At 61.1% G+C, this 55,967-nt stretch carries 57 protein-coding genes (2 of these 57 only partly in view); 42 read left to right on the forward strand and 15 right to left on the reverse strand.

Going from position 1 to position 55,967, the window contains the following annotated elements:
• Positions 1-306: the 3' portion of an ABC transporter ATP-binding protein gene (locus tag VOI23_RS08855; RefSeq protein ID WP_323784245.1), read on the forward strand. Its footprint begins 402 nt before the window's first position; only the last 306 of its 708 coding nucleotides appear in the window; its start codon lies beyond the left edge, outside the window; the stop codon is at positions 304-306.
• 414 nt (positions 307-720) lie between these two features.
• Here the strand turns inward: VOI23_RS08855 and VOI23_RS08860 are convergent, their stop codons facing one another.
• Positions 721-2,352 (reverse strand): long-chain-fatty-acid--CoA ligase, encoded by a 1,632-nt coding sequence (locus VOI23_RS08860; protein WP_323784247.1) that lies wholly within the window; start codon positions 2,350-2,352, stop codon positions 721-723.
• Between the two features lie 291 nt (positions 2,353-2,643).
• Here VOI23_RS08860 and VOI23_RS08865 point away from each other — a divergent pair, with 291 nt between their 5' ends.
• Positions 2,644-3,609, forward strand: a complete 966-nt coding sequence (locus VOI23_RS08865) for an NADPH:quinone oxidoreductase family protein (RefSeq protein WP_323784248.1) — start codon at positions 2,644-2,646, stop codon at positions 3,607-3,609.
• A gap of 58 nt (positions 3,610-3,667) precedes the next feature.
• On the opposite strand, the gene VOI23_RS08870 is transcribed toward VOI23_RS08865, so the two are convergent.
• The 3 genes from VOI23_RS08870 to VOI23_RS08880 all read right to left on the reverse strand — a co-directional run bounded on the left by VOI23_RS08870 (position 3,668) and on the right by VOI23_RS08880 (position 7,073).
• Positions 3,668-4,495 carry an IclR family transcriptional regulator gene (locus tag VOI23_RS08870; RefSeq protein ID WP_323784249.1) on the reverse strand — a complete coding sequence of 276 codons (828 nt, stop codon included), beginning with the start codon at positions 4,493-4,495 and terminating at the stop codon, positions 3,668-3,670.
• Positions 4,496-4,592: 97 nt separating this feature from the next.
• Positions 4,593-6,281 (reverse strand): long-chain-fatty-acid--CoA ligase, encoded by a 1,689-nt coding sequence (locus tag VOI23_RS08875; RefSeq protein ID WP_323784251.1) that lies wholly within the window; start codon positions 6,279-6,281, stop codon positions 4,593-4,595.
• A 15-nt stretch (positions 6,282-6,296) separates the two neighbouring features.
• Entirely contained in the window at positions 6,297-7,073 is a 777-nt protein-coding gene (locus tag VOI23_RS08880; RefSeq protein WP_323784253.1) for an SDR family oxidoreductase, read from the reverse strand.
• Positions 7,074-7,289: 216 nt separating this feature from the next.
• Here VOI23_RS08880 and VOI23_RS08885 point away from each other — a divergent pair, with 216 nt between their 5' ends.
• Together VOI23_RS08885 and rpe are read left to right on the forward strand one after the other, a co-directional pair.
• Positions 7,290-8,252 carry a class 1 fructose-bisphosphatase gene (locus VOI23_RS08885; RefSeq protein ID WP_323784255.1) on the forward strand — a complete coding sequence of 321 codons (963 nt, stop codon included), beginning with the start codon at positions 7,290-7,292 and terminating at the stop codon, positions 8,250-8,252.
• Between the two features lie 30 nt (positions 8,253-8,282).
• On the forward strand, positions 8,283-8,966 hold the full coding sequence (rpe, locus tag VOI23_RS08890; protein WP_323784257.1) for a ribulose-phosphate 3-epimerase: 684 nt from the start codon (positions 8,283-8,285) through the stop codon (positions 8,964-8,966).
• A 58-nt stretch (positions 8,967-9,024) separates the two neighbouring features.
• Here rpe and VOI23_RS08895 read toward each other — a convergent pair whose 3' ends face one another.
• A complete protein-coding gene (locus VOI23_RS08895; RefSeq protein WP_323784259.1) occupies positions 9,025-9,585 on the reverse strand; it encodes a PAS and helix-turn-helix domain-containing protein in 561 nt (186 codons plus the stop codon).
• 84 nt (positions 9,586-9,669) lie between these two features.
• Between VOI23_RS08895 and VOI23_RS08900 the strand changes: the two genes are divergently transcribed.
• The 10 genes from VOI23_RS08900 (at position 9,670) to VOI23_RS08945 (ending at position 19,752) form a co-directional block, all read left to right on the forward strand.
• Positions 9,670-10,968, forward strand: a complete 1,299-nt coding sequence (locus VOI23_RS08900) for an acetylornithine deacetylase/succinyl-diaminopimelate desuccinylase family protein (protein WP_323784261.1) — start codon at positions 9,670-9,672, stop codon at positions 10,966-10,968.
• A gap of 15 nt (positions 10,969-10,983) precedes the next feature.
• Positions 10,984-12,468: an ABC transporter substrate-binding protein gene (locus tag VOI23_RS08905; protein WP_323784263.1), complete on the forward strand. Its 1,485-nt coding sequence runs from the start codon at positions 10,984-10,986 to the stop codon at positions 12,466-12,468.
• A 118-nt stretch (positions 12,469-12,586) separates the two neighbouring features.
• The gene (locus VOI23_RS08910; RefSeq protein ID WP_323784264.1) at positions 12,587-13,534 is read left to right on the forward strand and encodes an ABC transporter permease; all 948 of its coding nucleotides are present in this window, start codon (positions 12,587-12,589) and stop codon (positions 13,532-13,534) included.
• Positions 13,531-14,349 carry an ABC transporter permease gene (locus VOI23_RS08915; RefSeq protein WP_323784265.1) on the forward strand — a complete coding sequence of 273 codons (819 nt, stop codon included), beginning with the start codon at positions 13,531-13,533 and terminating at the stop codon, positions 14,347-14,349. Before VOI23_RS08910 ends, VOI23_RS08915 begins: the two co-directional genes overlap by 4 nt.
• A complete protein-coding gene (locus VOI23_RS08920) occupies positions 14,349-15,938 on the forward strand; it encodes an ABC transporter ATP-binding protein (RefSeq protein ID WP_323784267.1) in 1,590 nt (529 codons plus the stop codon). The genes VOI23_RS08915 and VOI23_RS08920 overlap by 1 nt, the downstream gene beginning before the upstream one ends.
• 12 nt (positions 15,939-15,950) lie before the next feature.
• Positions 15,951-17,405, forward strand: a complete 1,455-nt coding sequence (locus tag VOI23_RS08925) for an aldehyde dehydrogenase family protein (protein ID WP_323784269.1) — start codon at positions 15,951-15,953, stop codon at positions 17,403-17,405.
• A complete protein-coding gene (locus tag VOI23_RS08930) occupies positions 17,398-17,847 on the forward strand; it encodes a hypothetical protein (protein WP_323784271.1) in 450 nt (149 codons plus the stop codon). The genes VOI23_RS08925 and VOI23_RS08930 overlap by 8 nt, the downstream gene beginning before the upstream one ends.
• Positions 17,844-18,584: an SDR family oxidoreductase gene (locus VOI23_RS08935; RefSeq protein ID WP_323784273.1), complete on the forward strand. Its 741-nt coding sequence runs from the start codon at positions 17,844-17,846 to the stop codon at positions 18,582-18,584. The genes VOI23_RS08930 and VOI23_RS08935 overlap by 4 nt, the downstream gene beginning before the upstream one ends.
• Positions 18,585-18,680: 96 nt before the next feature.
• The gene (locus tag VOI23_RS08940) at positions 18,681-19,028 is read left to right on the forward strand and encodes a CidA/LrgA family protein (protein ID WP_323784275.1); all 348 of its coding nucleotides are present in this window, start codon (positions 18,681-18,683) and stop codon (positions 19,026-19,028) included.
• The gene (locus VOI23_RS08945) at positions 19,021-19,752 is read left to right on the forward strand and encodes an LrgB family protein (protein ID WP_323784277.1); all 732 of its coding nucleotides are present in this window, start codon (positions 19,021-19,023) and stop codon (positions 19,750-19,752) included. The genes VOI23_RS08940 and VOI23_RS08945 overlap by 8 nt, the downstream gene beginning before the upstream one ends.
• 55 nt (positions 19,753-19,807) lie before the next feature.
• Here the strand turns inward: VOI23_RS08945 and VOI23_RS08950 are convergent, their stop codons facing one another.
• Positions 19,808-20,089, reverse strand: a complete 282-nt coding sequence (locus VOI23_RS08950; RefSeq protein ID WP_323784279.1) for a hypothetical protein — start codon at positions 20,087-20,089, stop codon at positions 19,808-19,810.
• A 273-nt stretch (positions 20,090-20,362) separates the two neighbouring features.
• Between VOI23_RS08950 and VOI23_RS08955 the strand changes: the two genes are divergently transcribed.
• From VOI23_RS08955 to VOI23_RS08990, 8 genes are all read left to right on the forward strand, one after another.
• Positions 20,363-21,481 carry a substrate-binding domain-containing protein gene (locus tag VOI23_RS08955; protein ID WP_323784514.1) on the forward strand — a complete coding sequence of 373 codons (1,119 nt, stop codon included), beginning with the start codon at positions 20,363-20,365 and terminating at the stop codon, positions 21,479-21,481.
• A gap of 69 nt (positions 21,482-21,550) precedes the next feature.
• Positions 21,551-22,315, forward strand: coding sequence for an ABC transporter ATP-binding protein (locus tag VOI23_RS08960; protein WP_323784281.1), 765 nt, complete (start codon positions 21,551-21,553; stop codon positions 22,313-22,315).
• Positions 22,308-23,033 (forward strand): ABC transporter ATP-binding protein, encoded by a 726-nt coding sequence (locus tag VOI23_RS08965; RefSeq protein ID WP_323784283.1) that lies wholly within the window; start codon positions 22,308-22,310, stop codon positions 23,031-23,033. Before VOI23_RS08960 ends, VOI23_RS08965 begins: the two co-directional genes overlap by 8 nt.
• 73 nt (positions 23,034-23,106) lie before the next feature.
• Positions 23,107-24,138 (forward strand): branched-chain amino acid ABC transporter permease, encoded by a 1,032-nt coding sequence (locus VOI23_RS08970; RefSeq protein ID WP_323784285.1) that lies wholly within the window; start codon positions 23,107-23,109, stop codon positions 24,136-24,138.
• A 1-nt stretch (position 24,139) separates the two neighbouring features.
• Complete coding sequence (locus VOI23_RS08975; protein WP_323784287.1) at positions 24,140-25,210, forward strand: branched-chain amino acid ABC transporter permease; 1,071 nt, start codon at positions 24,140-24,142, stop codon at positions 25,208-25,210.
• A gap of 169 nt (positions 25,211-25,379) precedes the next feature.
• Positions 25,380-26,558, forward strand: coding sequence for an MFS transporter (locus VOI23_RS08980; RefSeq protein ID WP_323784289.1), 1,179 nt, complete (start codon positions 25,380-25,382; stop codon positions 26,556-26,558).
• Between the two features lie 72 nt (positions 26,559-26,630).
• Positions 26,631-27,653, forward strand: coding sequence for an aspartate-semialdehyde dehydrogenase (locus VOI23_RS08985; RefSeq protein WP_323784291.1), 1,023 nt, complete (start codon positions 26,631-26,633; stop codon positions 27,651-27,653).
• Between the two features lie 107 nt (positions 27,654-27,760).
• A complete protein-coding gene (locus VOI23_RS08990) occupies positions 27,761-29,371 on the forward strand; it encodes a DUF4139 domain-containing protein (protein ID WP_323784293.1) in 1,611 nt (536 codons plus the stop codon).
• 10 nt (positions 29,372-29,381) lie between these two features.
• On the opposite strand, the gene VOI23_RS08995 is transcribed toward VOI23_RS08990, so the two are convergent.
• Entirely contained in the window at positions 29,382-30,032 is a 651-nt protein-coding gene (locus tag VOI23_RS08995; protein WP_323784295.1) for a carbonic anhydrase, read from the reverse strand.
• 173 nt (positions 30,033-30,205) lie between these two features.
• Between VOI23_RS08995 and VOI23_RS09000 the strand changes: the two genes are divergently transcribed.
• Genes VOI23_RS09000 through VOI23_RS09010 form a run of 3 tightly spaced genes read left to right on the forward strand, consistent with a single transcriptional unit; the run spans position 30,206 to position 32,769 of the window.
• Positions 30,206-30,532, forward strand: a complete 327-nt coding sequence (locus tag VOI23_RS09000; protein WP_323784297.1) for a hypothetical protein — start codon at positions 30,206-30,208, stop codon at positions 30,530-30,532.
• Positions 30,529-31,914, forward strand: a complete 1,386-nt coding sequence (locus VOI23_RS09005) for a leucyl aminopeptidase family protein (RefSeq protein WP_416376519.1) — start codon at positions 30,529-30,531, stop codon at positions 31,912-31,914. Before VOI23_RS09000 ends, VOI23_RS09005 begins: the two co-directional genes overlap by 4 nt.
• A gap of 3 nt (positions 31,915-31,917) precedes the next feature.
• On the forward strand, positions 31,918-32,769 hold the full coding sequence (locus VOI23_RS09010) for a C40 family peptidase (RefSeq protein WP_323784299.1): 852 nt from the start codon (positions 31,918-31,920) through the stop codon (positions 32,767-32,769).
• A gap of 28 nt (positions 32,770-32,797) precedes the next feature.
• On the opposite strand, the gene VOI23_RS09015 is transcribed toward VOI23_RS09010, so the two are convergent.
• Both VOI23_RS09015 and paaZ read right to left on the reverse strand, forming a co-directional pair.
• Positions 32,798-33,142: a DUF2794 domain-containing protein gene (locus VOI23_RS09015; RefSeq protein ID WP_323784301.1), complete on the reverse strand. Its 345-nt coding sequence runs from the start codon at positions 33,140-33,142 to the stop codon at positions 32,798-32,800.
• 93 nt (positions 33,143-33,235) lie between these two features.
• Positions 33,236-35,257 (reverse strand): phenylacetic acid degradation bifunctional protein PaaZ, encoded by a 2,022-nt coding sequence (gene paaZ / locus VOI23_RS09020; RefSeq protein ID WP_323784302.1) that lies wholly within the window; start codon positions 35,255-35,257, stop codon positions 33,236-33,238.
• Between the two features lie 113 nt (positions 35,258-35,370).
• Between paaZ and paaI the strand changes: the two genes are divergently transcribed.
• The 6 genes from paaI (at position 35,371) to VOI23_RS09050 (ending at position 40,350) form a co-directional block, all read left to right on the forward strand.
• Complete coding sequence (gene paaI, locus VOI23_RS09025; RefSeq protein WP_323784304.1) at positions 35,371-35,808, forward strand: hydroxyphenylacetyl-CoA thioesterase PaaI; 438 nt, start codon at positions 35,371-35,373, stop codon at positions 35,806-35,808.
• A gap of 49 nt (positions 35,809-35,857) precedes the next feature.
• The gene (gene paaK / locus VOI23_RS09030; protein WP_323784307.1) at positions 35,858-37,168 is read left to right on the forward strand and encodes a phenylacetate--CoA ligase PaaK; all 1,311 of its coding nucleotides are present in this window, start codon (positions 35,858-35,860) and stop codon (positions 37,166-37,168) included.
• Positions 37,169-37,744 (forward strand): TetR/AcrR family transcriptional regulator, encoded by a 576-nt coding sequence (locus tag VOI23_RS09035; protein ID WP_323784309.1) that lies wholly within the window; start codon positions 37,169-37,171, stop codon positions 37,742-37,744. It abuts the gene before it with no gap.
• A gap of 102 nt (positions 37,745-37,846) precedes the next feature.
• Entirely contained in the window at positions 37,847-38,281 is a 435-nt protein-coding gene (locus tag VOI23_RS09040) for a cytochrome c (RefSeq protein ID WP_323784311.1), read from the forward strand.
• Positions 38,282-38,398: 117 nt separating this feature from the next.
• Positions 38,399-39,511, forward strand: a complete 1,113-nt coding sequence (locus VOI23_RS09045) for an S-(hydroxymethyl)glutathione dehydrogenase/class III alcohol dehydrogenase (protein WP_323784313.1) — start codon at positions 38,399-38,401, stop codon at positions 39,509-39,511.
• 125 nt (positions 39,512-39,636) lie between these two features.
• Positions 39,637-40,350 (forward strand): NYN domain-containing protein, encoded by a 714-nt coding sequence (locus tag VOI23_RS09050; RefSeq protein ID WP_323784315.1) that lies wholly within the window; start codon positions 39,637-39,639, stop codon positions 40,348-40,350.
• On the opposite strand, the gene VOI23_RS09055 is transcribed toward VOI23_RS09050, so the two are convergent.
• Positions 40,347-40,973 carry a TetR/AcrR family transcriptional regulator gene (locus VOI23_RS09055; protein WP_323784317.1) on the reverse strand — a complete coding sequence of 209 codons (627 nt, stop codon included), beginning with the start codon at positions 40,971-40,973 and terminating at the stop codon, positions 40,347-40,349. The two genes, VOI23_RS09050 and VOI23_RS09055, sit on opposite strands and share 4 nt — an antisense overlap.
• A 114-nt stretch (positions 40,974-41,087) precedes the next feature.
• Between VOI23_RS09055 and mbfA the strand changes: the two genes are divergently transcribed.
• The 7 genes from mbfA (at position 41,088) to VOI23_RS09090 (ending at position 47,101) form a co-directional block, all read left to right on the forward strand.
• Positions 41,088-42,062: an iron exporter MbfA gene (gene mbfA / locus VOI23_RS09060; protein WP_323784319.1), complete on the forward strand. Its 975-nt coding sequence runs from the start codon at positions 41,088-41,090 to the stop codon at positions 42,060-42,062.
• A 317-nt stretch (positions 42,063-42,379) separates the two neighbouring features.
• Positions 42,380-43,303, forward strand: a complete 924-nt coding sequence (locus tag VOI23_RS09065; RefSeq protein ID WP_323784321.1) for an AEC family transporter — start codon at positions 42,380-42,382, stop codon at positions 43,301-43,303.
• Positions 43,304-43,367: 64 nt separating this feature from the next.
• Positions 43,368-44,198, forward strand: coding sequence for an S-formylglutathione hydrolase (fghA, locus tag VOI23_RS09070; protein ID WP_323784323.1), 831 nt, complete (start codon positions 43,368-43,370; stop codon positions 44,196-44,198).
• Positions 44,195-44,653: a YaiI/YqxD family protein gene (locus tag VOI23_RS09075; protein WP_323784325.1), complete on the forward strand. Its 459-nt coding sequence runs from the start codon at positions 44,195-44,197 to the stop codon at positions 44,651-44,653. Before fghA ends, VOI23_RS09075 begins: the two co-directional genes overlap by 4 nt.
• A complete protein-coding gene (locus VOI23_RS09080) occupies positions 44,650-45,270 on the forward strand; it encodes an HAD family phosphatase (RefSeq protein ID WP_323784327.1) in 621 nt (206 codons plus the stop codon). The genes VOI23_RS09075 and VOI23_RS09080 overlap by 4 nt, the downstream gene beginning before the upstream one ends.
• Complete coding sequence (locus VOI23_RS09085) at positions 45,267-46,184, forward strand: ornithine cyclodeaminase (RefSeq protein WP_323784329.1); 918 nt, start codon at positions 45,267-45,269, stop codon at positions 46,182-46,184. Before VOI23_RS09080 ends, VOI23_RS09085 begins: the two co-directional genes overlap by 4 nt.
• On the forward strand, positions 46,181-47,101 hold the full coding sequence (locus VOI23_RS09090; RefSeq protein ID WP_323784331.1) for an alpha/beta hydrolase: 921 nt from the start codon (positions 46,181-46,183) through the stop codon (positions 47,099-47,101). The genes VOI23_RS09085 and VOI23_RS09090 overlap by 4 nt, the downstream gene beginning before the upstream one ends.
• A gap of 63 nt (positions 47,102-47,164) precedes the next feature.
• On the opposite strand, the gene VOI23_RS09095 is transcribed toward VOI23_RS09090, so the two are convergent.
• Positions 47,165-48,403 carry an MFS transporter gene (locus VOI23_RS09095; protein ID WP_323784333.1) on the reverse strand — a complete coding sequence of 413 codons (1,239 nt, stop codon included), beginning with the start codon at positions 48,401-48,403 and terminating at the stop codon, positions 47,165-47,167.
• A gap of 151 nt (positions 48,404-48,554) precedes the next feature.
• Between VOI23_RS09095 and zapE the strand changes: the two genes are divergently transcribed.
• Positions 48,555-49,613 (forward strand): cell division protein ZapE, encoded by a 1,059-nt coding sequence (zapE, locus tag VOI23_RS09100; protein WP_323784335.1) that lies wholly within the window; start codon positions 48,555-48,557, stop codon positions 49,611-49,613.
• Between the two features lie 329 nt (positions 49,614-49,942).
• Here zapE and VOI23_RS09105 read toward each other — a convergent pair whose 3' ends face one another.
• From VOI23_RS09105 to VOI23_RS09120, 4 genes are all read right to left on the reverse strand, one after another.
• Positions 49,943-51,214 carry a folylpolyglutamate synthase/dihydrofolate synthase family protein gene (locus tag VOI23_RS09105; protein ID WP_323784337.1) on the reverse strand — a complete coding sequence of 424 codons (1,272 nt, stop codon included), beginning with the start codon at positions 51,212-51,214 and terminating at the stop codon, positions 49,943-49,945.
• Positions 51,211-52,149: an acetyl-CoA carboxylase, carboxyltransferase subunit beta gene (gene accD / locus VOI23_RS09110; protein ID WP_323784338.1), complete on the reverse strand. Its 939-nt coding sequence runs from the start codon at positions 52,147-52,149 to the stop codon at positions 51,211-51,213. The genes VOI23_RS09105 and accD overlap by 4 nt, the downstream gene beginning before the upstream one ends.
• Before the next feature lie 64 nt (positions 52,150-52,213).
• On the reverse strand, positions 52,214-53,110 hold the full coding sequence (locus VOI23_RS09115) for a type II CAAX endopeptidase family protein (protein ID WP_323784340.1): 897 nt from the start codon (positions 53,108-53,110) through the stop codon (positions 52,214-52,216).
• 7 nt (positions 53,111-53,117) lie between these two features.
• Entirely contained in the window at positions 53,118-54,011 is an 894-nt protein-coding gene (locus tag VOI23_RS09120; RefSeq protein WP_323784342.1) for a type II CAAX endopeptidase family protein, read from the reverse strand.
• 216 nt (positions 54,012-54,227) lie between these two features.
• On the opposite strand from VOI23_RS09120, the gene VOI23_RS09125 reads away from it, so the two are divergent.
• The 3 genes in view from VOI23_RS09125 to VOI23_RS09135 are tightly spaced (at most 24 nt apart) and all read left to right on the forward strand, a layout consistent with a single transcriptional unit that may run on beyond the window.
• Positions 54,228-55,058 (forward strand): hypothetical protein, encoded by an 831-nt coding sequence (locus VOI23_RS09125; RefSeq protein WP_323784344.1) that lies wholly within the window; start codon positions 54,228-54,230, stop codon positions 55,056-55,058.
• Between the two features lie 10 nt (positions 55,059-55,068).
• Positions 55,069-55,845 carry a DUF6478 family protein gene (locus VOI23_RS09130; protein WP_323784346.1) on the forward strand — a complete coding sequence of 259 codons (777 nt, stop codon included), beginning with the start codon at positions 55,069-55,071 and terminating at the stop codon, positions 55,843-55,845.
• A gap of 24 nt (positions 55,846-55,869) precedes the next feature.
• Positions 55,870-55,967 carry the start of a hypothetical protein gene (locus tag VOI23_RS09135; protein WP_323784348.1) on the forward strand. The gene runs 280 nt beyond the window's last position, so only the first 98 of its 378 coding nucleotides appear in the window; it begins with the start codon at positions 55,870-55,872; its stop codon lies off the right edge, out of view.

Genomic DNA, 55,967 nt, shown 5'->3' on the forward strand with positions numbered 1-55,967 from the left:
GTTCTATCCGGCGGGGAAAAGCAGATGTTGACCATGTGCCGGACCCTGATGGGCGATCCTGAACTGATCATCATTGATGAGCCGACCGAAGGTCTGGCCCCCAAGATCGTACATCAGATCGGTGACGTCATCGCGGAAATCGCCAAGACCGGGGTGTCGATTCTGTTGGTAGAACAGAAGCTTAGCATCGCTTTGCGGATTGCCGACCGGGTCTATGTCATGGGGCATGGTGAAATCGTCTATTCCGGTACACCGGAAGAGTTCAAAACCCGTGACGATGTCCGAGCCGAGTGGCTGGAGGTCTGAACCGATAGCGGTCGCAGTGTCAGAATTTCGACGTTGCGGCTTCGCCTAAACATTTCGGTCGCAATAGCCCGTATATATCGTAGGATGTGAGCGATTCTGCGAAACGGGGATGGGAGGAGACCCGTTTCGCACATCCCCTCTTGCGATTGGGGACAACGCCCGGCTGGTTGAGAAACCCGCCGGGCGTTTTTGCGTTTTGGTTATCAGAGCGGTCTTAACCTATTGATGTACAAAAGTTTGTGGGCATTTGTGGGTTTTGTACATCGCAACAGTACGGATGCCCGCAGTGCAGCGAATCGCGGGACATATTGCCGGGGGGCGCCGGGCTGAAGCCCGGCCTACATCCGGTTTCGAGCGATCCGAAAAAAAGGGCACCGTTAGGTGCCCTTCGGGTTTGATGGTCGTTTTCCCTGCTCAGCGCAGATCGGGCAGTTTGTAATCGGCAAACTGCTGGCGCAGGGTCAGTTTCGACGTCTTGCCGGTGGCCGTGAGTGGCAGGTCCTCGATCCAGATCAGATCATCGGGCAACTGCCATTTGGCGAAATGTTCCGACATGTGTTCGTGGATTTCGGCCAGGCTGGGCCGGGCGTCGCCCGAGGGCACCGCAATCAGAACCGGGCGCTCGTCCCATTTCGGATGCGGCATGGCGATGGCGGCGCAATTGGCGATGGCCGGGTGCGACATGGCCACGTTTTCCAGATCGATCGAGGAAATCCATTCGCCACCCGATTTGATCAGGTCCTTGGATCTGTCTTGTAGCGACAGGAACCCGTCGGTATCGATATAGGCGATATCACCGGTGCCGAACCAGCCTTCGGCGTCGATGGCTTTCTCTGATGCTTCGGGGTTTTTGAAATACCCCGATACGATAGTATTGCCGCGGACATAGAGTTCGCCCATCGCCTTGCCGTCATGGGGCAACCGGTTGCCGTGATCGTCGACGATCTTCAGTTCGACCCCGAAGACGCGACGGCCTTGCAGGGCTTTCTTGTCGATCATCTGATCAAAGGGCAGTTGTTTGACCCAGTTGGGCATTACGCCGTGGGTGCCGATCGGGGACATTTCGGTCATGCCCCAGGCATGGCCGACTTCGACCCCCAATTTTTCGAAAGTTTCGATCATCGACCGCGGCGCGGCCGACCCACCGACCACCACATCGGCGAAGCCCTCGGGTTTACGGCCCTGGGTTTTGATTTCCGCGAGCAGACCCATCCAGACGGTGGGCACGCCCCATGCCGAATGGACTTTTTCTTTATCCATCAGCTTGAACAGGCTGGGCCCGTCGAGTGCCGCGCCGGGCATGACCATGTTCAGCCCGAGCAGCGGCGCAGTATAGGGCAGGCCCCAGGCGTTGACATGGAACAAAGGCACCACCGGCAACACGCTGCTGCCTTCGGGCAGGGCGCTGCCCAGAACCGAGGTTACCAGCAGCGCATGCAGCACGGTGGAACGGTGAGAATAAAGCGCGCCCTTGGGATGGCCGGTGGTCCCGGATGTGTAGCACAGGCCCGAGGCGGTATTTTCGTCGAATTCGGGCCAGTCAAAGCTGTCGGGCTGACCGGTCAGCAATTCTTCGTAACACAGCGCATTCAGGCTGTTTTCCGGCATATGATCCCGGTCGGTCATAATAACGAAGACCAGATCCCTGGGCAGCTCGTCTTTGACCGCTTCGAGCACCGGAACGAAGGTGGTGTCGACGAAGATCAGTTTGTCTTCGGCGTGGTTGACGATATAGATCATCTGTTCCGCCGACAGCCGCGGGTTGATCGTGTGGCAGACCCCGCCGATCCCGGAAATCGCGTAATAAAGTTCGAAATGGCGGTAGCCATTCCACGCCAGTGTTGCCACCCGGTCCCCCAGGCGCACGCCGTGTCCTTGCAGCGCATGTGCCAGCTGTGACACGCGGGGCAGGGTTTCGGCGTAGGTTTGCCGGTGAATGTCGCCTTCTGTGCGGGCCGAAACGATTTCGCCACGCGGATTGGCCTCAGCGGCATAGGTCAAAATATCACTAATCAACAGCGGACGCTGCATCATCATGCCAAGCATGATCTCCTCCCGATGTGTAATTCCTCTGCGTGAAGATAGCGTGGCGTGGCGTGTTTCAAAAGAAGATTCGTATCGCGCGGTGGTCAAGTTTTTGTTTTGCGCTCAAGGGATTGTGTAAATGCGGAAAATTGTTCCGCAAATTTGAACAGGGGATGCAAAAGCGCGGAAATGCCGTACCGTCACGTGGGTTTTACAGGCACGATTTGTTGCCCGAGACGGGGCTGCGGGCTAGAGTCAGGGGGAACAGTCCGGCCCCGGTTGGGGGCGGTGGAGGATCCGGAGGAGACCCGCATGAAAGCCATTATCTGCAAAGAATTCGCCCCGCTGGAGCAACTGGAATATGCCGATATGCCAGACCCGGTTGCCACCGGTCGGCAAGTGGTGGTCAAGGTCGAGGCCGCCGGGGTGAATTACCCTGATGGGTTGCTGGTTCAGGGGCTGTATCAGTCAAAACCCGACCGTCCTTTCGTGCCCGGGATGGAGGCGGCGGGCGTCGTTGAAAGCATTGGTCCGGATGTAAAAAACCTGAAAGCCGGTGACCGGGTGGCGACGATTTGCCAGCTCGGCGGCTATGCCGAAAAGGTGGTGGTCGAAGAAAATCGGATTTTCCCGATTGGCGACATGGATGCCGGCGATGCCTGTGCGTTGATGGTGGCCTATGGCACCTCGCATCATGCGCTGAAACAGCGGGCCGAGCTGAAAGAAGGCGAGGTTCTGGTGGTGCTGGGCGCGGCGGGCGCGACCGGCGTGGCGGCGATCCAGATCGGCAAGATCATGGGTGCGCGGGTGATCGCGGTTTGTTCGTCGGATGAAAAGCGCCAGATCGCGTTGAAATCCGGTGCCGATGAGGCGATCGGCTATGACAACCTGAAGGACCAATTGAAGGAAATGACCGGCGGCAAGGGGGCCGATGTGGTCTATGACGTGGTTGGCGGCGAGGCGTTCGATGCCTGTTCGCGGGCGATGGCGCGCAATGGCCGGTTGCTGATCATCGGGTTCGCCAGCGGGACGATTCCGCAGTTCCCGGTCAATCTGGCATTGGTCAAGGAATATGCAGTGGTTGGCGTGTTCTGGGGCAATTTCACCCGTGCCGAACCCGAGGTGTATGCCGACAACATGAAAGAGCTGATCGGCTGGTATCAATCCGGCAAGGTCAAGCCGGTGGTCGAAGGCCGCTATCCGCTGTCGGACGCGGCGGATGTGCTGACGCGGGTGCTGGGGCGCGGCGCGACCGGCAAAATCGTTCTGGAACCGTAAGGGATTGACGCTCCGGGCCCGGCTGCGTGGCTCGGAGCCGGTTCGGATATGGAGGGTTTCAGACGCCGGTGCGCGCGATCTTGTCCTTCATTTCGACCAGTTTGGGGCCAAGTTCCTGAACCAGCTTTTCGCGAGGCAGGATGTAACCGGGGCCGCCGAGGTTGAAGGCCAACATCGGCGTGTCGCCATGCATCGACCGATAGGGCACCGATACGGCGTGCACGTCCGATTGCCATTTGCCCAGACTGACATAGAAGCCCTGATCGGCGATTTGTTCCTGCGCGTTGTATATCTCGTCGCGGATTTGCGGCCATTCTTCGGGGCCGTAGCGGTCTTCGATCTGTTCCATGATCTGGGCGCGTTCGGCTTCGGTCGTGCCTGCGATATAGGCGCGGCCCATCGCCGAGCGGGCCAGTGAAATTCGTGACCCGACATTGAGCGGTAGCGAAATCATCCCCTTGGCCGCGCGGGCGCAGGCGATATAGGTCATTGCCGTATCATCGCGCCCGCCCAGTGCCACCAGAACGCCGTCGCCGCAATCATCGGCCAGCTTCTGCATGTAGGGCTGCGCGGTTTCGCGGATTTTCATACCGCCAAGACAGGCATAGCCCAGGCTGAGCACGGGCACGCCCATCGTGTAGCGACCGGTGCCTTCGTCATAGGCCAGATACCCAAGCTTCAGCAGGGTATAGCTGAGCCGGGATACGGTGGAATTGGGCAATCCGGTGCGTTCGGCAAGTTCGCGATTGCCCAGACCGTGCAAGTCCGAGGGCCGAAAGGCGCGCAGAATTTCGAGCCCGCGATGCAGGGCAGTGACGAATTGACGATCGCCGCTATATTCACTTTCGGCGGAATCTAATGCCGTTTCGCCTGTTCTTTTTCTCACGCCACGTCCCCGATCTGGCTTGTTTTCCGGGCCTTAATTCGTTTTTGGTCAATGCAGTTATGTGAACCGCATCTGACTGGTCAAGCAAGTCGGGTGCTCATCCAGTCGCTTTTTCTTCTGTCCGTTGCATTTCGCGCTCTTGATCCTGCAATTGACGCCACAACACTTTGTTGCTGCCCGATTTGGGCAGGCTGTCGACGAAAACGATTTCGCGCGGGATCTTGTAGGCGGACATTTCGCCCTTGCACCAGCCGATGATTTCCTCGGCCGTCATGGGGTCGGATTTGCTGGGTACGACATAGGCTTTGACCGTTTCGCCGCGCCGTGGATCCTTGGCGCCTATGACGCAGGCTTCGGCGATGCCGGCACATTTCAACATCAGCATTTCGACCTCGGCGGGCCAGACCTTGAAGCCGGCGGCGTTGATCATGCGCTTAACCCGATCAACCATGAAGAAATAGCCGTCTTCATCGTAATATCCCAGATCTCCGGTGCGCAGGAATGGTTTCCCGTCATGATCGACAAAAGCTTCACGCGTGGCGGTTTCGTTGCGCCAGTAGCCAAGGAAAATCTGCGGGCCGGACATGATGATTTCGCCGGTTTCATTCGGGCCCAATTCATGATCGTCGCTTACTGCCAGAACCCGGCAGTCGACATCGAAGGTCGGGAGGCCAAGGCATTGGCGTTTTGGGGCCTGCACCGGATTGATATGCGTCGCTCCGATGGTTTCGGACATACCGTAGCCTTCGATGTAATCGAGCCCGGTCATGTCCTTGAGTTTTTTCGCAATCGCTTCGGGCATCGCCGCGCCGCCGCCGCCGATGGCTTCGAGGCTGGACAGGTCGTAGCTTTCGAAATCGGGATCGTTGACGAGGTCGATGGCCATCGTCGCAATCGACCGCCAGCGGGTGATCCGGTAACGTTTGATCAGCTTGGCCGCGTTGGTACGGTTCCAGCGGGTCATGATCACCATGCTGCCGCCCGACAAAAGCGGGCCGTTCATCGACGCCTGCATGCCGGTGACATGGAAAAACGGCAGCACCGACAGGCTGATATCGGTCTCGCTCATCGGGTTCCAGATCACGCCGCCATAGGCAACGACAAGCAGGCTGCGATGCGTATGAACGCAGCCCTTGGGCTGACCGGTGGTGCCCGAGCTGTAAGGAATGACCGAAAGGTCATCCAGCGTGGCTTGCGGGTCGGCTGCCGGGGTCAGGCCGGCGGCGATCGCATCGGTCCAGCGGGTCACGCCGGGGCCCTGGATATCGGCCGGGTTCAATTGGCCCAGCGGGTCGGGCAGCGGGATATCGTCGTCGGGATCGGCGAGTTCGCCGTAATGGGTCACGATGATCGCGCTCAGCGCGTCCTCTTCGACCAGCGGGGTGGCAAATTCCATCAGTTCCTGCCCGGTCAGCATGACCGTAGCACCGGAATCGTGGGCGTAATGCTGCAATTCGGCGTGACGGCTCATCGGGTTGACCGGGATGACCACCGCGTCGGCGCGCAGGATCGCATAGAAGCCGATCACATATTGCGGCGCGTTCTGCATATAAAGCAAAACGCGGTCGCCCTTCTGCACACCGCAGCGCTGTTGCAGGTAAGCGGCCAGCTTTTCCACCTGATCCCACATTTCGGCATAGCTCAGCGTATGGCCGTGATAGGTGATCGCGGGGCCGGTTCCCCGTTTCGCAACCTGTTCGGCCACCGCCTGCACAATGGTGTGGTCTGGCAGGGTCAGATGATGGGAGACCCCTTTGGGCCAGTGAGAAAAGTGACGATCGAACATCGGGACCTCTGACGTTTAGTATTTCATTCCGGGCATGTTCAGCGACGCGGTGTTGCCGCCATCGACCGGCAATGCCTGTCCGGTGACAAAGCTGGCGTCATCGGAGGCCAGAAAGGCAATCGCGGCGGCGATTTCCTGCGGTTTTCCAAAGCGCCGCAGTTCGGCGCGCGATCCCAGCTTGTCCTCTTTGCCCTTGTCGCGGGCATAGTCGAACACCGGTTTGGTCATGCCGGTTTCGATCAGTCCGGGGCAGACCGCGTTGACGCGGATATTATATTGGCCCAGATCGCAGGCGGTGGTCTGGGTCAGGTTGATCACCCCGGCCTTGGACGCGGAATAGGCGTTGCCGCCCGCGCCCGAACGGATGCCGGCAACCGAGGCGGTGTTGACGATGGCGCCGCCGCCCTGTTCAATCATCGCGCGGGCACCGTATTTGATGAAATACATCATGCCGAACAGGTTGACCTGAAACACGCGCTGCAGCTTGTCGCTGTCCAGTTCGGTGATCGGGTGATGGGTGCAGACCATCCCGGCATTGTTGCAAATGACATCAATCCGGCCATAGCGATCCAGTACCGCCTTGACGCAGGCCTCGACCGCCTGTTCGTCGGCGACGTCGCAAACCACGGTCATGTGCGGCCCGCCGGTGTCGGGCAGCGCCTGTTGCAGCGCTTCGCCGTTGATATCGACCAGTACGACCGATGCCCCTTCTGCGGCCAGGCGTTGCGCCGTGGCTTTGCCTATGCCGCTGGACGCACCTGTCACAATGGCGGTTTTTCCCTCAAATCTCACCGGCTGTTTCCTCCCTATTGCGGGGTACAGTGACATAAAGGCCGGGGACGATCAATAGAATGCGGAAAGTCATTCCGCATGGTGGGAATTGAGGGCTGCGCTGAAGGGGCAAAAGCCGGTAACATGGTCGCAATCGGCAATTCAGGCATTCAAATTCACGCCAATGTCTGAAATAGACGTCAGAGCAAATTCCAGTTGCCCAAGGCGGATTCCATCATGACCACGCATGCAGACGTTCTTCCTCGCGATCTTATTCCCGAGGCTCTCTATCAGACAGTGAATACGCTTTGCGCGGTGTCGATCGACGTGGCCGGGGTGATCGCGCGCGGGGCGCTGGGCGGGGCGTTGGCCGAACAGGTCGGCGAAAACACCGACGGCGACAACCAGAAAGCGCTGGACGTTATGGCCGACGAAATGTTCGAAGCCGCGCTGCGCGGTGGCGATGTGCGCTGGTATGGATCAGAAGAACAGGAAGACGCGCTGCTGCTGTCGGAAAACGGCAAATACGCTTTGGCCATCGATCCGCTGGACGGGTCGTCCAATATCGATGTGAACGTGTCGATTGGCACGATTTTTTCGATTTTCGAGACCAAGGACGGCGCCGAGGAAAGTTTCCTGCGGCCTGCGCGCGAACAGATCGCGGGGGGCTATATCCTCTATGGTCCGGCGACTTGTCTGGTGGTGACATTCGGCAGCGGGACGCAGCAATATATCCTGGATCCGTCCAAAGGCGCTTTCGTGCTGGTGGAGGCCGCGATGCAGGTGCCCGAGACGTCGAAGGAATTCGCCATTAACGCGTCGAATTACCGGCATTGGACCAAGCCGGTGAGGGCCTATATCGACGATTGTCTGGAAGGCGTGAACGGTCCGCGCGGTAAGGATTTCAACATGCGCTGGGTCGGGTCCCTGGTTGCTGAAACCCACCGCATCCTGACCCGGGGCGGGATTTTCCTGTATCCCGGCGATGCCCGTCCGGGCTATGAAAATGGCCGGTTGCGGATGGTTTACGAATGTGCGCCGATTGCCTTCGTGATCGAACAGGCAGGCGGCATGGCCACCAATGGCGAAGTGCCGATTCTGGATCAGCAGGCCGAAACCTTGCATGGCCGTATCCCACTGGTTTTCGGCAGCACCGAAAAGGTGCAGCGCGTTGCTGATCACCATACATTGACCGCATAGCGGGCCACTCGCTTACAGGAGAGCAAAACGATGAGTTTTGACCGTTCCCTCAAGATCGCGCCGTCGATCCTGTCCGCCGATTTCGCCAATTTCGGCCAAGAGATCGAAGCGATCGAGGCGCAGGGCTGCGACTGGGTCCATGTCGATGTGATGGACGGGCATTTCGTGCCCAACCTGACCTTCGGTCCGCCGCTGTGCAAGGCGATCCGCAAACATATCAACACGGTGATGGACGTGCATCTGATGATCGCGCCGGTCGATCCCTATATCGACGCCTTCGCCGAGGCGGGCGCCGACGTGCTGACCGCGCATCTGGAATCCGGGCCGCATATCCATCGCACGCTGCAGGCGATCCGCGGCGCAGGCTGCAAGGCCGGTCTGGCGCTGAACCCCGGCACCGGGGTCGAGGATATCGACTACCTTCTCGACATGGTCGACCTGGTCTGCGTGATGACGGTAAATCCCGGTTTCGGCGGGCAGAAATTCATTCACAGCCAGATCGAGAAGGTGCGGAAATTGCGCGCGATGATCGGCGACCGGCCCATCCATATCGAGATCGACGGCGGCGTGACGCCCGAGACCGCGCCCTTGGTGGTGGAGGCCGGGGCCGACGTGCTGGTCGCCGGATCGGCGGTGTTCAAGGGCGGATCGGTGGACAACCCGGCACCCTACGGCGACAATATGCGGGCGATCCGGGCAGCAGTTGCAGGCTGATCTGTCTGTCGTTGCGTTGCTGACAGAAAACAGGCCCGGCTGATACCGGCTGGGCCTATCAGGACGCCGGTCCGCCTTGTCCGAACCCGGCCAGCCGGGCCAGCAGAACCGCCACGTTCTTAACCTTGAATTTGCGCAGCAGGCGGGCGCGCACGTCTTCGATTGTGCGCGGCGACAGGTTCAGCACCTGAGCGATTTCCTTGCTGGTGCGGCCACGCGCCAGCCACATCAGGACTTCGCGTTCGCGCGGAGTCAGGCTGGGCCCGGAGGGCGTGTTTTCGATCAGCGCGAAGCTGAGAACAATGCGCGCCAGCGGGTCCTTGGGGGTCAGTGTGCGGGCGCGAAACCGGCACCAGACATGGCTGCCATCTGATTTCTGCATCAGGCGTTCATCGCTGTAGGGCAGGTCCTGTTTCAGCGGTTCCAGCCCGATATCGCGGATTTGGTGGAATTCCTGGTCGGTGCCGTAGAGCAGCCGGAAGCTTTGCCCCAGAAGTTGCGATTTTTCAAAGCCGAACATCTGCGCGAAGGTGTCGTTGCACGACCGGATCACCCGGTATTCCGTCAGCGCCAATCCCATCGGCGCATTTTCAAAGGCTAGCTGATCGAGATCGTCCATGTCTCACCGTGGTCATACGGTATTGGCACCGTAACATTATCGGAGCATCATTTCACGATTGATGCAAGCCACGAGTTTCAGTCCATGACGTTGTCCGATCGACTTTGCCAAGAAATCGAAGCCCGGCGCGATGACCTGATCGCACTGACACAGGATTTGATCCGCATTCCGACGCTGAATCCGCCGGGTGAGAATTACCGGGAAATTTGCGATTTTCTGGCGCAGCGATTGCGCGGCAAAGGCTTCGCGATTGAACTGGTGCGCGCCTTCGGCACGCCCGGCGACAGCGAAAAATATCCGCGCTGGAACGTGATTGCCCGAAAGGAAGGGGCGCAGCCCGGTGACTGCGTGCATTTCAACAGCCATATCGATGTGGTTGATGTCGGGCGGGGCTGGACCACCGACCCGTTTGGCGGCGAGCTGAAGGATGGCAAGATTTATGGGCGCGGCGCCTGTGACATGAAGGGCGGTTTGGCCGCCAGTATCATCGCCGCCGAAGCGTTTACCGACATTTGCCCGGATTTTCACGGCGCGGTCGAAATCAGCGGCACGGCGGACGAGGAATCGGGTGGTTTTGGCGGGGTGGCCTATTTGGCCGAGAAGGGGTTTTTCACCCCTGAACGTGTGCAGCATGTGATCATCCCGGAGCCACTGAACAAGGACAGGATCTGTCTGGGTCATCGCGGTGTCTGGTGGGCCGAGATCGAAACCTTTGGCGAGATCGCACATGGGTCGATGCCGTTTCTGGGCGATTGCGCTGTGCGTCACATGGGGGCGGTGATGACCGAGATGGAAGACAGCCTGTTCCCCGCCCTGGCGCTCAAACGCACCGATATGCCGGTGGTGCCGGAGGGCGCCAAGCAATCGACGCTGAATATCAATTCGATCCATGGCGGACAGGCCGAGAACGAAGCCGATTTCACCGGGCTGCCCAGTCCGTGCGTGCCCGACAGTTGCCGCATGGTGATCGACCGCCGGTTCCTGATCGAGGAAAATATCGACGATGTGCAGGCCGAAGTGATGCAGGTGCTGAAAACAGTCGGGGACCGGCGCGACCAGTTTCGCTATGACATCCGTGAACTGCACCGGGTACTGCCGACGATGACCGAGAAAGACGCGCCGGTGGTGCAGGTGGTGGCGAAGGCGATTGCCGCCACGATGGGTAAAGAGGCCGATTACGTGGTCAGCCCCGGCACCTATGATCAGAAGCATATCGACCGGATCGGAAAGCTGAAGAATTGTATCGCCTATGGTCCGGGAATACTCGACCTGGCGCATAAACCGGATGAATATGTCGGGGTCGATGATATGATCGATTCCGCAAAAGTAATGGGCCGATCATTGATTGACCTGCTGGTAAAACCAGAGGCGTCGGCGGCATAAAAGGGAGAGTAAGCTATGACTTTCAAGGTTTTGAAACTGGGATTTCTGAGTGCCGCCGCGTTATCGGCCAGCATGGGCATGGCCTTGGCCAAAAGCGATATCGTGGTGGCGATGCAGCTGGAACCGCCGCATCTGGACCCCACCAGCGCCGCTGCGGGGGCGATTGATTCGGTGCTCTATTCGAATGTGTTCGAAGGGCTGACCCGGTTCGCCTCGGATGGATCGGTGATCCCCGGGCTGGCCGCCAGCTGGGACATTTCTGAAGACGGCAAGACCTATACCTTCCATTTGCACGACGGCGTGAAATTCCATGACGGCAGCACGATGGATGCGGCGGATGTCAAATTCAGCCTCGACCGGGCGCGGGCCGAGGATAGCGCCAATGCGCAAAAGGCGCTGTTCGCCGGGATCGAAAGCGTCGAGGTGGTCGATCCGGCCACTGTGAAAGTGACCCTGAGCGCCCCGAACGGCAGTTTCCTGTTCAACATGGCGTGGGGCGACGCGGTGATCGTGGCGCCCGAAAGCATTGGTGAAATCAAGACCACGCCGGTCGGCACCGGGGCGTTCAAATTCGCCGACTGGGTGCAGGGCGACAAGATCGATCTGGAAAAGAACGCCGATTACTGGGGCACGCCTGCCAAGCTGGATCAGGTCACCTTCAAGTTCATATCCGACCCGACCGCCGCCTTTGCCGCAGTGATGGCCGAGGATGTGGATGCCTTTGTCGGTTTCCCGGCACCGGAAAACCTGCCGCAATTCGAAGCCGATCCCCGGTTTCAGGTTCTGGTCGGGTCGACCGAGGGTGAAACCATCCTGTCGACCAACAACAAGATGCCGCCCTTCGACAACGTCAAGGTGCGCGAGGCGGTGGCCCATGCCATCGACCGGCAGGCCATCATCGACGGCGCGATGTTCGGCTACGGCACCCCGATCGGCACCCATTTCGCGCCGCATAATCCCGATTACGTCGATCTGACCGGGATGAGCGCCTATGATCCGGAGCTGTCGAAAAAGCTGCTGGCCGAGGCCGGGTTCCCCGACGGGTTCAAGACCACGCTGAAGCTGCCGCCGCCCTCCTATGCCCGGCGCGGTGGCGAAATCATCGCCGCCCAGCTGCGGGCGGTCGGGATCGAGACCGAGATCAGCAATCTGGAATGGGCGCAATGGCTGGAGCAGGTGTTCAAGGGCAAGGATTTTGGTCTGACCATCGTCAGCCACACCGAGCCGTTCGATATCGGCATCTATGCCCGGCCCGATTACTATTTCCAGTATGACAATGCCGATTTCCAGAAACTGATGGCCGATCTGAGCGTGACCAGCGAGCCGGCCAAGCGCAGCGAGATGCTGAAGCAGGCGCAGGAAATCATCAGCAAGGATTACGTCAACGGATATCTGTTCGAGCTGGCGTTCCCGACCGTGGCGAATGCCAAGGTCAAAGGGCTGTGGAAAGACGCGCCGACCCAGGCGACCGACCTGACGGCGGTGTATTGGGAAGACTGATCGCCTGAAAATGGGGCGTCCGGGACCTGTTGCGGGTGTCGGACGCCTTCGGCGAGAGTATTTTTGCCAAGATGAAGATGGGGCTTTGAGAGCCTTTGAAGGGTGAGCTGCCGGTCGGATGCTGCGCTATTTTCTGAAACGATTGCTGTCTTTGGCGCTGAGCCTGATCGTGGCCTCCTGGGTGATCTTTCTGGCGCTTGAAGTCGTGCCGGGGGACCCGGCGGCCTATATGCTGGGGATCAACGCGCAGGAAGACACGCTGGCGGCGTTGCGCGATCAACTGGGGCTGAACGGGTCGGTGGTCGAGCGCTATTTCGCCTGGGCGGGCGGGATGCTGCACGGCGATTTCGGGATTTCCTATACGTACCGCACCCCGGTGGCCGAGATGATCGGCGAACGGTTATGGATTTCACTGCCGTTGGCGCTTTATGCGCTGGTGCTGTCGACGCTGATCGCCTTCCCGGCGGGGATCTGGGCGGCATCGAAACGCGGATCGGCGGCGGATCTGACGGTGATGGGGGTGACGCAATTGGGCGTGGCGATCCCGAATTTCTGGTTCGCCATGCTGATGGTTCTGGTCTTTGCCATCAATCTGCGCTGGTTTTCGGCGGGCGGCTTTGTCGGTTGGGATGCAGGGGTGCCGGCGGCGTTGAAATCGCTGACCCTGCCCGCCGTGGCGCTGGCGCTGCCGCAGGCCAGCATTTTGGCGCGGGTGATGCGGTCCAGCCTGCTGGATACCCTGTCCGAAGATTACATTCGCACCGCACGGGCCAAGGGATTGAGCCGCGGTCAGGCATTGTGGCGGCACGCGCTGCGCAACGCGCTGATCCCGGTTCTGACCATCATCGGGTTGCAGTTTTCGTTCCTGCTGGCGGGCGCGATCATCATTGAAAACGTGTTTTTCCTGCCCGGGTTGGGGCGGTTGGTGTTCCAGTCGATTTCGGCCCGCGACCTGATCGTTGTGGAATCGGTGGTGATGTTGCTGGTTTTCGCGGTGATCGTGGTGAATTTCGCCGTCGACATGGCCTATGCGGTGGTCGATCCGCGGCTGCGGAGGCGGCGATGAGGGGCAATCGCAATCTGTGGCTGGGCGGATGTCTGACGCTGATCTTCGCCGGGGCGGCGCTGATCAGTTTCCTGTGGGTGCCCTATGACACCACGGTTCTGGACATCGCCAACAAGATCAAGGGGCCGAGCGGCGCACATCCGTTGGGTACCGATCATTTCGGCCGCGATATCCTGAGCATGATCATGGTCGGTGCACGGACCTCGATCGCGGTGGCGCTGGTTGCGGTGGGGATCGGCATGGGGCTGGGCGTGCCCCTGGGCCTGACGGCGGCGGCGAAAAAGGGTAGTTTTCTGGACGAGCTGATCATGCGCGGCAATGATTTGGTCTTTGCCTTTCCCAGCCTTTTGATCGCCATCATGATCACGGCCGTTTTCGGGGCTTCGGCGTTGAATGCGATCATTGCCATCGGGATTTTCAACATTCCGGTTTTCGCCCGTCTGACCCGGTCCGGTGCGCTGTCTTTGTGGACGCGGGATTATGTCATGGCGGCGCGGGTGGCGGGCAAGGGCGCGGCGCGGATTTCGGCCGAGCATATCCTGCCCAACGTGACCAACCTTCTGATCGTGCAGGGCACCATTCAGTTCAGTCTGGGCATTCTGGCCGAAGCGGGGCTGAGCTATGTCGGGCTGGGAGCGCAACCGCCGACGGCGAGCTGGGGCCGGATGCTGGCCGACAGCCAGACGATGATTTCCTTTGCGCCGCATATGGCGCTGTTTCCCGGTCTGGCGATCCTGCTGACGGTGCTGGGGCTGAACCTGATGGGCGACGGGCTGCGCGATCTGTTCGATCCGAAACTCAGGAGGGCGCGGTGATGAGCCTTTTGAGCATCGAAAATCTGTCGCTGTCGATCCATGGTGCCCCGATCCTGCGTGATGTGTCGATGCAGATTGCGCCGGGGCGGATTTTGGGGGTGATCGGGGAAAGCGGATCGGGCAAGTCGATGACCGCTTTTGCCACGATGCAGCTGCTGCCCGAAGGATCGCTGTGTCGTGGCCGGATCGTGCTGAACGGGCAGGAGGTGTTGGAGCTGAGCGAAGCCGCGCTGTGCCGGATGCGCGGGCGCGATGTCGGCATGGTGTTTCAGGAACCGATGACGGCGCTGAACCCGATCCGCAGCATCGGCGATCAGGTGGCCGAAACCATCCTGATCCATGAAAAGGTCAGCCGGAGCGAGGCGATGGAGCGTGCAGCCGAAGCGCTGCGCCGGGCCGAGTTGCCGCAGGATCGGTTCCCGCTGAGCCGCTATCCGTTCGAATTGTCCGGCGGCCAGCGGCAACGGGTGGTGATCGCGATGGCGATCGCATTGCGGCCCAAGCTGTTGATCGCGGATGAACCGACCACCGCGCTGGACGTGACAACGCAGGCGCAGATCCTCGACCTGCTGAAGCGGCTGGTGGCCGAGGACGGCATGGGGTTGATGCTGATCAGTCACGATCTGGCGGTGGTGGCCGATCTGGCCGACGATATCGCCATCATGCGCAAGGGCGAGGTGGTGGAAAGCGGCCCGGCGGATACCCTGTTTCGCACCATGCAGCACCCCTATTCCAAGGCGTTGCTGGCGGCATCGGCCCATGCGCCCGACCGCGATGGCGCGCCGCAGGATGTGCCGTTGTTGCAGGTACAGGACGTGGTGCGGGATTACACCGTTCACATGCGTGGCTGGTGGGGAAAAACCACCACGTTTCACGCGGTCAAGGGCGTCAGTTTCGACATTCGCAAGGGGGAAAGCCTTGGATTGGTGGGGGAGTCGGGGTGCGGGAAATCCACCCTGACCCGTGCCATTCTGGGGCTGGAAGAGGTGCAGGGCGGTTCGATCCTGCTGGATGGGCAGCCGGTATTCACCGGCCATCATGCCAACCGGGACATACGCAGGCGTATGCAGGTGGTGTTTCAGGACCCCTATGGCAGTTTCAACCCGCGCTGGAAGGTCGGGCGGCTGATCGCAGAACCTTATCATCTGCTGGATCATCCCCCGACAGGGCAGCAGAAAGCCCACGCCATCGCCGAGGCGTTGGAAAGCGTTGGGCTGAATGCCGGGGATCAACATAAGTACATTCATGAATTCAGCGGCGGACAGCGACAGCGTATTGCCATCGCGCGGGCGCTGATCATCAAGCCCGAGCTGATCATTCTGGACGAAGCGGTATCGGCGCTGGACGTGTCGGTGCGGGCGCAGGTTCTGGACCTGCTGGCCGATCTGGGCGACCGGTTCGGCCTGACTTATCTGTTCATCAGTCATGACCTGAGCGTGGTGCGCAACGTCACCGACCGGGTGTTGGTGATGAAGGCGGGCGAGATTGTGGAACAGGGCGCAACCAAAGCAGTGTTCGACGATCCGCAGCATGACTACACCAAGCAATTGATCAAAGCGGCGCCGGTTTTACCCGCCGAAGTCGTCTGAGGGAGACAGACCATGACCCAAGCGCTGAACCTGTGGTTCGATCCATCGAAATGCCTGATCGGGGGCCATTGGGTGGCCCCGATGGGGGGCGAGACCCTGCCGTTGGAAAACCCGTCGACCGGGGAACAGATCGGCGAGATTGCGCGCGGCGGAGCGGCGGATATCGACGCCGCTGTTGCGGCGGCGGAAATGGCGCGGTCCGGGGACTGGGGCCGGATGAGCGCGGTGGAACGCGGCCGGGTGTTGTTCCGACTGGGCCAGCTGGTTCTGGAAAAGGTCGATGATCTGGCGCGAATCGAGGCGCTGGATGTCGGCAAGCCGCTGAAACAGGCGCGGTCCGATGCGGTGGCTTTGGCGCGGTATCTGGAATTCTATGGCGGGGCGGCGGACAAGCTGCATGGGGCAACCATTCCCTATCTCGATGGTTATACCGTTTACACGCTGCGCGAACCGCATGGGGTCACGGGCCATATCGTGCCGTGGAATTACCCGATGCAGATCATCGGACGGTCGGTTGGCGCGGCGTTGGCGACCGGCAATGCCTGTGTGTTGAAGCCGGCCGAGGATGCCTGCCTCACGGCACTGGCCTTTGCCGATCTGGCCAAGGCGGCGGGGCTGCCCGACGGGGCGCTGAACGTGGTGCCGGGGCTAGGGACCGAGGCGGGCGCGGCGCTGAGCGCGCATCCGGGCATACATCATATCAGCTTTACCGGGTCGGTCGGCACCGGGGTGCAGGTGCAGATGGCGGCGGCCCCCAACGTGGTGCCGGTGACGCTGGAACTGGGCGGCAAGTCACCGCAATTGGTGTTTGGCGATGCCGATCTGGACGCGGCGCTGCCGTTTCTGGTCAATGCGGGGATTCAGAATGCCGGGCAGACCTGTTCGGCGTCGTCGCGGATTCTGGCGCATCGGTCGGTCTATGATCAGGTGGTGCAACGGATGGCCGCCCGCTATGGCGCGTTGCGGGTTGGGCCGGCGATGGCCGATCTGGATGTCGGGCCGCTGATTTCGGGCAAGCAGAAGGGGATCGTGGGTGGTTTCCTGAGCCAAGGCGCCGATCTGGAAACTGCGGCACAGGGCGTTTTGCACGATGCGCCTGAAGGCGGTCATTACATTCAGCCGACCTTGTTCGCGGGGGTGACACCCGATCACGCGCTGGCGCGGGACGAAATTTTCGGTCCGGTGCAGGTGGTGATCCCGTTTGATGACGAGGCCGAGGCGGTGGCGATTGCCAATGGCACCGATTACGGGCTGGTGGCCAGCGTGTGGACCCGCGACGGGGCCCGGCAGATGCGGATGGCCAAGGCGATCCGCACCGGGCAGGTGTTCATCAACAATTACGGTGCCGGTGGTGGTGTCGAACTGCCGTTTGGCGGCATGGGAAAATCGGGTCATGGCCGCGAAAAGGGATTTGAGGCGCTCTATGGATTTACGACGCTGAAAACCGTTGCGGCGTTCCATGGCTGACCCACGATTGACGGATCTGGCGGGCCGGGTGCGCCGGTTTCTGGAACCGCGCTGGGCGGAATGGCATCTGCACGAGGGCAGTCCGGCGCTGCGGACGCCAAGCCAGGGCACCTGTGGCCGGTCCAGCCTGTTCCTGTGCAAGGTGTTGCAGTTGAATGGCATCGCGGCCGAGTTCGCCGCCGGGGACCCGACCGAAGGGCCTAAGGGGTTTCACACGGCGCAGGGCTGGAAAGGACATGCCTGGGTGGAAAGCGGCGAGTTGATCCTGGATTTGACGGCGGATCAGTTCGGTCTGCCATCGGTGGTGATCGCCGCGCAGGGAGATCCGCGCTACGCGCGCGGCACCGACACGTCGGAACCGGAATTTATCGCCAGACGTCAGCGTATGGTGCGCGAGTTGATGGATGAATGGATGGCGCAGAACGAGGAGAAAGCGACATGAGATTGCAAGGGAAAACCGCCATCGTGACCGGTGGCGCATCGGGATTTGGCGCCGGAATCGTGCGCAAATTCGCCGCCGAAGGCGCGCGGGTGATGGTGGCCGATCTGAACATTGATCTGGCCCGCGAAGTGGCGGAGGAATGCGGCGGTGTCGCCTGCCAAGTGGATGTGTCGAAGGATGACAGCGTGGCCGCTATGGCTGCAATGGCGGTGACGGAACTGGGGACGGTGGACATATTGGTCAACAATGCCGGGATCACCCATTTGCCGACCCCGATGGAGGATGTCAGCGAGGACGACTTCGACCGGGTTTTCGCGGTGAATTGCAAATCCGTTTACCTGACTGCCAAACATCTGGTTCCGGCGATGAAGGCGGCGGGAAAAGGGGCCGTGCTGAACATCGCCTCGACCGCCGGGTTGAGCCCGCGGCCAAATCTGAACTGGTATAACGCGTCGAAGGGCTGGATGATCACCGCGACCAAGACGATGGCGGTGGAACTGGCCCCTTCGGCTGTGCGGGTCAACGCGCTGTGCCCGGTGGCGGGGGAAACGCCGCTGCTGTCCAGTTTCATGGGTGAAGACACGCCCGAGATGCGGGCGAAATTCCTGTCCACCATTCCGCTGGGTCGGTTTTCCACCCCCGAGGACATGGGCAATGCCGCCTGTTTCCTGTGTTCGGACGAGGCCGGAATGGTGACCGGCGTGGCGATGGAGGTCGATGGCGGCCGCTGTATCTGACGGTGGCACCCGACCGGGCAATCCGGTTTTCTGCGCAGGGTTGCGCAGCTGGCTTTCCGGTGCGACGCTTTCAAAGCGCCACACCGGAGGGATGAGATGCTCGGCTATTTGACGTTGATACTTGTGTGCCAGTTGGCGGGGGAGCTTGTCGCGGGTGCCCTGGCCCTGCCGGTTCCGGGGCCGGTTCTGGGCATGGTGTTGCTGTTTGTTATTCTGGTCCTTCTGGGCGAGGTGCCCGAGAGCCTGAACCAGACGGCGACCGGGTTGCTGCAATCCATGTCGTTATTGTTCGTTCCGGCCGGTACCGGCGTGATCGTGCATTTCGACCTGCTGGGCGAGGCGTTGTTGCCGCTGGGGGCCGCCCTGATCGCCAGCACATTGGCGACGATCGTGGTGACGGCGCGGTTGATGCAATGGCTGGGCAAGGGCCGTGCCGATGGGTAGTTTGCAGGAAACCTGGGTCTATCTCAGCGCATCGCCGCTGTTTCATCTGACCATGACATTGGTCGCATTTCAGATTGCCAATTGGGTGTTCGAAAAGGCGGGGCGCAATCCGCTGTTGAACCCGGTGCTAGGCGCGGTTCTGTTGTTGGTGGCCCTGCTTGTGGTCACGGACACCGATTATGGCACCTATTTCGAGGGGGCGCAGTTCGTGCACTTCCTGCTGGGGCCTGCAACGGTGGCTTTGGCGGTGCCGCTGTACAGGCAATGGACCCATGTGCGCCGGTCCGCGCTGGCGATCACGGTCAGCCTTCTATGCGGGTCGCTGACCGCGATCCTGACCGCCATCGCCGTGGCCTGGCTGCTGGGGGGATCGGCGCAGGTGCTGGCTTCGGTCGCGCCGAAATCCGTCACCGCCCCGGTTGCGATGGCGATTGCCGAGGAACTGGGCGGCGTGCCGTCCCTGACGGCCGTTTTGGTGATCGTGACCGGCATATTCGGCGCCATGTTCGGCCCTGCGGTGCTGAGCCTGATCGGGGTTACCGACCTGCGCGCGCGCGGGCTGGCGATTGGCACGGCCAGTCACGGTATCGGGACCGCGCGGGCGCTTCAGGAAAACGAAACAGCCGGGGCGTTTTCCGGGCTGGCGATGGGGTTGAACGCGCTGGCGACGGCGTTGTTGCTGCCGATCCTGTGGGGTGTTTTGGCGAAGTATCTGACGTTCTGATGCGGTTTTCCCGCGCTTTGGCTCTTGCCGACTGATGGCGGTGAAACCCAAGGGCCTAGCGGGTCAACCGTTCCGGTGACGTGGAAAACCCGGACAGTTCCTGCTGTGCCCGCTCGACCTCGGCTTCAGACACGCCGCGCAAGGTGACTTTGCCATCTGTGGCCATGCGATGGCGCAAGCGGTCCCAGCCAAGCCGATCCGGATCATCCGAGGAAAAGGCACGGGCGTGGATTACGGCTCCGGGCGTGTCGCGCAAGGCTTCAACCTGTTGATCCTGCGCTTTTTGCAATTCACGAATTTCGGCGGTTCCAAAGAATGGATCGATGATCTCCATCATTTACTGTCCTCCCTTTGACCAAATCTATCATGAAAACATGGGTCTGTCCGCGCATGGCACTGCGACGGAGGTCTGTCGTCCGGTGGTCTGACCGGAGAGGGAAAGATGCCGTCGCTACGGGGTTTTGTGTACGTGTTCCCTCGGATTGACAGTAAACGAACCCGGACCCTAGCATCAGCGCGACCGACACGTTTGTCTGTTCAGGGAGGAACCATCGTGAAAACCGCATTTTTGACCGGGCTTGTCTCGGCTATTGCCTTGGCGTCTGGTGCCATGGCCGATATTAAAATCGCCCATGTATATGGCAAAACAGGCCCCTATGAGGCCTATGCCAAACAAAGCCATGACGGGCTGATGCTGGGGCTGGAATATGCCACCGGCGGCAGCATGGAAATCAACGGCGAAAAAATCGTCGTGATCGAAAAAGACACCCAGCTGAAGCCGGAAAACGGCAAGGCGCTGCTGGAAGAAGCCTATGGCGATGACGAAGTCGATCTGGCCGTCGGACCGGTCAGTTCCGGCGTGGCGCTGGCGATGCTGCCAGTGGCCGAAGAATATGAAAAAGTCCTGATCGTCGAACCGGCGGTGGCGGATTCGATCACCGGAGCAAACTGGAACCGCTATATTTTCCGCACCGGGCGCAATTCGTCCCAGGACGCCGTGGCCAACGCCATTGCGCTGGGTGGTGAAAATGTGAAGATCGCCACGCTGGCACAGGATTACGCCTTTGGCCGCGACGGTATCGCCGCGTTCAAGGAAGCGCTGGAAGGCACCGGCACCGAGATCGTGAGCGAAGAATACGTGCCCACGGACACCACCGATTTCACCGCCGCTGCAGAGCGCATTTTCAACGCTATGAAAGATGTCGAGGGCGACAAGAAACTGTTCGTGATCTGGGCCGGTGGCGGCAACCCGATGGGCAAGATCCAGGCGATGGACCCGTCGCGGTTCGGCATCGAGATCGCAACCGGGGGCAACATTCTGGCCGCTCTGGCTGCTTACAAGCAGTTCCCGGGCATGGAAGGGGCAACCTATTATTACTACGAAAACCCCAAGAACGAGATCAACGACTGGCTGGTGAAAACCCATGAAGAGCGTTTCGGCACCCCGCCGGATTTCTTTACCGCGGGCGGCATGTCGGCTGGGATCGCCGTGGTCGAGGCGATCAAGGCGGCCGGTAGCACCGATAGCGAAGATCTGATTTCCGCGATGGAAGGCATGGAATGGGACACGCCCAAGGGCAAGATGAAGTTCCGCCCCGAGGATCATCAGGCGCTGCAGTCGATGTATCACTTCAAGATCAAGGTCGAGGACGGCGTCGATTGGGCCATTCCCGAGCTGGTGCGTGAGCTGACGATCGACGATCTGCCGATCCCGGTCCGCAACAAATAAGCGGGTTCTCCCGTCCGTGGGGCGGCCCTTGGGCTGCCCTGCGGAAATCTAATCCCAGGATATCAGACCATGAGCAGGGTTATTCTGCAAACCCACGACCTGACTGTCCGGTTCGGTGGTCATGTTGCGGTCGATCACGTCAGCTGCGGGTTCAAGACCGGCGAACTGACCGCGATCGTCGGGCCCAACGGGGCCGGTAAAACCACTTATTTTAACCTGATTTCGGGCCAGATACCGTCCAGCGCGGGCCAGGTCGATCTGAATGGGCGCGACATCACCCGCCTGTCAGTGTCGCAACGATGCGATCTGGGAATCGGGCGCGCGTTCCAGCTGACCAACCTGTTTCCCGATCTCAGCGTGCTGGAAAATGTCCGGCTGGTGATCCAGGCCAAGGCGAAGATGGGGTTCAATCTGTTTTCCATGGCCGACAGTCATGCCGAAATCACCGACCGGGCGGTTGCGGTTCTGGACAAGGTCAAGCTGTTCGACCTGAAGGACGACCCGGTTTCGGTGCTGAGCCACGGCAATCAGCGCAAACTGGAAGTGGCGATGCTGATCGCGCTGGAGCCGCTGGTTTACATGTTCGACGAACCCACCGCCGGGATGAGCGTGGATGAGGCACCGGTGGTGCTGGACCTGATTGCCGAACTGAAGGCGGAGAAGGATCGCACCATCCTGTTGGTGGAACACAAGATGGACGTGATCCGTACGCTGGCCGACCGGATCATCGTTTTGCACAACGGGGCGCTGGCCGCCGATGGCGATCCGGTCGAGGTGATGGCCAGCGACGTGGTGCAGGAAGCCTATATGGGCAAGGAGCTGGGCAATGTCTGATCCGATCCTGACGCTGGAAGGCGTTTATACCGATATCGCCCAGTACCACATTTTGCAGGGTGTCGATTTCGAGGTGCCGCGCGGTGAGGTGACGATGCTGCTGGGCCGCAACGGGGTGGGCAAGACCACCACGTTGCGCACGATCATGGGCCATTGGCGCGCCAAGGCGGGCAAGGTGATATTCGACGGGCACGACATCGCGGCCCTGCCGACCCCGGCTATCGCCCGGATGGGGGTTGGATTTGTACCCGAGAACATGGGAATTTTCAGCGATCTGACGGTCGAGGAAAACATGGTTCTGGCGGCAGTGTCCGGACCGATTGATCAGGAACGGCTGGATTGGATCTTTGCCGCTTTCCCGCCATTGAAGACGTTCTGGAAAAGCCATGCCGGCAACCTGTCGGGCGGCCAGAAACAGATGTTGTCAATCGCCCGCGCGATGGTCGAGGAACGCAAGCTGTACCTGATCGACGAGCCGACCAAGGGGTTGGCCCCGGCGATCATTTCGACCATGGCCCGCGCCCTGCGCGAGCTCAAGCAGCAGGGCGCGTCGATCCTGTTGGTGGAACAGAATTTCAGCGTCGCCAAGGCGCTGGGCGATCACTGCGTGGTGATGGATGACGGCCGGGTGGTTTGGAACGGGGCGATGGCGGAGCTGAGCGCCAGCGCCGAGTTGCAGGAGCGGCTGATGGGGCTGAGCATGGAGGCACATCAATGATGACGTGGTGCGTGGGGCCGGGGCGGGATGCCACCGGCGGGAGTATTTCCCGAACAATGAAAAGGGCAGGGATATGAGCGCGGCCCCCGAACATGCGCCGACGATGGCGCGGGCGAGTCTGGCCGAGCGGATTGCGCCATGGCTGCCGATGCTGCTGGTGCCGCTGGTGATGCTGACCGGGCTGGTGCTGATTCCATCCGGGTCGAGCTGGCTGACGCTGACGGTAAGCGGGTTGGCGATGGGGATGATGATTTTCATCATGGCGTCTGGGATGACATTGGTGTTCGGATTGATGGACGTGATCAATTTCGGACATGGCGTGTTCATTTCGGTCGGCGCCTTTGTCGGGGTCAGTGTGTTGCTGATGCTGGCCGGGATGACCGCCGCGCCGAGCCTCATTTTGAACCTGCTGGCGCTGCTGCTGGCGATCATCGTGGCGGCGCTGGCCACAGGGGCGCTGGGCTGGGCGTTCGAGCGGGTGATCGTGAAACCGGTTTACGGGGCCCATCTGAAGCAGATTCTGGTCACCATGGGCGGGTTGATCGTGGTCGAACAGCTGATCATCGTGCTGTGGGGACCCGAAGAGATCTATATCCTGCGGCCCGAGGCGTTGAAGGGCGCGATTACCTTTGCCGGGGCGGCCTTGGAAAAATACCGGCTGGTCGCGGTGGTGGTCGGTCTGGCGCTGTTCCTGGCGATGCGCTTCGTGCTGCGGCGGACCAAGATCGGCCTGATCGTGCGTGCGGGCGTTGAAAACGGCGAAATGGTCGAGGCGCTGGGATACCGGCTGCGGCTGGTGTTCATCGGCGTCTTCGTGGCGGGGTCGGCGCTGGCCGGTCTGGGCGGGGTGATGTGGGGGCTCTATCAGGAAGTGATCACCGCCCATATGGGCCAGCAGATGATGATCCTGATTTTCATCGTGGTGATCATCGGCGGGCTGGGCAGTGTCGAGGGCTGTTTCATCGGGGCGCTGCTGGTCGGGCTGTTGCAGAACTATGTCGCCTTCCTTGAACCCAAGGCAGCGCTGATTTCCAATATCGGCCTGATGGTGGCGATCCTGATGTGGCGCCCGCAGGGCATGATCCCGGTTGTGAAGGCGAAATAAGATGCTCAACAAACTTCTTTCCGGCGATATGCCGCGCAGCCGAGTGTTGACTGTGATACTGGCGGCGATCCTGATTTGCCTGGCCTTTGCGCCATTCCTGTTTCCCGGGGTGCGGTCGGTCGACACCGCAGCGCGGATATGTGTCTTTATCCTGCTGGTGGCGTCGTATGACCTGATGCTGGGCTATGGCGGCATCGTCAGTTTTGCCCATACGATGTTTTTCGGCATGGGGGCCTATGGTGTCGCCCTGGCCTGTACCCATATGGAGCGCGGGTTCGGCGCATTGATCGTGGGCGCGGGGGGCGGCGCGATACTGGCCGCGCTGATCGCGTTCCTGATCGGGCTGTTCAGCCTGCGGGTGCGGGCGATTTTCTTCGCCATGATCACGCTGGCGGTGGCGTCCGCTGTGGCGGTTCTGGTGAGCCAGCTATCCGGGCTGACCGGGGGCGAGGACGGGCTGACCTACAAGATCCCGCGCGAATTGACCCCGGCGTTCCGGTTCGGCAAGGACATGTTTGGCGGCGAGCTGTTCGGGGTGAAGACCAATGGCCGGTTGCTGGCCTATTATGTGGTGTTTACCGGCGCGCTGGTATTGTTCCTGCTGTTGCTGCGGATCGTGAATTCGCCCTTTGGCAGGGTGTTGCAGGCGATCCGGGAAAACGATTTCCGGGCCGAGGCGGTGGGTTATCGCGTGGTCAGCTACCGCACGGCGGCGACCTGCATTTCGGCCGCTGTAGCGGCGTTGGCAGGGGCGCTTTATGCGATCTGGCTGCGCTATGTCGGGCCGGATACGGCGCTGAGCTTCGAAATCATGGTCGATATCCTGTTGATGGTGGTGATCGGCGGCATGGGCACGATGTATGGCGCGGTGATCGGGGCAACCCTGTTCGTGGTGGCGCAAAATTACCTGCAAGAGCTGATGGGCGCGGCATCAAGCGCGGTCGAGGGCGTGCCGATCCTGCCGGACCTGTTGAGCGCGGATCGCTGGCTGTTATGGCTGGGCATCCTGTTCATCCTGAGCGTCTATTTCTTCCCCACCGGGGTGGTTGGACGGCTGCGGGATGGCAAGTAGCGGTATGTCCACACGGTTTGGGCATCGGGCCTGCCCGGACCAAGGCGCATGGCGCCGCCGGGCAGCGAAGCGACAGGACCGTATGGTGTTGATTATTTGACAGTAATCAGGCGGGTTGCTCTTTCCCTCGGTTTCAGCCAAATCTGGGTGCCTTGGGGGAGGATTTTCTATGAAATCGGGTCTGGTGCTGCTGTGCGTGGCGTATGTGTTGAGTCAGTTTTACCGGTCGTTTCTGGCGGTGCTGACGCCGGCTTTGCAGGCCGATATCGGGGCCGGACCAGAAGATCTGGCCTTTGCCTCTGGCCTGTGGTTCCTGGCCTTTGCCGCGATGCAGATCCCGGTAGGCGAAGCGCTGGACCGGATCGGGCCGCGGCGGACTGCGGGTGTGCTTTTGCTGATCGGTGGCGCGGGCGGTGCGGTTCTGTTCGGGATGGCGACGCAGCCGATCCATATCGCGCTGGCGATGGCGCTGATCGGGCTGGGCTGTTCGCCGGTTCTGATGGCGAGCTATTATATCTTTGCGCGGATCTACAGCCCGGCGGTGTTTGCCACGCTGGCGGCGGTGCTGCTGGGCACTGGCAGCCTGGGAAATCTGGCCGGGTCGCTGCCGATGGCGATGGCGGCCGAGGCGCTGGGATGGCGCGCGACGATGCTGGGGCTGGGCGCGCTGAGCGCGGTGGTGGCGCTGGGGCTGCTGGTCACGGTGAAAGACCCCGAGCGGGTGGTGCATGATGAGAAGGGATCGGTTCTCGATCTGCTGAAAATCCCGGCGATGTGGCTGATCTTTCCCTTGATGTTCGTGCAATACGCCCCGGCTGGCGGGCTGCGCGGTGTTTGGGTCGGCCCCTATATGGATCAGGTCTTTGGGCTTGATGCCACCGCGATCGGCAAGGTCACTTTGGTGATGGGGGCGGCGATGATTCTGGGCACATTCGCCTATGGCCCGCTCGACCGGGTTCTGGGCACCCGGAAATGGGTGATTGCGATCGGCAACGCGATGGCGGCGGTGGCGCTGTTTCTGCTTTACCTACTGCCTGTCGATACCTATTGGACTGCGGCGTTGTTGTTTGCCGCGGTGGGGTTTTTCGGGGCCAGTTTCCCGGTCCTCATGGCACATGGGCGCAGTTTCTTTCCACCGCATCTGGTCGGGCGCGGCGTTACCTTGATGAATCTGTTTGGTATTGGCGGTGTCGGGCTGTTCCAGGTGGCCACCGGCAAGCTGCATTCGGCGTTGTCGGTTGATGCTGTGTCGCCCAGTGATCCCTACCGCGCCTTGTTTCTGTTATTCGCGGTCTGTCTGGTGCTGGGGTTGCTGCCCTATCTTCTGAGTCAGGACCGCACCGACTGACTTGTTTCCCCTTTAATCCCTTGGGGCGGTGCTGTATGTGCCGGGGCGTCTTAACGAAAGGAGACGTCCCAAATGGGCTATAAAATCGCTGTAGTCGGTGCCACGGGCAATGTGGGCCGCGAAATGCTGAACATCCTGGACGAGCGCCAGTTCCCCGTCGATGAGATTGTCGCGCTGGCAAGCCGCAAATCTCTTGGCACAGACGTTAGCTTTGGCGATAAAACCCTCAAGACCAAGGATCTGGACACATTCGATTTCACCGGCTGGGACATAGCTTTGTTCGCGGTGGGATCGGAGGCAACCAAGAAATATGCGCCCAAAGCGGCCGCTGCCGGTTGCGTTGTGATCGATAATTCGTCGCTGTATCGCTATGATCCCGACGTGCCTCTGATTGTTCCCGAAGTGAACCCGCAGGCGGTGCATGGCTATGCGAAAAAGAACATTATCGCCAACCCGAACTGTTCGACCGCACAGATGGTGGTGGCGCTGAAGCCGCTGCACGACCGTGCCAAGATCAAGCGCGTCGTGGTGTCGACCTATCAGTCGGTGTCCGGGTCGGGCAAGGAAGCGATCGACGAGCTGTGGAACCAGACCAAGGGCATGTATGTGCCGGGTCAGGAAGTCGAGCCGTCGGTCTATCCCAAGCAGATCGCCTTTAACGTAATCCCGCATATCGATGTTTTCCTGGACGACGGATCGACCAAGGAAGAATGGAAGATGGTGGCCGAAACCAAGAAAATCATCGACCCGTCGATCAAGGTCACAGCGACCTGTGTGCGGGTGCCGGTTTTCGTCGGCCATTCCGAAGCGGTCAATGTCGAGACCGAGGATTTCCTCGATGAAGACGAAGCCCGCGATATCCTGCGTGAAAGCCCCGGGATCATGGTGATCGATAAGCGCGAAGATGGCGGTTATGTCACCCCGGTGGAATGCGTTGGCGACTATGCCACCTTTATCAGCCGGTTGCGGCAGGACAGCACCATCGACAACGGTCTGAATTTCTGGTGCGTCAGCGACAACCTGCGCAAGGGCGCGGCGCTGAACGCGGTGCAGATCGCGGAACTGCTGGGTCGTGAGGTTTTGAAAAAGGGCTGATATCCGCCCAAAGCTGACTTCTGAGAGGGCGCCCTGGGGCGCCCTCTTGTTTTTTTGGGGCCGACGGGGAAGGGTTGACCAGACGATTATTTGAAAGGAGCGATTTCATGCGCCCTCTTGTTGCTGCCCTTTGTTTCCTTCCAAGTTTTGGCTTTGCAGATGTGATCCGGGTCGACAGCCGGATCGCCGACGTCACGGTTTACCCGCAAGGGGCCAAGATCACCCGGGTGGCGGAGTTTACCGTGCCTGAGGGCGATCACAGGTTGCGACTGCTGGATTTGCCGGAAACCGCGCGGCTGGACATGGTTCGGGCCAGAGTCGAGGGCGCGCGGATGGGGTCGGTCAGCCTGCGCGACGATTTTGTGCCGCCACGCGGGGACCGCGACAGCGCGGCGATCAAGGCCGCCCGAACCGAGGTCGAGCAACGCGAGGATGCCTTGCGCACCAAGCAGGACGAAGCGGCGGTGCTGCGGCTGGCGCGGGATGCCGCAGAGTCGCGGATCGGGTTTTTGCGGCAGCTGGGCGAGGGCAAGGCGCTGGAAGGGGCAGCGCCCGACACATTGCGCGATATGGCGCGGATGGTGGGCGACGAAACCCTTGCCGCCCGCCGCGCGGTGATCGTGGCCGAATCCGAGGCGCGTGGGATCGACCGGAACATCGCGGTTCTGGAGCAGGATCTGGACGATGCGCGGCAAGCGTTGCAGGCATTGCAGACCGGTGGCGGGTCGACCAATCTGGTCGAGGTGTCGGTGAGCGCCGCCGCAGCCGGGCAGGGGCGGTTGACGCTGACCTATTATTCCACCGAAGCCAGTTGGGAAGCGGTCAACGATGCTTATCTGACCCTCGGCGCCACGCCCGGCGTCGATTTGCAGCGCGGCGCGATGATCTGGCAGCAGACCGGCGAAAACTGGCAAGACGTGGCGCTGACCCTGTCGACCAGCGCACCGAGCGGGCGGTTTCAGCCGGGCGAGGTCACGCCCTGGCTGCGCCGGATTGGCGAGCCTTATCGTGCGGCGGCCAAGATGGCTGCCGATAGCGTGGCAGGGGTGGCGATGGCCGAACCGATGGTGATGATGGAAGAGGCCCGCGCGGTGTCGTTGCACGGGTTGATCTATAATTATGCCTATCCCAAGCCGGTATCGGTTGCTTCGGATGCCGACGGGGTGCGGATATCGTTGGGCGAGGTGCATTTCGATGCCAAAATCCGGGCGGTTGCCGCACCTCTATGGGACGAAACCGCTTATCTGGTGGCGGAATTCGTCAACGGGTCGGGAGAATTGTTACTGCCGACCGCGACGACGCAACTGTATCTGGAGGATGAATTCGTTGGCGCGACGGCAACGGATAAGGTCGCGGCGGGGGCCGAGACAACGCTGCCTTTCGGCGCGATCGAAGGGATTAGGGTCAACCGGGTGGTCGCGCGGAACGAAGGCGATGCCGGGATTTTGAGCCAGTCGAATGAAGAAACCGAAACGGCACGGATCACGGTGGAAAACCTGACCGGGCGCGGCTGGCCGATGCGGATCGTGGACCGGGTGCCCTATTCGGAACAGGAGGATCTGTCGATCACATGGCAGGCGCGGCCGACACCCAGTGAAAAGGATGTCGATGACAGGACCGGTGTTCTGGCCTGGGAGTTCGATATCGCGCCGGGTGATACCCGCCGGATCGAGCTGAGCCACAGGCTGCACTGGCCCAAGGATATGGTGCTGCGCTAAGGGCGGAGGTTCAGACCACCTTGAAGCCGCCTTCTGCGGGCAGGAAATGTTCCAGGCTGCCATCGCCGATATCGTTCCATACCCCGTGCACCGACAGGTCCCCGGTTTCGACAGCAGAGGCAACGAAGGGGAAGCTCATAAGGTTTTCCAACGAGGTCAGCACGGCCTGTTTTTCCAACGCGCGCTTGCGCTCGGCTTCATCGGCGATGTCCTTTACCTTTTCATATCCGGGGCGCAGGATGTCCATCCAGCGGCCCACGAAGGACGATTTTTCTTCCAGCTCGGGGGCTTTGCCGGAACACATGTCGTGGCAGCCTTCGACGCCGCCACAGCCGGAATGCCCCATCACCACGATATGAGCGACCTTGAGCGCGGTTACCGCGTATTCCACCGCCGCCGATGTGCCGTGGTGATCGCCATCGGGTTCATAGGGCGGCACTAGATTGGCAATATTGCGGTGAATGAAAAATTCGCCCTGATCGGCCCCGAAGATCGAGGTCACGTGCACCCGCGAGTCGCAGCAGGAAATCACCATCGCGCGTGGTCTTTGTCCTTCGTCCGCCAAACGGCGATACCAGGTTTTGTTTTCGGCATAGGTGGTGGCTTTCCAGCCCTGATAGCGCTGAACCAGATAGCTGGGCAGGGGCTTGGCATTGTGCATGTCATTCTCCTTGCAATGCGGGCATTAGCCGTGGTCATTAGCGCGGATCTGGACGGTTTTCGAGGGAAAAGAACTGTCGGTTTCAACCTTTTGAGAACCTAATGCGGCGCATTGGCGGTTTCGGTGCCGGGGGCGTAGCGTAGGGGATGAGGTTTAGAGTAGGTGATTTTCTGGTGCCCGATGAACCGGTCCTGATGAACTGGGACCCGCTGGGCGACTTATACGTTCTGATGGGGACGGCCGGGGCAAGGGTGCTGAAAACCCGCGCGATGCAGAGCCTGTCGCTGCGGCTGGAGCTGTCCGAGCGGCTGCACCATGCTCACAAGATGGACGAGATGCGCCGCGATGTCCGGTTGATGAGGGCCGCTGCCGATCAGAACCATATGCAATCACTGGCTGATGTGGCGGGATTCGCTGCATCTTTCTGTCTGATCCCCTTGCAGGCGCTTGCGGTTGGCGTAGGCTGGGGCCGAAATCAGAAGAAAGGCCCAGCCCGATGATGCCCCGATTTGCCCATTCCACCGATGCCCCGACCCCGGTTCATGTGGTCGATAAACACGGGCTACAGGATTGGATTGATGATCAGCCCGCACGGGTACAGGCCTGGGTCCGGGCCAGCGGTTTCAAACCCGGTATCGGGCAGAGCCTGCTGATTCCCGGTGCAAATGGCACGCCCGAGGCGGTGCTGATCGGCTATGGCGATGAGGCGTCCCGCAAACGGGGCCGGTTCCATCTGGCCGCGGCGGTGCCGTCGCTGCCGGCGGGGGCCTATGAAATCGTGTCGGGTCTGCCCGCTGACAAGGCAGAGGAAGAGGCGCTGGGCTGGCTGTTGTCATCCTATGTGTTCGACCGCTATGCCACCTGCCGCGCCTCCAAGGCGTATCTGCTGGCCCCGCAAGGGGTCGATGCGGCGCGGCTGGAAATCATCGCCGCGGGAGAATGCCTGACCCGTGATCTGATCAACACGCCGGCCAGTGACATGGGGCCGGACGCGTTGGAAGCGGCGGCGGCGCAACTGGCTGCTGAGCATGGTGCTGGCTTTTCGGTGATCCTTGGCGAAGACCTGCTGACCCGGAATTTCCCGATGATCCACGCGGTCGGCCGGGCCAGTGACAAGGCTCCGCGGCTGATCGAAATGAGCTGGGGCAATAGCGGCCCGGCGCTGACCCTTGTGGGCAAGGGCGTGTGTTTCGACACTGGCGGCCTGAACCTTAAACCGGGCGCCAGCATGGGGTTGATGAAAAAGGATATGGGCGGGGCGGCGACGGTGCTGGGGCTGGCCCATATGATCATGGGGCTTGGCCTGCCGCTGCGGTTGCGGGTGCTGATCCCGGCGGTTGAAAACGCGGTTTCCGGCAATTCCTTCCGGCCGCAGGATATCCTGAATTCGCGCAAGGGGCTGACGGTCGAGATCAACAACACCGATGCCGAGGGCCGTCTGGTTCTGGCCGACGCCCTGGCTTACGGTGCCGAAGGGGACCCCGACCTGATGCTGTCGATGGCGACGCTGACCGGCGCGGCGCGGGTCGCGATGGGGCCTGATCTGGCGCCCTATTTTACCGATGACGACGCGGTCGCAGGGGCGCTGAATCTGGCGGCGGCCAAGGTTGCCGACCCGGTTTGGCGGATGCCGTTCTGGGACCCTTACGAGGCGGATATCGAACCGGGCATTGCCGATCTGGACAATGCGCCCAAGGGCGGGTTTGGCGGCGCGATCACTGCCGCGTTGTTTCTGCGCAGGTTCGCTGGCGACGGCGTTCGGTATACGCATTTCGACATTTATGGCTGGCAACCGAAGGCCGCCCCGGCCCGGTCCAAGGGCGGTGTCGGCATGGGCGCGCGGGCGCTGCTGGAGGCGTTGCCGGGTGTTTTGGGGATATAAACGATGGACCGCCGCCTGACACCGGCCAATTCCCGCGTTGCCGCGACATCTTTGCGCGGGGTGGTCGATGCGCCGCTTTATACCGAGGGCGAAAGGCGGGTCCTGGCGCGGCCCTTGGGTGATCTGCTGAATGCGCCGCTGGGGCGGCGTGAACGGCAATTGGTGCTGGGAGAGGCGGTCACAAGGTTCGAATCGCGCGAAGGCTGGGCCTTTGTTCAATGCGAACGTGACGGCTATGTCGGGTATCTGCCGGCGCAGGATCTGGAAGACCGGCGGTTGCCGACCCATAAAGTCACCGCCCGCGCGACCCATATCTACGGCGCGCCGAATTTCAAATCCACCGAGCGGTTCGGGCTGAGCGCGGGATCGCGGTTGCGCGCCACCGGCGAGGATGAAGGGTTTCTGGTGCTCGCCGAAGGCTATGTGCCGCTGCAACATGTCCGGCCGATAGATTGGTATGCCGAGGACGTGGTGACCGAAGCCGAGCGCTATCTGGGGGTCCCCTATCTGTGGGGTGGCAACAGCATCTGGGGCATTGATTGTTCCGGCTTGGTGCAGGCGGCCTGTCTGGCCTGCGGGCTGGACTGTCCCGGCGACAGCGATCAGCAGGAAACCGGGCTGGGCCGGTTTTTGCCCGAGGGCACCAAGGCGCGGCGCGGCGATCTGTTGTTCTGGAAAGGTCATGTCGCGCTGGTCGCCGGGCGTGGCCGCATCCTGCATGCAAATGTCCATAGCATGACGGTCACACATGAGGATATGGAGGCAGCGATCAAACGGATCGCTGCCCAGGGTGACGGCCCGGTGACAGCGCATAAGAGGCTGCCAAAGCCGAAGAAGGTAAAATACGAGGATTGATCGCCGTCGGGGCGAGGGGCCGTTTGGGTTAGTCCACCGCGCGGATCAGTTTGCGTTCCAGTACCCGCAGCACGGTTTTCAGGTCGTTGCCGCGTTTGAGCACCTGACCGTCAATGCCGATTACCGCATATTGACCCTGTTTGTTGCGCAGCTTGGGGCGTTTTTCGATCCGGTAGAGCGGGTTTTCAGCGGTACGGCGGAAAATGGAAAATACCGCCACGTCGCGCAGGCAGGAAATGCCATAGTCGCGCCATTCGCCAGCGGCGACCATACGGCCATAAAGGCTGAGGATGACGCCCAGTTCCGTGCGGTGAAAGGCGACCTGTTCGGGGATGCCCTGTTTGGGAAAGGGCGTCGTGTTTTGAACATTCATGCCTCAGCGTCGCTGCAAACGGGCACTAAATCAAGCGTTTTGCGCATAGGTTTGGGGTTGGGCGCGGGAATTGTGCCGTCCCGCGCCCTTTGATCAGCGGTCGTAACTGACCATCGTCAGCAGTTCATATTCGGCCACCTGATCGCCGTCCTGATTGGTCAAAGTGACGTTCCAGGCGATTTCGCCATAGCTGTCGGTGCGCTTGGTTTTACGCTTGCAGGTCAGCCGGACCTTGATGCTGTCGCCGGGGCTGACCGGTTTTTGGAAGCTCAGCCCGTTCAGCCCGGTATTGGCCAGAACCGGCCCCGGGTCCGGCTGCACGAACAGACCCGCCGCGAAGCTGAGCAGCAGGTAGCCATGCGCCACCCGGCCGGGAAAGAACGGGTTCGCCCGTGCCGCGTCTTCGTCCATATGGGCATAGAAAGTGTCGCCGGTGAAATGGGCGAAATGTTCGATATCGTCCAGCGTCACCGTGCGCGACCCGGTGTGCAGGGTTTCGCCGATCTCGATCTCGTTGAAGGTGCGCTGGAACGGGTGTTGCGGCCCGGTCTTTTCCGCCGATCCGGGAATCCAGGTGCCGGTGATCGCGGTGAGGATGTCCGGGCTGCCCTGAATGGCGGTGCGCTGCATGTAATGCATCACGCCGCGGATACCGCCCAGTTCTTCGCCGCCACCTGCGCGGCCGGGGCCGCCGTGAACCATGTGGGGCAGGGGCGATCCGTGTCCGGTGGCCTCGGCCCCGGCGGTGCGGTTCATGATATAGAGCCGACCATGCCAGGCGGCGGAGGCGAGGGTGACGTCGCGCGCGACCTGCGGATCGTTGGTGAACAACGAACTGACAAGCGAACCGCCGCCGCGATTCGCCAGCGTCGCGGCATGGGCCAGATCGCGATAGGGCATCAGGGTGGAGACCGGGCCGAAGGCTTCGACCGAATGGACCGCCGTGGCGGCATCCGGATCGTCGCAGGCCAGCAGGGTCGGCGGCAGGAAGGCCCCGCCCGAAAGGTTATCCGTCAGAGCATCCGGACCGCCGCAGATCAGCCGGGTTTCGGCCGCAAGCGTGGCGAGCTTGGCCAGAACGTCGTCTTTCTGCCCCAGCGATACCAGCGCGCCCATGCGGGTTTCTTTGGCCGAAGGGTCGCCCAATACAACATTTCCGAGCTTGTCCGAGAGCGCGTTTGCAACGTTTTCCAATTGTGTTTCGGGCACGATCAGGCGGCGCATGGCGGTACATTTCTGCCCGGCCTTGGCGGTGATCTCGGTCACGGCTTCCTTGATGAAAAGCGCAAATTCGGGGCTGTCTGGAGCTGCGTCAGGGCCCAGTATCGCGGCGTTCAGGCTGTCCTGTTCGGCAAGGAACCGGGTCGAGTTGCGGACCAGGTTCGGGTTCGACCGCAGCATGTTGGCGGTATCTGCCGACCCGGTGAAGCTGACCACGTCCTGCGCCCCCAAGCGGTCCAGCAGGTCGCCGGTGCGCCCGACGATCAACTGCGCCGCGCCGTCGGGCAGCAGACCCGAATCGATCATCATTCGGAAGCAGGCTTCGGTCAGATATGAGGTTTGGGTCGCCGGTTTGACGATGGCGGGAACGCCTGCCAGCAGGGTCGGGGCGAGTTTTTCCAACATGCCCCAGACCGGGAAGTTGAAGGCGTTGATATGCACCGCAACACCTTGCAGCGGCACCGCGATATGCTGACCGAGGAAGGAGCCTTTGCGCGACAATTGTTCGACATCGCCGTCGATATAGACATGGCCGTCGGGCATTTCGCGCCGGCCTTTGGAGGCGAACAGGAACATGGTGCCGATGCCGCCTTCGATGTCGATTGCCCCGTCGCGGCGGGTCGCGCCGGTTAGCGGATTGAGCGCGTAGAGTTCTTCCTTGCGGCTATCGAGATAGGCCGCCAGCGCCTTGAGCATCTTGGCGCGTTCATGGAAGGTCATCGCACGCAGGGCGGGGCCGCCGGTGTCGCGGGCATGGTCCAGCATGTTCTGCATATTCAGGTCGGAACCGCCCGCAAGGGCGATCGGTTGACCATCGACCGAGCCGATGACGGTTGTGGCGGTGTCGCCCGGTGCAATCCAGCGACCGGCGGCGTAACTTTGTGGTTTCAGCATCTCTTGAGTCCTCCTGTTGCCGGGCATCCTGCGCTAAAGCGAAACCTTTTTCAACACTATTGACCGTACGGTCGGTTTTGTGTCAGGTTGGCCGCGAATTGGGGAGGAACGCCATGACGCCGAAGCAACGCGCCGAACGCAGTGCCAAACAGATGTGGTCAACCGACAAGGCGACGCAATTTCTGGGGATGGAAATCACCCATATCGGCCCGGGCGAGGCGGTGATGACCATGCGGGTGCGCGACGAACATCTGAACGGCCATCATATGTGCCATGGCGGATACATCTTCACCCTTGCCGACAGTGCCTTTGCCTTTGCCTGTAACAGCTACAACAAGATGGTTGTGGCACAGCAAAACTCCATCACCTATCTCAGCCCCGGCAAGCCGGGCGAGATGCTGACCGCCACCGCGACCGAGGCGTCGTTACAGGGCCGGTCGGGCGTTTATGACGTAGTGGTCACGGGCGAAGACGGTCGCAAAGTGGCGCTTTTCCGGGGGCTGTCGCGGCAGATCTCGGGCCAACATTTCGAAGAAACTGACGAAGATTGACAATGCCGACCCGGCGACTGTTGCCGGGGCATATCGGGAGGAAACTGCCATGAAAGACCTGTCACCCAAGCCGGGAGATCTGGAACATATCGAAACCGCGTCGCGCGACGAGATTGCCGCGTTGCAATTGCAGCGGATGAAATGGTCGTTGAAGCACGCCTATGACAACGTGCCGTTCTACAAGGAAAGCTTCGACAAGGCGGGGGTGCATCCTGACGATTTGAATTCGCTGTCCGATCTGTCGAAATTCCCCTTCACGGTGAAACAGGACCTGCGCGACAATTATCCCTTCGGCCTGTTCGCGGTGCCGCGCGAACAGATTTCGCGCATCCATGCGTCGTCGGGTACGACCGGTCAGCCAACCGTTGTCGGCTATACCAAGAACGATCTGGACATGTGGGCCGGTGTGGTGGCGCGGTCGTTGCGCGCGTCCGGTTTGCGGGCGGGCGACGTATTGCACAATGCTTATGGCTACGGGCTGTTCACCGGGGGCTTGGGTATTCATGGCGGCGCCGAAAAGATGGGACTGACCGTGGTGCCGGTTTCGGGCGGCATGACCCAGCGCCAGGTCCGGGTGATCGAAGATTTTGGCGCCACCGGCATTACCGTGACACCATCCTATGCGCTGTCGATCTTGGACGAATACGCCAAGCAGGGGCTTGATCCGCGCAAGAGCCCGCTGAAGGTCGGGATTTTCGGGGCCGAGCCGTGGACCAACGCGATGCGGTTGGAAATCGAGGAAGCCTTCGACATGCACGCCGTCGATATCTACGGCTTGTCGGAAGTGATCGGACCCGGCGTGGCCAATGAATGCGTCGAAACCAAGGACGGGCTACATATTTGGGAAGACCATTTCTATCCTGAAGTGATCGACCCTGAAACCGGCGAAGTGTTGCCCGATGGCGAACTTGGTGAACTGGTGTTCACCTCGCTGACCAAGGAAGCTTTCCCGATCATCCGCTACCGCACCCGCGATCTGACCCGGCTGTTGCCGGGCACCGCGCGTAGCATGCGACGGATGGAGAAGATCACAGGACGCAGCGACGACATGATCATCCTGCGCGGGGTCAACGTGTTCCCGACCCAGATCGAGGAACAGCTGATGACCGTCGAAGGTCTGGCACCGCATTTCCAGATCGAGCTTGCCCGCCCGGGGCGGATGGACGAAATGACCGTCCATGTGGAAATGTCCGAAGGCGCGTCGGTCGACATCGTCGAACGCGCGGTCAAGGATCTGTCCGGCAAGGTCAAATCCAACGTCGGCATTTCGGTGCGGGTCAACGTGGCCGATCCGGGCAATGTCGCACGCAGCGAAGGCAAAGCGGTTCGGATCATCGACAACCGACCCAAGGAGAGCTGAATGGCGCGCGGACTGGCACGCGATCACGATGAAAAACGGGCGGCGCTGCGCAAAGGCGCCGCCGCCTATTTCGCCACGCATGGATTCGACCGGGCGTCGATGACCGGAGCGGCGAAATCCTGTGGCGTGTCGAAGGCGCTGATCTATCATTACTGGGCGTCAAAAGAGGATTTGCTTTACGATATCCTCGACGATCATCTGGGGGCTCTGGTCGAGGTGGTGGAAGCGGCGCGATCCGAAGGAATGCGCGGGCTGATCAGGGTGATTCTGGAAGCCTATGCCGATGCCGATGCCGAACATAAGCTGCAACTGGATGCGCTGAGCGTTCTGCCCGCAGATAAGCAAACGCCGCTCATCGCGGCGCAGCGGCGTCTGGTCGATATCATGACCGACGCCGTGCTGCAGCAGGCACCGCAATTGCAGGCCGATCCCGACCGGCTGCGCGCCGCCACGATGAGCGTTTTCGGTGTGCTGAACTGGTTTTACATGTGGCATCGGCCCGGCAAGGGGTTGAGCCGGGAAGACTATGCCGATCTGGCGACGGATTTCGCCACCGGTGGGTTGAAGGCGCTGTAGGCGCGGGGCTCTGGACGCAAAAAACGTATCGGGTGTCGGGTTCGTGACTTTCCTTGCCCGGCGAAGTCTTTACCCTGTTGCCGAACCTACAGGAGACCCCGAATGAAACGCGCAACTCTTTCATTGACGATTACCTTGGCACTGGCCGGGGCCGCCCTCGCTCATGGCGGTGTCAGCGATCCCGTTGTCAAGGCGCGGATGGCGCTGATGACAGAGATCAAGGATGCGACCGCTGTCATCGGTGGCATGGCCAAGGGCAAGCTGGAATTCAATCCCGATCAGGCCGCGGCTGCCAAGGCGGTGCTGAACAAATCCGCGGTACAAATCACGGATGCCTTCGAAACCCCGGCGACCGATCCCAAAAGCGAAGCCTTGCCGGTGATCTGGGAGAACTGGGATGACTTTTCGACTAAGGCGAATGCGTTGGCGCAGGCCGCGTCAGGGATCGACACCGGCACGCTTGAAGGGGTGCAGGCGGGTCTTCAAGCGTTAGGCGCGAGTTGTGGCGGGTGCCACAAGCTGTACCGGATGGATTAATCCGGGCAGGACAGTTGAGGGTATCGGATATTTCGATAGCCTTCATCGACGACACCGTTATTGAACCATTCCCTCATCTGGGGCAGTTTGCCCGCAGCAAATAATGGAGGACGCGAGATGCGCACCACAGCAGCCGTGGCTTTGCAAGCCGGCAAGCCCCTTGAAGTGATGGAAGTGAACCTCGAAGGCCCGAAAGCCGGTGAGGTTCTGGTCGAAATCAAGGCCACCGGCATCTGCCACACCGACGAATTCACCCTGTCGGGCGCCGATCCCGAAGGGTTGTTCCCGGCGATCCTGGGGCACGAAGGCGCGGGTGTGGTGTTGGAAGTGGGGCCCGGCGTGACCAGCCTGAAACCGGGCGATCACGTGATCCCGCTCTACACGCCCGAATGCCGTGAATGCGATTACTGCCTGAATCCGAAAACCAACCTTTGCCAGTCGATCCGTACGACGCAGGGCCAGGGGCTGATGCCCGATGGCACCTCGCGTTTTTCCATGCTGGATGGCACGCCGATCCTGCACTATATGGGCTGTTCGACCTTTTCCAACCACACAGTGCTGCCGGAAATCGCGCTGGCCAAGGTGCGGCCTGACGCGCCGTTCGACAAGATCTGCTATATCGGCTGCGGCGTGACCACCGGCATCGGCGCGGTGATCAACACGGCCAAGGCGGAGATCGGCAACCGGTCGATCGTGTTCGGTCTGGGCGGAATCGGGTTGAACGTCATTCAGGGGTTGCGCCTGTCCGGGGCCGATCAGATCGTCGGCGTTGACCTGAACCCGGCCAAGGTCGAAATGGCCAAGCGTTTCGGCATGACCGATTTCGTCAACCCGTCCGATGTCGAAGGCGACTTGGTGGCGCATCTGGTCGAACTGACCGGCGGTGGTGCCGATTACACCTTTGATGCCACCGGTAATGTCGGCGTGATGCGCACCGCGCTGGAAGCGGCACACAAGGGTTGGGGCGAATCGATCATTATCGGCGTGGCTCCTGCGGGGGCAGAAATCAGCACCCGTCCGTTCCAGCTGGTCACCGGGCGCAGCTGGCGTGGCACCGCCTTTGGCGGCGCGCGCGGCCGGACCGATGTGCCCAAGATCGTCGACTGGTACATGGACGGCAAGATCGAGATCGATCCGATGATCACTCACACGCTGAGTCTGGAAGACATCAATAAAGGTTTCGATCTGATGCATGCAGGTGAATCGATCCGTTCGGTCGTAGTCTACTGACAAAGACCCCAAAAAGATTGGAAAGCGGCGGGTCTGTCCCGCCGCTTTCCCTTTGAGGGGCGCCCGCATATACCTGTCTGTCAGAGCCCCGGCACGAACCGGGCACACAATATGGGATGGCCCCGATGGATGACAAAAACGCAAGCCAGCTGTTGGCGGTCTTGATCGACGCCGACAATACCTCGCCGAAATGGACCAAGGCGATTTTCGATGAAATCGCAACGCTTGGCGAAGCCTCGGTCCGGCGCTGCTATGGCGATTTTTCCAGCCCGCAAATGAATGGCTGGAACAAGGTGCAGGCGGAATTCGGGCTGGTGCCGCATCATCAGCCGGCCAATACCGTGGGCAAGAATGCCAGCGACATCGCGCTGGTGATCGACGCGATGGACCTGCTGCATTCGGGGCGGTTCGACGGCTTCGTTCTGATTTCCAGCGACAGCGATTTCACCCGGCTGGCCAGCCGTATCCGCGAACAGGGTCTGACCGTTTACGGCATCGGTGCCAAGAAAACGCCCGAAGCATTCCGTAAGGCCTGCCGCCGCTTCATTTTCTTGGAAAACATTGGCGGCGAAAGTTCAACGGAGACGGGGGCCCAGGCCGCGAAAACGACAGTGTCCGCTGATGCGCGCGATCTGATCCTGAGGGCGATGGACGCGATCGGTCAGGAAGATGATTGGTATACATTGGGCCAGCTGGGCCAATACATCACCCAGGCCAACCCCGATTTCGACGCCCGCAGCTATGGCAAGAAAAAGCTGAGCGAACTGGTGGCCGAATTCCCGATTTTCGAACTGAAGAAAACGGCTGGCAACCAGATGATGGTGCGGCGCCGGGATTAGGGCGCGGTACCGTAGCGGGCGAGGAACATCCGCACCGCGCTTTCAACCACCCGGGCCTTTTCGGCCTGAGAAAAGTCGCGGCAGATCCCGAACACCATACGCGGGAACAGGTCGGCCTTGCACAGTTCGACGAACTGATCGGCGGCCAGCGCGAAATCGTCGATATCCAGCTCGCCCCGCGCGGCGGCCTGTTTCAGGTACTCGGTCAGCCGGGTGCGCGCCATCAGAGGCCCGCTTTGGTAAAATTCCCGTCCCAGCTCTGGGAACCGGTCGGACTCGGCCACGCAGATGCGGAAAATGCGCTGGGAAAAGTCCGAGGTGAAGATATCGACCATCGTGTAACCGGCAAAGCGCAGCACGACCTCTGGCGAGGCGTCGAAATCGGCCAGTTCGACCGCATCGTCGGCCTGGCGCAGGCATTCGCTGCGCGCCACCTCCATGAACAGCAAACGCTTGTCGGGGAAATAACTGTAAAGCGTCGCCTTGGACACGCCTGCCGCCCTGGCAATGTCATCGACGCTGGCTCCTTCGAACCCGTCGGCCATGAAAATCTTCCGCGCCCCTTGCAGGACCTGTTCGAACTTGCGCCCGGTGCGGATGATGGTTTTTGTCGCAGTGTCCATTGCTGTCCTTCGGCTCGGAGGTCGACTATAAACTGACCCGTTCAGTTTCATCAAGCCGCCCCTTGCGGGCCACGCCGGAACGGCTAGTCTCGTAAGAAAAGCAAAGGGAGTTCCATGCGGTTTTCCATTCAGCGACGCCATTTCAAGGATCTAAGCGAGCAGGAAATCCTCGCTTTGGCCATTTCATCGGAAGAAGACGATGCCCGGATCTATCGCAGCTACGCTCAGCGGCTGCGGGACGAATATCCCGATTCCGCCAAGATTTTTGACGGCATGGCGGAAGAAGAAGACCGCCACCGCCAACTGCTGATCACTTTGCATGAACGCCGCTTTGGATCGGTCATTCCGCTGATCCGGCGGGAACATGTGGCGGGCTATTATGCGCGGCGCCCGATCTGGCTGGTTGAAAATCTCGGGCTGGACCGTATCCGCGCCGAAGCCGAGGCGATGGAACATGATGCCGAACATTTCTACCTGGCCGCAGCCAAGCGCAGCAAGGATAGCGAAACCCGCAAATTGCTGGGCGATCTGGCAGCGATGGAAGCCGGGCACAAGCACAAGGCCGGGGTTCTGGCCGAACAGCATCTGGACGAAGACAGTCGCGCCGAGGAAGACCGCGCCGCGCACCGGCAGTTCGTGCTGACCTGGGTACAGCCTGGGCTGGCGGGGCTGATGGACGGATCGGTTTCGACCCTGGCCCCGATCTTCGCCACCGCCTTTGCGACGCAGGATACCTGGACGACCTTCCTGGTCGGGCTGGCCGCATCGGTCGGGGCGGGGATTTCCATGGGCTTCACCGAAGCGGCCTCGGATGACGGTGAACTGTCGGGTCGCGGATCGCCAACCAAGCGTGGCTTCGCGTCGGGCATCATGACCATGGTGGGGGGCTTGGGCCATGCGTTGCCCTATCTGATCACCGATTTCTGGACCGCAACGATGATCGCCTTTGTCGTGGTGTTTATCGAGTTGTGGGCGATCGCCTGGATTCAGAACAAATACATGGACACGCCGTTTTTCCGGGCCGCCTTGCAGGTGGTTCTGGGCGGGGCGTTGGTCTTTGCCGCTGGTGTGCTGATCGGATCGGGCTAGGGGGCGCTGCCCCCGTCGCCAAAGGCGACTCCCCCGGGATATTTCAAAACAGAAGAAGCTTGAAAATCACCCCCCGCGTCGGGTTTGCAACGCAGGGGGCTTCTCCTGTTGCGGCCATCGGCGTCCCCGCCTGTACCGCCTGTTCTGCCTAGGGTATTAACCTTAATGTTTCGTTTCTTCTTCTGTTCGAAAATATCCTCGGGGGTGAATGCGCCGGAGGCGCAGAGGGGGCAGACAGCCCCCTTTGACCCGCCCGCCGCAGGCGATAGTGCCGTCATTGGGATTGACCCGGCGTGGTGTCGTGCTAGGCAGTCACCATGATCGAAATTTTCCTCAAGACGCTGCCCTTCTTCCTGATCATCGGATTGGGCTATGGTGCCGGCCGCACGCGGTTTTTCCCCGAAGATGCCACTGCATGGCTGACCCGTTTCGTGTTCTATTTCGCGTTGTCGGCGATGCTGTTCAGGTTTTCCGCCAACCTGTCACTTGGAGAAATCTACGACACCAATTTCATTCTGGCTTATCTGACCGGCACCGCAGGGATCTATCTGCTGGCCACCGCTGTCACGCTGATCCGTGGCCGCGGGGTGGAGGAAGCCGCGGTCGAGGCGCAATGCGCGGTGATCGGTAATGTCGGATTTCTGGGCGTGCCGATGCTGGTGCTTTTGCTGGGAGAGCAGGCGATCGGGCCGGTGATGCTGGTGCTGGCGGTGGACCTGATCGTGTTTGGCAGCCTGATCGTGATCCTGATCACCGGGGCGCGCGATGGGCGGGTGTCCATTGGCATTTTGCGCAGCGTTGGGCTGGGGTTGCTGAAAAACCCGATGATTGTGTCAATTGCCATTGGTCTGAGCTGGGCGGCGCTGGAAATTCCCATCCCCGGACCGTTGAATGAATTCGTGTCGATCCTTGGCGCGGCCGCAACGCCGGGGGCGCTGTTTGCGATCGGGGCCTCGCTGGCGTCGAAATCGGCCGAGCGGCTGACCACGGCGGGGTGGCTGTCTTTTTGCAAGCTGGTGCTGCACCCGTTGGCGGTGGCCGGGGCGGCGCTGATCCTGTTCAAGGTCGAGCGTTATTCGGCCGGGGTGATGATCGCCGCCGCATCGTTGCCGGTGGCAGGCAATGTCTATATTCTGGCGCAGCATTATGGCGTGGCGCCGCACAGGGTTTCGGCCGCGATCCTGATTTCCACCGGATTGAGCATTTTTACCGTTTCGGCGGTGATCGCCTGGATCGGGTAAGCCAAGCGCTTGCCGCGCCCCCGGCGCTGGGTTAGCCATGGGGTCAACCGGATGGGAGAGCGTGATGGAAACCATTTCAGAAAACAGATGTTTCGGCGGCGTGCAGGGGGTTTACAAACATCCTTCCAAGGCGACGGGATGCGACATGACCTTCGGGTTGTTCCTGCCCGAGGAGGCAGAGGATCACCCGGTGCCGGTTTTGTGGTACCTGTCGGGGCTGACCTGCACCCATGAAAACGCCATGGTCAAGGCGGGCGCGCAGGCCTGGGCGGCCGAGCAGGGGATCGCTTTGGTTTTCCCCGACACCTCGCCGCGTGGGCCGGGTGTGGCCGATGACGACGCGTATGATATGGGCCAGGGCGCGGGGTTTTATGTGAACGCCACGCAAGATCCCTGGGCACCGCATTTCCGCATGTGGGATTACATCGCTGATGAATTGCCGCGGCTGATCACCGGTGATTTCAACATTGACGAGGATCGCCAGTCGATCACCGGCCATTCGATGGGCGGGCATGGTGCGCTGACGCTGGCGATGTCTTTGCCGGGGCGTTACCGTTCGGTTTCCGCCTTTTCGCCGATTTGCCATCCGACGGCGGGCGATTGGGGCAGAAAGCAGCTTTCGGCCTATCTGGGCGAGGACGAAAATACTTGGGCGGGGCATGACGCGACGCTTCTGATGCGTAACAAGGGGCTCGATATTCCCTTGCTGGTCGATCAGGGCACGTCCGATCAGTTCATCGATCTGCTGATGCCCGAAGCCTTTGCCGAAGCGGTCAACGCGCGCCGTGTTCCGGCGGCGCTGCGGCTGCAGAAGGGATACGATCACAGCTATTTCTTCGTCTCCAGCTTCATCGAGGATCACGTCTCTTTCCACGCCGAGGCGCTGTACGAATGAGCAAGCTTTATATCGACGCCGATGCCTGCCCGGTGAAAGCCGAAGCTGAACGGGTTGCGACCCGGCATCGGGTGTCGATGGTTCTGGTCAGCAATGGCGGGCTGCGGCCCTCGGCCAATCCTTTGGTGGAATCGGTGATCGTGCCGGAAGGACCGGACGTCGCCGATATGTGGATTGCGGACCGTGCCGGTCCGGGGGATGTGGTGGTGACATCCGATATCCCGCTGGCGGCGAAATGCGTGGCTGCCGGGGCGCAGGTTCTCAAACCCAATGGCGAAGCGCTGACCGCTGCCAATGTCGGCAATGCGCTTGCCACCCGCGATCTCATGACCGATCTGCGCGCCGCCGATCCGTTCCGGCAGGGTGGCGGTAAAGGGTTCACCAAAGCGGACCGGTCGCGGTTCCTGGAGGCATTGGAACGCGAATTGCGCAAGGCGAAAGGGCTGGCGCGATGACGCCAAAGGCGGTGGTTTTCGATATTGGCCGGGTGCTGATCGAATACGACCCGGAGCGGTTTTATGACCGCGTCATCGGGCCGGAGCGGCGCGCGGCCCTGTTCGGCGCGGTCGATTTGCACGGGATCAATCTGCGGGTGGACCGGGGTGAACCGTTGCATGATACAATTGACGAAGCGGTGCGGGCGCATCCCGAATTCGGCCAAGACATCGCAATGTGGGCGGAGCGCTGGATCGAAATGGCCAGCCCAGCAATCCCGCAATCGGTACGGTTGCTTGAAGCGCTGAAGGCGCGGGGCGTGCCGGTTCTTGCATTGACCAATTTCGGTGCCGAAACCTTTGAAATGGCGCGGCGACATTATCCGTTTCTGGACCTGTTCGATCAGCGCTATGTGTCCGCAGATCTGAAGGAAATCAAACCCGATCCCGGGATCTATGCGGCGTTGGAACGGGGCAGCGGTTTCGCGCCGCAGGATTTGCTTTTCACCGATGATAAGCCCGAGAATATCGAGGCGGCAGGGCAACGCGGATGGCGGGTTCATCTGTTTGAACATCCGCAAGGCTGGGCCGAGTGTCTGATAGGGCACGGATTATTGAGCGAGGAGGAAACGATATGAGCATTCCCATCATTTCATTCGAGGACGGAGAGAAACTGCTCGATTGGAAAGGCTTCATCGCGGCGCTGGCAGCGGGGCACAAATTGCCCAAGGCGGAAGTCGCCGACAGCTTCCTCTATCGCGGCAAGGACACGTTGCTGAACCGGGCGGCCTGGATCGACGGGCTTGGCCTGGCGGTGAAATCGGCGACGATTTTCCCCGGCAATCCCGAACAGGGCAAGCCGATGGTCAATGGCGGTATGTCGCTTTATGCCGATGCCGACGGGATGCTGGAAGCCCTGGTCGATTTCCATCTGGTGACGAAATGGAAAACCGCCGGTGACAGCCTGTTGGCGGCAACCCGTCTGGCCCGGCCCGACAGCCGCCGCATCCTGATCGTCGGGGCGGGCACCGTGGGGCGGTCGTTGCGGCAGGCCTATGGCGCGGCTTTTCCTCAGGCAGACTTCACCGTCTGGAACCGGACCAAGGCGAATGCCGATGCGATGGCCGCGGAATTCCCCGGCATGAAAGTGGCCGAAGATCTGGAAACGGCCGTGCGCGCGGCTGATATCATCACCAGCGCCACGATGAGCACCGACCCGGTGCTGAAAGGCGATTGGCTGCAACCGGGGCAGCATGTCGACCTGATCGGCGCCTATCGTCCGGATATGCGCGAAGCCGATGATACGGCGATCCGGCGCGCCCGGGTGTTCGTCGATAATTTCGGCACCACGATCGGCCATATCGGCGAAATCGAGATTCCACTGAAAAACGGTGTAATCCAGCGCGATCACCTGTTGGCGGATTATTACGACCTCGATGCCTTCAAACGGCAATCGGAGGACGACATCACCCTGTTCAAGAATGGCGGCGGGGCGCATCTGGACCTGATGACCGCGCGCTATATTCTCGATCGCTGGAAGGCTGCACAGTGATTTGGGTTCTGATCCTTGTCGCGGTGGTTCTGGCGCTGCCGTTCCTGCGCGAAGCGTTGCGCCCACGTATGACGGATGCCGAACGGCAATCGGCGCCGGGGCAGTTCGCCCGCCTGTCGCAGGGTGTGACCCATTACCGTTGGCAGGGGCCCGAAGACGGGCCGGTTGCGGTTTGCGTGCATGGGCTGACCACGCCAAGCTTTGTCTGGCACGGCGTCACCGAAGAGTTGGTCGCGCAAGGGTTCAGGGTGCTGAGTTATGACCTGTTCGGTCGCGGCTATTCCGACCGGCCAAAGGGCGCACAGGATGGTGCGTTTTTCCTGCGCCAGTTGCAGGATCTGTTGACCGATCAGCAGGTCGGGGACCAGTTCACCCTGATCGGCTATTCCATGGGCGGGTCGATTTCCAGCTGCTTTGCCGCCGCGCATCCCGACCGCGTGAAACAATTGATCCTGCTGGCCCCTGCAGGAATGCAGCCGCTGTCCGGTGGGATCACAAAACTGGTGCAGGCTATTCCGTTTTTCGGTGACTGGCTGATGCTGACGATGTTCCCGCGACGCCATCGCAAAGGCACCAACTCCGAACGCGATCTGCCATCATCGGTGCCCGGGATCGTCGATCTGCAACAGGACGAGCTGCGCTGGCGCGGGTTTGTCCCGGCGGTGCTGTCCTCCCTGCGCAATATGCTGAGCGCAGAGCTGGAACCCGAACACCGGGCGATTGCAGCCGCCGGTCTGCCGGTACTGGCGATCTGGGGCGCCGAGGATCGCACCATTCCGATCCGGAACAAGTCGGTGCTGGAAGGCTGGAACCCCGGAGCGCGTCACGTGGTGATCGACGGGGCAGGGCATGGCGTGACCTATACCCATACACCCGAGGTGTTGGCGGCGATCGGGGCCTTTGTGGCAGACAGTTAGGAAGGCATCCCGCGACGGACCGGGAACAATGCCGAAGTCTGCCGGGCTGTATCCGCCTTGCGGTCAGGCGATGATTTCCGTTCGCTTTTCGCGTACCGGCAGGTGGATCAGCGCCGAAAACGCCCCCACGCCGATCCCGATCCACCAGACTGCGGTGTAAGACCCGTAAAGGTCATACATCCGCCCGCCCAGCCAGACCCCCATGAAACTGCCCAACTGGTGGCTGAAAAACACGATGCCATAGAGCGTGCCCATGTAGCGCAGCCCGTAAAGATGCGCGATCAATCCCGAGGTCAGCGGCACCGTGGCCAGCCAAAGCGCGCCCATCGACACCGAAAACAGGATCACCGTGGCCGGGGTCATCGGCGTCATTATGAACGCGGCGGCAACGAAGGTGCGCAGGGTGTATATCCCCGCCAGCAGGTATTTCTTGGATATCCGGTTGCCCAGCCACCCGGCCATCAGAGTACCGCCGATATTGGCCAGCCCGATCAGCGATATCGCCACCGCGCCAAGCGCCGAGGTGGTGGTGATCCCCAGCGAATGCAACGCGCCACCGGGCACGATCGCCCCGCACATTTCGGTCACGAAAGCGGGGAAATGCGCGGTGATGAAGCCAAGCTGATAGCCGCAGGAAAAGAAACCGAGGAAAATCATCGTGTAGGACGGGTCGCGGAACGCCTTGAGCAGGATCGTGCCCATGCTTGCCTGCAATTCGGTCTTGCTGGCGACCGGGGTCGGCACCCGCATGAAAGGCAGGAACAGCAGCACCATCAGGATCGCGACGGCAAAGACCAGGAACACGCCCTGCCATGTCATGAAGCCCAGCAGCCATTCGGCCAGCGGCGCGCCGAAAACCTGACCGGCCGACCCGGCGGCGGTGGCGATGGCCAGCGACATCGAGCGGTTTGCATCCGAAGATGCCCGCCCCACGACGGCCAGAATGACGCCAAATCCGGTGCCGGCAATGCCGAACCCGACGAATATCTCGAACACCTGATGTGCCAGCGGCGTCACCGCATAAGACGACAGCACCAGCCCCAGCGCATACATCACCGCGCCCATGACGATGGCGCGGCGATCGCCCAGCTTTTCCGCGATGGCCCCGAAAATCGGCTGACCGATGCCCCAGGCCAGATTCTGAATCGCGATGGCAAGGCTGAATTCCGACCTGAGCCAGCCGAAGTCTTCGGCAATCGGGATCTGGAACACCCCGAAACTGGCGCGGATCGCAAAGCCGGTCAGAATGATGACGCAGCCCACGATCAAGACGGGCGTGAAAAGCGGTGTGCGGGTCTGCATTGGAAGTCTCCTGTTCGCAGGCGGCAGGATGGAAAGAAAAGAACGGCCGGTCAATTCATCAATTGTCATGCACCGGGTCACAAATCGTGAAGCCGGGACGTTATTGGCGAAGACCCTTTTCCTTACCCGGTGCATTGGCTATGTCGGCCCCATGACGCATATACAGGAAATTTACCACGCCCGCGTGGCCGCAGGCGAGCTTCGCGCCGATCTGGCGCAACAGGCGGTGCTGCCGGAGTTCGACCGCATCCGGGAGGCGCTGTCCCGACCGGTGAAAAAGGGCCTGTTCCGCAAGGCACCGGAACCCCCCAAGGGGCTGTATCTCTGGGGCGGGGTCGGACGCGGCAAATCAATGCTGATGGACCTGTTCGTCGACAATATCGACGTGCCGGTGCGGCGAGTGCATTTCCATGCCTTCATGCAGGAAATTCAGGACGGGATTCATGCGGCACGGCAAAACGGAGTCGAGGATTCGCTGGCCCCGGTTGCGCAAAAGGTCGCGAAAGAGGTCAGGGTTCTGGCCTTCGACGAAATGCAGATCACTGATATTACCGATGCGATGATCGTCGGGCGGTTGTTCGAGATCCTGTTTCAGGCCGGGGTCGTGGTGGTCACCACGTCGAACCGGGTGCCGGATGATTTGTACAAGAACGGGCTGAACCGGCAACTGTTCCTGCCTTTCATCGACATCCTGAAACAAAAGATGGTGGTCTGGGAGCTGATCAGCCCGCGCGATTACCGGCAGAATCGGCTGCGCGGGGCAGAGGTTTATTTCACTCCGATCAATGCCGACAGCCATCAGAAAATCCGTGAAGTCTGGGAACATCTCAGCGGCGGCGAGGCGGAAAAACTGATCCTCAAGGTCAAGGGCCGCGAGGTCGAGATCCCGCAATTCCGCAATGGCGTGGCGCGGGCCAGCTTCTACGACCTTTGTGGCCGGATGCTGGGCGCGGGCGATTATCTGGCGCTGGCCGAAGCGGTGAAGGTTCTGATCCTCGAAGACATTCCGCGCCTTGGACGCAGCAATTTCAACGAAGCCAAACGCTTTGTCACCCTGATCGACGCGCTTTACGAAGCCCGGGTGCGGCTGATCTGTTCAGCCGCCGACATCCCTGAAAGCCTCTATATCGAGGGTGAGGGCGTGTTCGAATTCGAACGCACCGCCAGCCGGTTGCGCGAAATGCAGGCCGAAGACTGGGGCGCGTCCTGATCTTCTTCTTTTCGGAAAATATTCCGGGGATTTGGGGGCTGGCCCCCAGACGGACCTGACCGGGTGTCGGGATCATGAATTGGATCAGTGAGAGTTACGATCAAGAGGTCCCGGAAGAAGAAAGGGGGCCGTTGGATCGGCCCCTCTTTCTGTGTCCTGCCTGTCAACCTGTCGATAATCCGTTCCAATAGATGTGGGAACGGAAAGGCGATGCCCCACGCCTTCGAATTTCCGTGATTCGACTTTAGGCGAATCATAGCGAATCAGTCAACAGCGCATGATTCGATTTCCCCGAATCATATTGGAAATTTCGTATAGGTCGGTTCAGATCAGCCGTTTTCGCGCAGCACCGCGCCCGCGAGGTAGAGCGAGCCGCAGATCAGGATGCGCGCCTGGGGATCGGTTTCGGTGATGGTTTTGACCGCATCGGACACCGATCCGGCGGTTCCCGCCCGCATCCCGGCGCGGGTCGCGGCCTCGGCGGTCACGTCGGCGGGCAGAGTGTTGGCCTCGCCCGGGATCGACACCGCGGTCAGGTTTTCCACATGCGGCGCCATCGGCGTCAGGTAGCCCGCGATATCCTTGGTGTTCAGCATGCCGCAGACCAGATGTGTGGGACGTTTGGGCAGGGTGGCCAGATGCGCCGCCAGCGCCTGACCGGCGGCGGCGTTATGGCCACCGTCAAGCCAGATTTCGGCCTGCGGCGCGGCCTCGACCAGCGGGCCCTGTTTCAACCGCTGCATCCGGGCGGGCCAGAAGGCGTTTGTCACGGCGGCCTCGTAGGCGGCCTCATTCAGGTTCAGGTGACGCAAAGCGGCCAGGGCCGCGCCGGCGTTCTGAATCTGGTGTGCGCCGGGCAGGTTGGGCAGCGGCAGGTCCAAAAGACCGGTCTCGTCCTGGAAAATCAGCCGCCCGCGTTCTTCAAATGCGTGCCAGTGCTGACCGTAAGCGATCAGCGGCGCGCCAAGGCGGTTTGCCTGCGCCTCGATCACGTCCATCGCCTCGGCCTGTTGCGGGCCGACCACACAGGGCACGCCGCGCTTGATGATCCCGGCCTTTTCGCCCGCGATCTTGGTCAGCGTGTCGCCGAGGAACTGTTCATGGTCGATGGACACCGGCGTGATGATGGTCAGCGCGGGTTTTCCGATCACGTTGGTGGCGTCCAGACGTCCACCAAGGCCGACTTCCAGCAAGGTATAATCGGCCTCCACCCGCGACATCGCCAGCATCGCGGCGCAGGTGGTGATTTCGAAATAGGTGATGTTGCCGCCGTCATTGGCGGCATAGCATTCGTCCAGAACCGCCATCAGGTCGGGTTCGGAAATCAATTCACCCGCCAGCCGGATGCGTTCGTGGAACCGTGCCAGATGTGGCGAGGTATAGGCATGGACGCGCTTGCCGTTGGCTTCCAGTCCGGCGCGGATCATCGCCTGGGTCGATCCCTTGCCGTTGGTACCGGCGATATGGATGACCGGCGGGAGCCGGTCCTGCGGATTGCCGAGCGCGTCCAGCAACCGCCACATCCGGTCCAGCGTCAGGTCGATAATCTTGGGATGCAGCGCCATCATCCTTTCGAGGATGGCGTCGGAACCGGTCGTCATTTTTTGGTTTTTTCGGCCGCGCTTCCGGCCGTTTCCGGCGGTGTCGCGTCCCCGTCGGGCGCGGGCAGGTCGCCCTTGATCGCGGGCGGCTGGCCCATCAGCATCCGGATGATGGTGATCAGTTCGTCACGGATCTCGGTGCGCTTGGTGACCCGGTCCAGCATGCCGTGATCCAGCAGGTATTCGGCGCGCTGGAACCCTTCGGGCAGCTTTTCGCGGATCGTCTGTTCGATCACCCGTGGCCCCGCGAAACAAATCAGGGCATTCGGTTCGGCGATCTGCACGTCGCCCAGCATCGCGTAGGACGCGGTGACGCCGCCGGTGGTCGGATGGGTCAGCACCACGATGTAAGGCAGGCCCGCTTCTTTCAGCATCTGCACCGCCACGGTGGTGCGCGGCATCTGCATCAGCGACAGGATGCCTTCTTGCATCCGGGCACCGCCAGCGGCGGAAAACAGGATCAGCGGGCGTTTCAGTTCGACCGCCTTTTCGGCCGCCGCCACGATGGCGTTGCCGACATACATGCCCATTGATCCGCCCATGAAGGAAAAATCCTGCGCAGCGGCGACAACCGGAGTGCGGCAGATTTCGCCGGCGACGACCAGCATCGCTTCTTTCTCGCCGGTTTTCTTCTGCGCGGCCTTCATCCGGTCGGGGTATTTCTTCTGATCGCGGAAATGCAGCGGGTCGGCGATCGGTTCGGGAACCTCGACTTCGGTAAAGATGCCGCCGTCGAACAGGGCGTGGAACCGGTCCCGCGGGGTAATCGCCATGTGATGGCCGCAACTGGTGCAGACGTTGAGGTTGTCGCTTAGTTCGCGGTGGAACAGCATGGTTCCGCATTCGTCGCATTTGGTCCACAGATTTTCCGGCACCTCACGGCGCGAAAAGATCGAGTTGATCCGCGGGCGGACATAGTTGGTGATCCAGTTCATGAGCGGTTTAACCCCGTCGTCTTGTCTAGAGCTGTCAGATAAGCCGCGCGCGGCAGAATTGCAATCAGCGCCTTAGCGCCCAACGTATCGAAAGCCACATCACCAGCAAGGTGGCAAGTTCGAGCACCGTATTGACCGTGATGATAGAGCCGGACCCGGTCGAGGGCGGCAGCAGGTCGCCGGGGGGAAACAGGAACAGCGCCAACCCGGAATCCGGCGCGCCGCGTTCGGAAAAGAACAAGAACGCGTAAATGTTGTTGGCCAGGTGGAACCCGGTCGCGGCCCCCAATGAACCAGTCCGCGCGGTCAGGTCCGAAGCCACCAGCCCAAAGCAGAACGCCCAGATCACGTATTGGATCGCATCCACCGGATCACTGCCATTGTCCCAATGGGCGGCGGCAAACAACAGGTTTGGCACGGTCAGCCAGATCCAGGGCGACGCAAAGCGCGCCGCCAGTTGTTGCTGGACATAGCCGCGATAGAGCAATTCCTCGGCCGCGACCTGCACGGTCAGTGCGGCGACCGAGACCGGCAGCAAAACCAGCCATCTGAGCCCGCCGGTCGAAACAGCCCCGGCACTGGACCAGTAGGGCGGCAGGACTTCGAGCGCCAGAAAACAACCCAGTGCCGCGATCAGTGCCAGTGCGAAGCTTTGTAGAGCGCGCTTTGGCGGTCCGATCAGGCTGAGCGGCGGGCGGAAATGCAGATAGCGCGCGACCAGCATCACGGCACCGGCGAGAAAGGCAAAGCTGAACAGTTGCGCCAGCAGCCCGGCAGAGGTGGTGCCATAAAAATAGGCCTGCTCTATCTGGGGCGGGAAAGCGGCCAGAATAGAGCCGATGAAATCCAGTGCGACGCCGTAAATCAGTTCGATTGCGATCACGCCGATGACCAGCCGGGGCAGGTCGGGCGTCAACCGAGCGGTGGCGATGTAATCGTTATGGGGAAGATAAGACCTCATATGGCTCCTAGCGCCGCAGGGCCAACCGGGCGGCCAGCCAGCTGATAAACAACACACCAAGATCAAGCAACAGAAGCGGGCGCAGCGCGTCGGGATCAGCCATATCGACCGGCGCTGAAAAGAGCGCGAGACCGGAGAGGGCGTCGTCCTGAGATACAAGAAGGATGGCGATGGCGTTCGAGATGAAATGCAGCGCGATGGCCGGTCCCAGCGTGCCCGCCCGCGCGGTCAGGTCCGAGGCTGCAATCGAAAACGCCGCTGCCCAGCTAACCAGAATCCAGGTATTGGCCCCGGCATCGGCGCGGTAATGCATCAGCCCGAACAGCACCGCCGGAACCAGCATCCAGACCCAGCGCGACGTAAAGCGCGCGGCCAGTTGTTGTTGCAGATAGCCGCGGAACAGCAGCTCTTCGGCGCTGGTTTGGATCAGCAACGCAGGCAGCGCCACGGGCAGCAACATCGCCCACTGCCCGACCGCGCGCTGTACCGCGCCGTCGGGCAGCAGGTCATAGGGCGGCAATACGGACAGCGCCAGATAGAGCAGGGCAACCGCCTTGAATACTGCCCAGCCTTGCCGCAGTGCCAGCGCGGGCGGACCAAGCAGAGACAGCGGATTGCGCCGGTGCAGTTGCTGCGCGACCGCGGCGAGCGCGACGGTCAGAAAGCCGAAACTGGTCAGCAGATACAGCGCGCCCACCGGCGTGCGGCCATTCCGGGTGTGCAGGTTGAACAGGAAATACCCTTCGTCGCTGAGCACTGCCAGGGCCAGCGCCTGCATCGCCCAGATCAGGCCGATATAGATCACCATTGCCATGAAAAGCCCAACCGCCAGCCGCCAGAGTTCGGCCCGGGGACGGGCCGGTTGGATGAAAGTTTCATGGGCGGAATAGTCTGACTGCATGCCTGTGGTCCGGACGTCATTGCCTGTGCGGTTATGCCTGAGCGTTGTTCTTTGCCGGATCATAGGGGTGAAAATTCGGCGCGAACAGGGGCGGGTTTCGACAATCGGACTTGTGCGATTCCGGGGGCTTGGCTATCTCCATCGGCAATACCATGCGCCAAGACCCGAAACAGGGTCAGGTATCGGCCGTGGGACTGAGGGGGGATCGCGGGGGTAATGAGAATCGGCAGGGGGAAATCCGCATTGCGTGTCGCGCTGGCATGCGGGCTGCTGGGTCTGCTGTCCGGGTGTCTGGCGCCGAAACCGCAGGATGATGCGGAGGCCGCTGTCACGCGCGGTTTGCATCGGGCCGAATTGGCGGGCGGCGATATCGTGATCGCACCGCCGCAGGGATATTGCATTCAGAAAGAGACCTTGCTCAGCCGTGCGACCGGCGGGTTCGCTTTGCTGGCCAGTTGCGAAACGATCACCGGCTATGTCAGCGGGTACGATGTCGATCCGATGGTTTTGACCATCACCGCGGTGCCGCGCAGATCGGATGCGCCAGAACCCGACGCCGAGGAAATCGCCGCCGCGCTGGGCGACCGCAAGGTGCTGCGCCGGTTGCATGGCGATGGGCTGACCATCGTGCAGGTGATGGCGACCGAAAGCCTGACGCCGGAAGACGATCCACGGCATTGGCGCGCGATGATGGTGCTGAACGGCAAAATGGTGGGATTGGCGCTGTACGGTCCCAAGGGCAGCGCGATGAGCGGCGAAAAGGGCTTGACCATGCTGAGCTGGCAGGCCGAACGCCTGCGCGAGGAAAGCCCGCTGATGGTGCGCGGTGGCGGGCCGGTGCCGGACGCGTTGCTGCGCCCGCATGTCCGGCCCGGAACCGGGATCGATCCGGACACGGAGGCCAAAGATGCCGGCGGTGAAATGGTAGATGGCACGAAACCTGAACCGGAAAATGACAAGGCGAAAGGTGGTGGAGTGAAAAAACTCATTGCGGGTTTGTTTCAGGGCCGCCGAACCGATAAAACGATGCCAGAGCAGCAAGAATGAGGCCAAGGACATGGCGCGCCGGACCCCGAACAAATTCCTAAGATCGCTGGTGGCGCAACGCGTATCCAAACGTTGGGCCAAGGCGGCGCAGGGTGCCAGCGAAGCCGAATTGCCGGTGCTGCGGCGGGAACGGAATTATGCCCGTACGCTGCGCCATCATCTGAACGAACTGATCTATATCGCTGACAGCCGTCTGGCGCTGCCGATGATCGGATCGACCACGTTCCGCAAACCGCAGGGGTCGGATTGGGCATGGCGACCGCAGCTTTGGCGCGGGCCGCTGCCGGTGCCGGGGATGTCTTCTGTGCAGAACAAAAGCCAATTGGGCGACGAGGTGACGCTGTTTCACGATTGCGTCTTTTCCGAACTGACATTGCGCCAGCTGCGCAACACTCGAGAAGCCGATCTGGCCGCGTTCGGGATGCGTATGGACGTGTTCAAGTTCGACGGGTCTTTCCTGTCGCTGGTGATCGACCTGCCGACCGAGTCGGTACAGGGGTTGAAGCGTCGGCATCTGCTGCGGATGGACACGATCGTGGAAATGGAGAAGCCGCTGGAAATCTTTGCCCGGCTGAACATCAAGCACGGGCCGAATACCGAACAAATCGTGCGTGAATTGCCGCTGCATGAAGAAGAAATCATGGTCGAATTCGATCTGGCCTATACCAAGCTGAACGAGAAGCGGGTCGAAAAGGCGTGGCTGGATCTGATTTTCGAAGGGCCGGAAATGAATCAGGTGACGCTGCGCGACCTGACATTCAGCCGCCGCCCCCGGGCCGAGCTGTAGCGCCGAGTTGCAAGGAGCAGAGCGATGAACGAACTGACACTGACCAAGACCCGGCTGTTCGAAGGTGTGTGGGAAGGCGTACTGACGGTTAACGCCAGAAGCCGTATCCAGCCACAGGTCGA

Origin of the sequence: Thalassovita sp. (assembly GCF_034670005.1) — a bacterium.
GTDB lineage: Bacteria > Pseudomonadota > Alphaproteobacteria > Rhodobacterales > Rhodobacteraceae > Thalassobius.

Bases quoted from the DNA above. Each gene is read 5' to 3' on its own strand.
- VOI23_RS08860 (WP_323784247.1), bottom strand. From the start codon at position 2,352: ATGCTTGGCATGATGATGCAGCGTCCGCTGTTGATTAGTGATATTTTG.
- VOI23_RS08865 (WP_323784248.1), top strand. From the start codon at position 2,644: ATGAAAGCCATTATCTGCAAAGAATTCGCCCCGCTGGAGCAACTGGAA.
- VOI23_RS08875 (WP_323784251.1), bottom strand. From the start codon at position 6,281: ATGTTCGATCGTCACTTTTCTCACTGGCCCAAAGGGGTCTCCCATCAT.
- VOI23_RS08885 (WP_323784255.1), top strand. From the start codon at position 7,290: ATGACCACGCATGCAGACGTTCTTCCTCGCGATCTTATTCCCGAGGCT.
- rpe (WP_323784257.1), top strand. From the start codon at position 8,283: ATGAGTTTTGACCGTTCCCTCAAGATCGCGCCGTCGATCCTGTCCGCC.
- VOI23_RS08895 (WP_323784259.1), bottom strand. From the start codon at position 9,585: ATGGACGATCTCGATCAGCTAGCCTTTGAAAATGCGCCGATGGGATTG.
- VOI23_RS08900 (WP_323784261.1), top strand. From the start codon at position 9,670: ATGACGTTGTCCGATCGACTTTGCCAAGAAATCGAAGCCCGGCGCGAT.
- VOI23_RS08905 (WP_323784263.1), top strand. From the start codon at position 10,984: ATGACTTTCAAGGTTTTGAAACTGGGATTTCTGAGTGCCGCCGCGTTA.
- VOI23_RS08910 (WP_323784264.1), top strand. From the start codon at position 12,587: ATGCTGCGCTATTTTCTGAAACGATTGCTGTCTTTGGCGCTGAGCCTG.
- VOI23_RS08915 (WP_323784265.1), top strand. From the start codon at position 13,531: ATGAGGGGCAATCGCAATCTGTGGCTGGGCGGATGTCTGACGCTGATC.
- VOI23_RS08920 (WP_323784267.1), top strand. From the start codon at position 14,349: ATGAGCCTTTTGAGCATCGAAAATCTGTCGCTGTCGATCCATGGTGCC.
- VOI23_RS08925 (WP_323784269.1), top strand. From the start codon at position 15,951: ATGACCCAAGCGCTGAACCTGTGGTTCGATCCATCGAAATGCCTGATC.
- VOI23_RS08930 (WP_323784271.1), top strand. From the start codon at position 17,398: ATGGCTGACCCACGATTGACGGATCTGGCGGGCCGGGTGCGCCGGTTT.
- VOI23_RS08935 (WP_323784273.1), top strand. From the start codon at position 17,844: ATGAGATTGCAAGGGAAAACCGCCATCGTGACCGGTGGCGCATCGGGA.
- VOI23_RS08940 (WP_323784275.1), top strand. From the start codon at position 18,681: ATGCTCGGCTATTTGACGTTGATACTTGTGTGCCAGTTGGCGGGGGAG.
- VOI23_RS08945 (WP_323784277.1), top strand. From the start codon at position 19,021: ATGGGTAGTTTGCAGGAAACCTGGGTCTATCTCAGCGCATCGCCGCTG.
- VOI23_RS08950 (WP_323784279.1), bottom strand. From the start codon at position 20,089: ATGATGGAGATCATCGATCCATTCTTTGGAACCGCCGAAATTCGTGAA.
- VOI23_RS08955 (WP_323784514.1), top strand. From the start codon at position 20,363: ATGGCCGATATTAAAATCGCCCATGTATATGGCAAAACAGGCCCCTAT.
- VOI23_RS08960 (WP_323784281.1), top strand. From the start codon at position 21,551: ATGAGCAGGGTTATTCTGCAAACCCACGACCTGACTGTCCGGTTCGGT.
- VOI23_RS08965 (WP_323784283.1), top strand. From the start codon at position 22,308: ATGTCTGATCCGATCCTGACGCTGGAAGGCGTTTATACCGATATCGCC.
- VOI23_RS08970 (WP_323784285.1), top strand. From the start codon at position 23,107: ATGAGCGCGGCCCCCGAACATGCGCCGACGATGGCGCGGGCGAGTCTG.
- VOI23_RS08975 (WP_323784287.1), top strand. From the start codon at position 24,140: ATGCTCAACAAACTTCTTTCCGGCGATATGCCGCGCAGCCGAGTGTTG.
- VOI23_RS08980 (WP_323784289.1), top strand. From the start codon at position 25,380: ATGAAATCGGGTCTGGTGCTGCTGTGCGTGGCGTATGTGTTGAGTCAG.
- VOI23_RS08985 (WP_323784291.1), top strand. From the start codon at position 26,631: ATGGGCTATAAAATCGCTGTAGTCGGTGCCACGGGCAATGTGGGCCGC.
- VOI23_RS08990 (WP_323784293.1), top strand. From the start codon at position 27,761: ATGCGCCCTCTTGTTGCTGCCCTTTGTTTCCTTCCAAGTTTTGGCTTT.
- VOI23_RS08995 (WP_323784295.1), bottom strand. From the start codon at position 30,032: ATGCACAATGCCAAGCCCCTGCCCAGCTATCTGGTTCAGCGCTATCAG.
- VOI23_RS09005 (WP_416376519.1), top strand. From the start codon at position 30,529: ATGATGCCCCGATTTGCCCATTCCACCGATGCCCCGACCCCGGTTCAT.
- VOI23_RS09010 (WP_323784299.1), top strand. From the start codon at position 31,918: ATGGACCGCCGCCTGACACCGGCCAATTCCCGCGTTGCCGCGACATCT.
- VOI23_RS09015 (WP_323784301.1), bottom strand. From the start codon at position 33,142: ATGAATGTTCAAAACACGACGCCCTTTCCCAAACAGGGCATCCCCGAA.
- paaZ (WP_323784302.1), bottom strand. From the start codon at position 35,257: ATGCTGAAACCACAAAGTTACGCCGCCGGTCGCTGGATTGCACCGGGC.
- paaI (WP_323784304.1), top strand. From the start codon at position 35,371: ATGACGCCGAAGCAACGCGCCGAACGCAGTGCCAAACAGATGTGGTCA.
- paaK (WP_323784307.1), top strand. From the start codon at position 35,858: ATGAAAGACCTGTCACCCAAGCCGGGAGATCTGGAACATATCGAAACC.
- VOI23_RS09035 (WP_323784309.1), top strand. From the start codon at position 37,169: ATGGCGCGCGGACTGGCACGCGATCACGATGAAAAACGGGCGGCGCTG.
- VOI23_RS09040 (WP_323784311.1), top strand. From the start codon at position 37,847: ATGAAACGCGCAACTCTTTCATTGACGATTACCTTGGCACTGGCCGGG.
- VOI23_RS09045 (WP_323784313.1), top strand. From the start codon at position 38,399: ATGCGCACCACAGCAGCCGTGGCTTTGCAAGCCGGCAAGCCCCTTGAA.
- VOI23_RS09050 (WP_323784315.1), top strand. From the start codon at position 39,637: ATGGATGACAAAAACGCAAGCCAGCTGTTGGCGGTCTTGATCGACGCC.
- VOI23_RS09055 (WP_323784317.1), bottom strand. From the start codon at position 40,973: ATGGACACTGCGACAAAAACCATCATCCGCACCGGGCGCAAGTTCGAA.
- mbfA (WP_323784319.1), top strand. From the start codon at position 41,088: ATGCGGTTTTCCATTCAGCGACGCCATTTCAAGGATCTAAGCGAGCAG.
- VOI23_RS09065 (WP_323784321.1), top strand. From the start codon at position 42,380: ATGATCGAAATTTTCCTCAAGACGCTGCCCTTCTTCCTGATCATCGGA.
- fghA (WP_323784323.1), top strand. From the start codon at position 43,368: ATGGAAACCATTTCAGAAAACAGATGTTTCGGCGGCGTGCAGGGGGTT.
- VOI23_RS09075 (WP_323784325.1), top strand. From the start codon at position 44,195: ATGAGCAAGCTTTATATCGACGCCGATGCCTGCCCGGTGAAAGCCGAA.
- VOI23_RS09080 (WP_323784327.1), top strand. From the start codon at position 44,650: ATGACGCCAAAGGCGGTGGTTTTCGATATTGGCCGGGTGCTGATCGAA.
- VOI23_RS09085 (WP_323784329.1), top strand. From the start codon at position 45,267: ATGAGCATTCCCATCATTTCATTCGAGGACGGAGAGAAACTGCTCGAT.
- VOI23_RS09095 (WP_323784333.1), bottom strand. From the start codon at position 48,403: ATGCAGACCCGCACACCGCTTTTCACGCCCGTCTTGATCGTGGGCTGC.
- zapE (WP_323784335.1), top strand. From the start codon at position 48,555: ATGACGCATATACAGGAAATTTACCACGCCCGCGTGGCCGCAGGCGAG.
- VOI23_RS09105 (WP_323784337.1), bottom strand. From the start codon at position 51,214: ATGACGACCGGTTCCGACGCCATCCTCGAAAGGATGATGGCGCTGCAT.
- accD (WP_323784338.1), bottom strand. From the start codon at position 52,149: ATGAACTGGATCACCAACTATGTCCGCCCGCGGATCAACTCGATCTTT.
- VOI23_RS09115 (WP_323784340.1), bottom strand. From the start codon at position 53,110: ATGAGGTCTTATCTTCCCCATAACGATTACATCGCCACCGCTCGGTTG.
- VOI23_RS09120 (WP_323784342.1), bottom strand. From the start codon at position 54,011: ATGCAGTCAGACTATTCCGCCCATGAAACTTTCATCCAACCGGCCCGT.
- VOI23_RS09125 (WP_323784344.1), top strand. From the start codon at position 54,228: ATGAGAATCGGCAGGGGGAAATCCGCATTGCGTGTCGCGCTGGCATGC.
- VOI23_RS09130 (WP_323784346.1), top strand. From the start codon at position 55,069: ATGGCGCGCCGGACCCCGAACAAATTCCTAAGATCGCTGGTGGCGCAA.